This window comes from Actinotalea sp. Marseille-Q4924, from assembly GCF_916618755.1.
In the GTDB taxonomy this organism is placed as follows: domain Bacteria; phylum Actinomycetota; class Actinomycetes; order Actinomycetales; family Cellulomonadaceae; genus Actinotalea.
Map to the genome: position 1 here is coordinate 281,577 of NZ_CAKAKB010000003.1, position 57,342 is coordinate 338,918.

Genomic DNA, 57,342 nt, shown 5'->3' on the forward strand with positions numbered 1-57,342 from the left:
GCCGTGCGCCCATCGGGGAGGTGCTCCTCGTGCTCGACGCCACCACCGGCCAGAACGGGCTGAACCAGGCGCGCGTGTTCCGCGAGGTCGCCGGTGTGACGGGCATCGTGCTGACGAAGCTGGACGGCACGGCGAAGGGCGGCATCGTCGTGGCGGTCCAGCGCGAGCTCGGTGTCCCCGTCAAGCTGGTGGGGCTGGGCGAGGGTCCCGACGACCTGGCGCCGTTCGAGCCCGAGGCGTTCGTCGACGGCCTGCTGCAGGACTGAGCGCCACGCCGCCCTCCTGCCCGGACGAGGAGGCCTCGGTCCACCACCCGGACGCGAGCGTCCGGTTCGTGAAACGAGACGTTCACACGGCGGCCCCGTTCGTCACCGCGTCGTAACGACGCAGGAGGTCCGGGGAAACAGCCGCTCGGGACAGTGATCCCCGGACCAGCCGCCCCGGCTGGCGAGGGGAGAGACAACATGGAGATCGATGCGGGTCTGACCGCATGGATGCTGGTGTCGGCGTCGTTCGTGCTCCTGATGACGCCGGGTCTGGCGCTGTTCTACGGCGGCATGGTGCGCGGCAAGTCGGTGCTCAACATGATGATGATGAGCTTCGGCGCGATGGGCCTCGTCGGCGTCATCTACGTCCTGTGGGGCTGGTCGATGTCGTACGGGTCGCAGAGCGTGGGCGGGCTGTTCGCGAACCCGTTCGAGCAGTTCGCGCTCGGCGGGGGCGGCGTCTTCGCCGAGGACGGCACCGCCGTCGTCGCGGACGGGCTGCCGATCATCGTCGACGTGGGCTTCCAGGCGACGTTCGCGATCATCACCGTCGCGCTCATCTCGGGTGCGATCGCCGACCGGGCGAAGTTCGGCACCTGGATGGTGTTCTCGGGCCTGTGGGCGACGCTCGCCTTCTTCCCGATGGCGCACATGGTCTGGGGCGGCGGCCTCCTCAGCGACGCGGGACCGTTCGCGAGCATCGCGACGCCCGTCGACTTCGCGGGAGGCACCGTCGTCCACATCAACGCCGGCATGGCGGCGCTGGTCCTGGCGCTCGTCGTCGGCCGGCGCAAGGGCTTCGGCCGCGAGCCGATGCGTCCGCACAACCTGCCGCTCGTCATGCTCGGCGCCGCCCTGCTCTGGTTCGGCTGGTTCGGCTTCAACGCGGGCTCGGCGTACGGCGCCGACGGCGTCGCCGGCCTGGCGTGGGTCAACACCTCCACGGCCGCCTCCGCCGGCATCCTCGGCTGGCTCCTCACGGAGAAGCTGCGCGACGGCCACGCGACGTCGCTCGGTGCGGCCTCCGGCGTCGTCGCGGGCCTCGTCGCCATCACGCCGGCGGCCGGAGCCCTGAGCCCGGTCGGCGCCGCGGCGCTCGGCCTGGTCGCCGGTGCGGTCTCCGCCCTCGCGGTCGGCCTGAAGTACCGCTTCGGCTACGACGACTCGCTCGACGTCGTCGGCGTCCACCTCGTCGCCGGCCTCGTCGGGACGGTGCTCATCGGGTTCCTCGCCACCGACGGCGGCCTGCTGTACGGCGGCAGCATCAACCTGCTCGTCGTCCAGGTCCTCATCGCGCTGGTCGCGATCGTCCTGTCGGGTGTCGTGACGCTCGTCATCGCGCTCGCCCTCAAGGCCACCCTGGGCTGGCGGGTCAGCGAGGACGCCGAGGTCGGGGGCATCGACCTCGCCGTCCACGGCGAGGGCGCGTACGAGACGATCGGTGGACGCGTCGTCGACAGCCGCACCAGTCTGGCCTCGGCGGCACCGGCCGTCGCAGCCGCAGGGCAGCGCACCACCACGGAGGTGAAGTGATGACCAAGCTCGTCACCGGAGTGATCCAGCCGCACCGGCTGGACGACGTGAAGTCCGCCCTGGAGGCCTTCGGCGTCCGCGGCATGACGGTCAGCGAGGCGAGCGGCTACGGCCGGCAGCGGGGCCACACCGAGGTCTACCGGGGTGCCGAGTACACCGTGGACCTCGTGCCCAAGGTGCGCATCGAGGTCCTCGTCGCCGACGAGGACGCCGCGAGCGTCACCAAGGTGATCGTCGGGGCGGCGCAGACGGGCAAGATCGGCGACGGCAAGGTGTGGGTGGTCCCGGTCGAGGACGTCGCCCGCGTCCGCACCGGCGAGCACGGCATCGACGCCCTCTGATCGGCGCCGCGTGACCGCCCCGGAGCACGGCGCGGCCGACGAGGTCACGGAGGCCCTGCGCCCCCCTGCGGGGGTGTGGGGCCTCCGGGCCGACCGGCTGGACCTCGCCCGCCGGATGATCGGCCCCGGCGCGGACGGCGTCGTGCGACGGTCGACCGTGGCCGGCCTCGTCAGCTCCCGGCTCGCCGGGCTCTGGGAGGACGTCGCCGCCGACCTCCGGCTCGGCGACGGCATCGCCCTGGGGGCCGTCGGCAGCCTCGGGCGCCAGGACGCCTCACCGGCGTCCGACCTGGACCTCCTGCTCGTCCACGACGGCCGCAGCCACGACGCCGCGACGGTCGCGGCCGTCGCCGAGCGGCTCTGGTACCCCATCTGGGACGCGGGCCTCGACCTCGACCACGCGGTGCGCTCGCTGGCCCAGTGCCGGCAGGTCGCGTCCGCGGACCTCCCCGCGGCGGTCGGCCTCCTCGACCTGCGGCACGTGGCCGGTGACCCGGCGGTCGTGCTCCGGGCCCGGAGCGCGCTGCTCACGGACTGGCGCAGCGCGGCGCGGCGCCGGCTCCCGGAGCTGCTCACGGGCACGCGGCAGCGCGCCGAGCGCAGCGGCGAGCTGGCCTACCTCCTGGAGCCGGACCTCAAGGAGGCGCGTGGCGGGATCCGGGACGCCGTCGTCGTCTTCGCGCTCGCCGCGACGTGGCTGACCGACCGGCCCCACGGGGTCCTGGACGTCGCCTACCGCCGGCTGCTGGACGTCCGGGACGCGCTGCACGTCGTCACGCGCCGGCCCACCAACCGGCTGCTCCGGGTGGACCAGGACGAGGTGGCCGACCTCCTCGGCGTCGGGGACGCCGACGACCTGCTCGCCGAGCTCGCCGAGGCCGGGCGGACGGTCTCCCACGCGCTCGACACGACCGTCCGCCACGCGCGTCAGGCGCTGGCCAGCCCCTCGTTGCGGCGACCCCTCGTCGTCCGGGGGCGTCGGGTCGCGCCGCGGCTCCGCTCCGTCGGCGAGGGCCTCGTCGAGCACGACGGCGAGCTGGTGCTCGCCGCCGGCGTGCGCCCGCAGGACGACCCGCAGCTGGGCCTGCGCGCGGCCGCGACGTCCGCACGGCTCGGCCTGCCGCTGTCACCGGTGACCGTCGACAGCCTCGCCCGCACGCCGGACCTGCCCGAGCCCTGGCCGGCGAGCGCCCTCGCCCACTTCCTGCAGCTCCTCGCGACCGGCCACGCGCAGGTGCCCGTGTGGGAGACGCTCGACCTCGCGGGGGTCGTCACACGGTGGCTCCCGGAGTGGGGCGCCGTCCGGAACCGGCCGCAGCGCTCGCCGGTGCACCGGCACACCGTCGACCGGCACCTCGTCGAGACGGTCGCGCGTGCCGGCCGGGCACGACGCACCGTGCCCCGCCCCGACGTGCTCCTGCTCGCGGCGCTGCTGCACGACATCGGCAAGCGGCCCGGCGCGACGGACCACAGCGTCGACGGTGCGGCGCTCGTCCCCGCGATCGGCGCCCGGATGGGACTGGACGAGGGCACCACGGCCGCCGTCCGCCTGCTGGTGCGCCACCACCTCACCCTCGCCGAGCTCGCCACGACCCAGGACCCCGACGACCCGGCGACGGTGGACGCGCTGTGCGGGGCCGTCCAGCACCGCGCGGAGCTGCTGACCTGCCTGCGGGCGCTCACGGAGGCCGACGCGTCCGCGGCCGGCCCGACGGCGTGGACGCCGTGGCGGGCGCGGCTCGTCGACGACCTCACCCGGCGCGCGGCGGCGAGGCTGGCGGTCCCGTGACTCCGGCCTGACCCCCGCGAGGCACGCGGGTACCCTGAAGGCTCCCGTGCCCGTACCACCGGTGAGGTCCTGTGTTCGCCACGCTGTCCGACCGCCTGACGTCGACGTTCAAGAACCTGCGCACCAAGGGCCGGCTCTCCGAGGCGGACATCGACGCGACCGTGCGCGAGATCCGCCGCGCCCTGCTGGACGCCGACGTCGCCGTCTCCGTCGTGCGCGAGTTCACCGGCAAGGTCCGCGAGCGTGCGCTCTCGGCCGAGGTGTCCGGCGCGCTCAACCCGGCCCAGCAGGTCGTGAAGATCGTCAACGACGAGCTCGTCTCCGTGCTCGGCGGCGAGCAGCGACCGCTGCGCTTCGCCAAGACGCCGCCGACGGTCATCCTCCTCGCCGGCCTCCAGGGTGCGGGCAAGACGACCCTGGCCGGGAAGCTGGCCCTGCACCTGCGGGAGAAGGGTCACACGCCGCTCCTGGTCGCGGCCGACCTCCAGCGCCCGAACGCCGTGACGCAGCTCCAGGTCGTGGGGCAGCGCGCCGGGGTGCCGGTCTTCGCCCCGCACCCGGGCACCCAGGAGGGCAGCGACGGCTCCCTCTCCGCGCCGGCCGGCGACCCGGTCGCGGTCGCGCGGGACGGCCTGGCCACCGCCCGCAGCCGCCAGCACGACGTCCTCATCGTCGACACCGCCGGCCGGCTCGGTGTCGACGCCGAGATGATGCAGCAGGCCGCCGACATCCGGGACGCGGTGGGCCCGGACGAGACGCTCTTCGTCATCGACGCGATGATCGGCCAGGACGCCGTCGCGACCGCCCAGGCCTTCGCCGAGGGCGTCGGGTTCACCGGCGTCGTGCTGTCCAAGCTCGACGGCGACGCCCGCGGTGGCGCGGCGCTGTCCGTGGCGTCCGTCACCGGCCGGCCGATCATGTTCGCCTCCACGGGCGAGAAGCTCACCGACTTCGAGGTCTTCCACCCCGACCGCATGGCGGGCCGGATCCTCGACATGGGTGACGTGCTGTCGCTCATCGAGCAGGCCGAGAAGGCGTTCGACGCCGAGCAGGCCGAGGCGATGGCGGGCAAGCTCGCCAGCGGCGAGGACTTCACGCTCGAGGACTTCCTCGTCCAGATGCAGGGCCTGCGCCAGATGGGCTCGATGAAGAAGATGCTCGGGATGCTGCCGGGCATGGGCGAGATGCGCGAGGTCATCGAGAACTTCGACGAGCGCGAGGTCGACCGCATCGAGGCGATCGTCCGGTCGATGACCCCCGCGGAGCGGCAGAACCCGAAGATCATCAACGGCTCGCGCCGCAGCCGCATCGCGCGCGGGTCCGGCAGCACGACCGCGGACGTCAACCAGCTGCTCGAACGGTTCGCCTCCGCGCAGGTGATGATGAAGCAGATGGCCAAGGGCGCCGGTCTGCCCGGGATGGGTGGCATGGGCCGCCTGCCGGGCATGGGCGGCAAGAAGTCCCGCGGCAAGATGGCGCCGCAGGCGCGCAAGGCGAAGGCCAAGTCGGGCAACCCGGCCAAGCGGGCGCAGCAGGAGCGGGAGGCCGCCGAGCGCGCCGCGGGCAAGCGCCCGGCCGGGGCGCCGGGGTCGGCGTTCGGTCTCGGCCGCCCCGCGGAGCCGTCCGCGGACCCGTCGTCGCTGGACCTGCCCCCGGGTCTGGAGAAGTTCCTCGGCCGATGAGCCACGAGGCTGTCGCCGCCCGCGGGCAGGCCGGACCGGGTCGTCGTGACGCCGCCCCGGTGCTGCACGTGCGCGGCCGGGTCCTGCTCGGCGACGACGGCGAGACGGACGCGCTGTGGGTCGTCGGGGGGCGGGTCACGTTCACGCCGCCGCGGGGCCGCCGGTCCGCCGACGTCGTCACGCTCGACGGGTGGGCGCTGCCCGGGCTCGTGGACCTGCACTGCCACATCGGCCTGGGCCCCGACGGCCCGGTCGACCGGGCCACGGCGCACGCGCAGGCACGGACCGACCGGGACGCCGGGACCCTGCTCGTGCGGGACGCCGGGTCGCCGAGCGACACGCGGTGGATCGACGAGCACGCCGACCTGCCCCGCGTCATCCGCGCCGGCCGCCACCTCGCCCGCCCGAGGCGGTACCTGCGCGGGTACGGCCGGGAGCTCGGGGCCGTGGGGGAGCTGCCCGCCGCCGTCGCGGAGGAGGCGCGCCGCGGTGACGGCTGGGTGAAGGTCGTCGCCGACTGGATCGACCGGGACCTGGGTACGGACGCGGACCTCACGCCGCTCTGGCCCGACGACGTCCTCGCGGCCGCGGTGGCGGTGGCGCACGACGCCGGCGCCCGGGTCACCGCCCACACGTTCGCCACCGAGGCGCTGCCGGGCCTGCTCGCGGCGGGGGTCGACTGCCTGGAGCACGGCACCGGGCTCACGCGGGAGATGGTGGACGAGGTCGCGCGGCGCGGCGTGCCGGTCGTGCCGACCCTCGTCCAGGTCGCCAACTTCGCCGGGTTCGCGGAGCTGGCCGGTGACCGCTTCCCGCGGTACGCGGAGCGCATGCGCCGGATGCACGAGCGGCGCTACGAGCACGTCCGGGAGATGCACGAGGCAGGGGTCCGGCTGCTCCTCGGCTCGGACGCCGGCGGGACGATCGCCCACGGGCGGCTGCCGGACGAGGCCGCCGAGGTCGCCCGTGCGGGCGTCCCGGCCGCGGACGTCGTCGCCGCCGCGAGCTGGCGGGCCCGGGAGTTCCTCGGCGTGCCGGGCCTGCAGGAGGGCGCCCCCGCCGACCTCGTCGTGTACCCGGCGGACCCGCGCGAGGACGTCCGGGTGCTGGCGGCGCCGGACGCCGTCGTCCTGCGCGGCCGCGTCGTCGCCTGACACGCCCGTCGGGCACCTGCCGCAGGCGGCCGCGCCCGGACGGCGACAGACTGATCGCGTGACCGATGCCCAGCCCACGCCGTCCGCGCCGCCGGCCGTTGCTCCCTCGCTGGAGGGCCGCCTCGACCGGCTGCCGTTCACCCGCCGTCACGGGCGGCTCGTCCTGGGCTCGGGGGTCGGCTGGGCGCTGGACGCGATGGACGTCGGGCTCGTCGCCTTCGTCATCGCCGCGCTGCGCGTGCAGTGGGACCTGGACGCGACGCAGATGTCGTGGATCGCCGCGACCGGCTTCATGGGGATGGCCGTCGGGGCGAGCCTCGGCGGACTGCTGGCGGACCGCTTCGGACGGCGCCAGGTGTTCGCGGCCACGCTGCTCGTGTACGGGCTCGCCACCGGGGCCTCGGCCCTCGCGACGACGGTCGCGGCGCTCATGGCGCTGCGGTTCGTCGTCGGACTGGGCCTCGGTGCGGAGCTGCCGGTCGCCTCGACGCTGGTCAGCGAGCTGGCGCCGGCCCGGATCCGGGGGCGCGTCGTCGTCGTCCTCGAGGCGTTCTGGGCGGTCGGCTGGATCCTCGCGGCGGTCATCGGCTACCTGGTCGTGCCGGCGAGCGACGACGGCTGGCGCTGGGCGCTCTTCATCGGGGCCGCGCCCGCGCTGTACGCGATCGTCGTCCGCCGGGGGTTGCCGGAGTCCGTGCGGTTCCTCCTCGCGACCGGTCGCCACGCGGAGGCGGAGCGCGTCGTGCGCGGCTTCGAGGAGTCGGCGCCCCTGCGGGGAGGGACGGCGACGCCCGCCTCGCCGGCCCCCGTGGGGACCGGGCCCGACGCGGGCGCGTCGACCGCGGCGGTGACCTCCTCCGCCGCCACGCCGGACGACGTCGGCACCGGGAGGGGGACCGGTGGGCCGCGGGCGCTGTGGGCCCGCCCCCTGCGCCGTCGCACCGCCGCGGCATGGACGGTGTGGTTCTTCGTCAACCTGTCGTACTACGGCGCCTTCGTGTGGCTGCCGTCCCTGCTCGTCTCGGCGGGGTACACGCTCGTGCAGTCGTTCGGGTACACGCTGGTCATCACGCTCGCGCAGCTGCCCGGCTACGCGGCTGCGGCCGTGCTCGTCGAGGTCTGGGGGCGCCGACCGACCCTCGCGACGTTCCTCCTGGGCTCCGCCGTGTCGGCGGCGCTGTTCGGTGCCGCGTCGGGCACGACGCAGGTCCTCGTGGCGGGGATGCTGCTCTCCTTCTTCAACCTCGGCGCCTGGGGTGCCCTGTACGCCGTGACCCCGGAGATCTACCCCACCGCGCTGCGGGCGACAGGTGCCGGGTGGGCGGCCGGCTTCGGGCGCATCGCGTCGATCATCGCCCCGCTGTCCGTACCGCCCCTCCTCGTCTCGGGCGGGCCGGGGCTCGTCTTCGGCGTGTTCTCCGGCGCGTTCGTGCTCGCCGCGGCCGCTTCGCTGGCCCTGCCCGAGCTCCGCGGGCGGTCGCTCGCGCCCTGAGCCCGTGGCCGACGGGGTCGCTGCGCCTCGAGGTCCGGGCGGCACGCGCGGCCGGTGCAGCGGCCGGTGGACGGCGGTGCGCCGCCGTCCCCGGCGTCTGGCAGAATGACCCGCTGTACTCGGCCCGGCCGGCCCCTCTACCCGGCCGGGATCCGCGTCCCTGGTCTCCGCTCCCGCCTACCCCACGGGCCGGTGCGCGGTGACCACCCCAGCCGAACCAGGAGAGACCACCACAGTGGCCGTCAAGATCCGTCTGAAGCGCCTCGGCAAGATCCGGGCGCCGTACTACCGCATCGTCGTGGCCGACTCGCGTACCAAGCGTGACGGCCGCGTCATCGAGGAGATCGGCAAGTACCACCCGACCGAGGAGCCCTCGCTCATCGAGGTGCAGTCCGAGCGGGCGCAGCACTGGCTGAGCGTCGGTGCGCAGCCGACCGAGCAGGTGCTCGCGATCCTCAAGGTCACGGGTGACTGGCAGAAGTTCAAGGGCCTCCCGGGCGCCGAGGGCACCCTCCGGGTCAAGGACCGCTCCGGTGACGACGGCGCCGCCGCCGCGGCCGTCAAGGCCGCTGCCGACGCGGCCGAGAAGGCCAAGGCCAAGGCCTCCGAGAAGAAGGCCGCCGCTCCGGAGGCGCCCGCCGCCGAGGCGTCGGAGCAGGAGCAGGCCGACACCGCGGAGGAGCAGGCCTGATGCTCGCCGACGCCCTGGAGCACCTCGTGCGGGGGATCGTCGACCACCCGGACGACGTCCGGGTGAACGCACGGTCGCTGCGTCGCGGGGAGCTCCTCGAGGTGAGGGTGCACCCCTCGGACCTCGGACGGGTGATCGGCCGCAACGGCCGGACGGCGCGCGCCCTGCGCACCGTCGTCGGCGCTCTCGCGCCGCAGGGGTCGGTCCGGGTCGACGTCGTGGACGTCGACCGGCGCTGACCGGCACGACATCGCGGCGCAGGCCCGGTCCCCGCGGGGGCCGGGCCTGCGCCGTCCCGGGCAGGACGCCGGCGATGCCTCACGGGCAGGCCGTCGACGGACCGGCCGTACGGACACGGAACGGAGCACGATGCAGCTGACCGTCGCGACCCTCGGGCGACCCCACGGACTGCGGGGCGAGCTCGCGCTCGACGTGCGCACCGACCGACCGGAGGACCGGTTCGCCGTCGGCGCCGTCCTGCAGACGGTCCCGGCTGCCGTCGGGCCGCTGACGGTGCGCGCGACGCGGGTGCTCAACGGCCGGTGGTACGCCAGCTTCGCGGAGATCGGCGACCGCACCCGCGCGGAGGAGGTCCGGGGCGTCGAGCTCGTCGTCGAGGCCGAGGTCTCCGACGAGGAGGACGCCTGGTACCCGCACGAGCTCGTCGGCCTGCGGGCCGAGCGCCCTGACGGCGAGCTCGTCGGCGAGGTCGTGGGGCTGGAGCACCTGCCCGCCCAGGACGCGCTCCTGATCCGCGAGCCCGACGGGGCGCGGACGCTCGTCCCGTTCGTCCGCGCGATCGTCCCCGTCGTGGACGTGCCCGGCGGCCGCGTCGTCGTCGACGCGCCGCAGGGGCTGCTGGCCGCGGACGCGCCCGCCGACGAGGAGGACGACGCCGACGACGGCGCCGCCCGCCCCAAGGCCTGACGTGCGCATCGACGTCGTCACCATCTTCCCGGAGTACCTCGCGCCCCTGGACCTGTCCCTCGTGGGCAAGGCTCGTCGCGCGGGTCTCCTCGACCTGCGCGTGCACGACCTGCGCGGATGGACGACGGACCGGCACCGCACCGTCGACGACACGCCGATCGGCGGCGGCGCCGGCATGGTGATGCGTCCGGACGTCTGGGGCGACGCCCTCGACGAGCTCCTCGGCGAGGACAGCGCCGTGGAGCTCCTCGTCCCGACGCCGTCGGGCCGGCCGTTCACGCAGCGTGTCGCGGAGCGGCTCGCGACGGCTCCGCGCCTGGTCCTCGCCTGCGGGCGCTACGAGGGGATCGACGCGCGCGTCGCGGAGCACTACCGCGGCCGCGGCGTCGCGGTCACCGAGGTGTCCCTCGGGGACTACGTGCTCAACGGCGGGGAGGTCGCCGCGCTCGTCGTGGTGGAGGCGGTCGCCCGACTGCTGCCCGGCGTGGTCGGCAACCCGGAGTCCCTCGTGGAGGAGTCGCACGGGGCGGCCGGGCTCCTGGAGTACCCCGTCTACACGCGGCCGCCGCAGTGGCGCGGGCACGACGTGCCGGACGTGCTGCTCAGCGGCCACCACGCCCGGATCGCGCGGTGGCGACGCGACCGAGCCCTCGAGCGCACCGCTGCGCGGCGCCCGGACCTCCTGCGGCGGCTGGCGGTCGACGGGCTGGACGCCGACGACCGCCGGGTTCTGGCGGGCCTCGGCTGGTCGGTCGGCGTCGAGGGACCCGTCCCGGCGGCGGGTGCCGCGAGGGACGACGACGGCGCACCGCCGGGCGGCTCCCGGCGCGAGGACCCCGCGCACGGGGAGGACACGGCGTCCGGCTGACGCGGTCCGTGTGGCAGAATGGCCGGTCGGTGTGCGTCGGCCGCGTCTCTGCCACAGGGGAGACGACCACGGCCCGGCCCCCGGGCCGGCACACGACCCGATCCGACGAGGCAGCGCCGCTGCCCGTGACGACGTGCCTGACCTGTGGCAGGGCGGAGGAGTGACCACCATGCACATTCTCGACTCGGTCGACGCAGCATCGCTGCGGTCCGACATCCCGGCGTTCCGCCCGGGCGACACCGTCAAGGTCAACGTCAAGGTCGTCGAGGGCACCCGCTCCCGCATCCAGGCGTTCCAGGGCGTCGTGATCCGCCGCCAGGGCGGCGGTGTCCGGGAGACCTTCACGGTCCGCAAGATCAGCTTCGGCGTCGGCGTCGAGCGCACGTTCCCGGTGCACTCCCCGAGCGTGGAGTCGATCGAGGTCGTCACCCGTGGTGACGTGCGGCGCGCGAAGCTGTACTACCTGCGCGCGCTCCGCGGCAAGAAGGCCAAGATCAAGGAGAAGCGCGAGACCCCGGCTCCCAAGTGACGCCGGACGACCTCGCGACGGGCGGTCACTCCTCGGAGTGGCCGCCCGTCGGCGTCGGACCCACCGCCGACGGCGACACGACGACGCCGCGCGCCGCGTCCGTGGAGCCTGACGGGCCGGGCCGGCATGGCACAGTGGGCCCCGTGACGTCCCGCCACTCCCGCCACGCCACCGGAGCGACGGACGACCCGACGGCGGCGGAGCACCGCGGCGGCTTCGGCGCCTGGCTGCGCGAGACGGTGATCATCGTGGTCAGCGCACTCGTGCTCTCGCTGGTTATCAAGACGTATCTCGTCCAGGCGTTCTACATCCCGAGCAGCTCGATGGAGCAGACGCTGCTGGTGGGCGACCGGGTCCTGGTCTCCAAGCTCGCCCCGGGCCCCCTCGAGCTGAGCCGGGGCGACGTCGTCGTCTTCAAGGACCCCGGCGGCTGGCTGCCCGAGATGCCGACGGCGCCGCAGCCGGTGTGGCGGCAGCGGCTCACCGACGTCCTCACCTACGTCGGTCTCCTGCCGCAGGACTCGGGGGAGCACCTCATCAAGCGGGTGGTGGGTCTGCCGGGCGACGAGGTGGCGTGCTGCGACGACGACGGCCGCGTCACCGTCAACGGCGCGCCGATCGAGGAGACGTACCTCGCCGACGGCGCGCGGCCGAGCGAGGTGGAGTTCACCACGACCGTGCCGGCGGGGAGCCTGTGGGTCATGGGCGACAACCGGCAGAACTCCCAGGACTCCCGGTACAAGCAGGGGTCTCCCGGAGGTGGCAGCATCCCGGTCGACAACGTCGTCGGTACGGCGTTCGTCACCGTCTGGCCCGTCGACCGGTGGCAGCTCCTGCGCAACCCGGGAGCCGTCTTCGAGGAGGTCCCGCAACCGTGACCGTGCGCTCGGGCCCACGCCCCGACCTGCGGATGGAACGCGCCCTGCTGCGCAGCGGTGCGCGGGTCGTCGTCGGCATGGACGAGGTGGGACGGGGGGCCCTCGCCGGTCCGGTGACCGTCGGTGCCGTCGCCGTGGACCTCACCACGCGCACGTGCCCGCAGGGCGTGGCGGACTCCAAGCTCCTCACCGCTGCCTCCCGGGAGCGCCTGCTCCCCGCGCTGGGACGCTGGGGCCTGGCACGCGGCGTCGGCCACGCGGGGCCGGACGAGATCGACCGGCTGGGGATCATCGCGGCCCTCCGGCTCGCCGGTCGTCGTGCGGTCGCTGCGCTGGGCGTCGAGGTCGACCTCGTCCTGCTGGACGGCTCCCACGACTGGCTGACCACGCCGGCGGAGCTCGACCTCTTCGGCGAGGACTCGCCCGCGGCGGCCGTGGACCCGTGGTCGCGCATCGCGGTGCGTACGCGCGTCAAGGCGGACCAGCGGTGCGCCTCCGTCGCCGCCGCGAGCATCCTGGCCAAGTGCCGACGGGACGCCCTCATGACGGCCCACGCGCACGACCACCCGGCGTACGGCTGGGCGGAGAACAAGGGGTACGGCGCGCCGGAGCACGTCGAGGCGCTGCGTCGGCTCGGCCCGTCCCCCCTGCACCGGACGAGCTGGCGGCTCCCGACCGCGGACGACGTCGAGGACGGCGTCGTGGAGGAGCTCGCGGACGTCGTGGACGCACTGGTGGACGTCGCGGGTCACGTCGAGGACGACGTCGTCGGGACCGAGACGGGTGGCAGGGACGGCACGGACGGCCGCGCCGGCTCGGGCGTCCCGGACGCCGACGAGCGGCGCGGATGGGCGATGATGGACGCGTGAGCGCCGAGGACCTGGAGAACTACGAGACGGACATGGAGCTCGCCCTCTACCGCGAGTACCGGGACGTCGTGAACCTCTTCTCGTACGTCGTGGAGACCGAGCGCCGGTTCTACCTGGCCAACCAGGTCGACCTGCAGGTGCGGTCGGCGGCGGGCGAGGTGTACTTCGAGCTGACCCTCGCCGACGCCTGGGTGTGGGACGTCTACCGCAGTGCCCGCTTCGTGAAGTCCGTGCGCGTCGTGACGTTCAAGGACGTCAACGTCGAGGAGCTGGCGAAGGCGGACCTCGACGTGCCGGACGGCGGCGGCTTCCGGCGCTGAGGTCGACGGGGCGGCGCGCGACCGAGGTCGACCGCGCTCGCCGCCGAGGTGGGCCGTGCGGTGTGCGCCGCCCGCACGTCCTCCCCAGGTCGTCCTCGGGCGCCGTCGTCCCCAGCAGGGTCGGTCCGCCCGTGCCGCCTCCGCGCCGCCCGCCGAGGCTCGGCGCGGAGGTGGTCGCGTGCGCGCCAAGGACGCAGTGGGCAGGTACGGGGAGCAGGTGGCGGTCACGCACCTGCTCGCCGCCGGCTGGGAGGTGCTCGACCGGAACTGGCGCGGCCGCTGCGGTGAGCTCGACGTCGTCGCCCTCGAGGGCGACGAGCTCGTCGTCGTCGAGGTGAAGACGCGCAGCGGTGACGGGTTCGGGCACCCCGCCGAGGCGGTGACGGCCGTGAAGCTGGCCCGCCTGCGTCGCCTGGCGGGGGAGTGGCTGCACGAGCACGACCTGCGGCCGGCGAGCGTGCGGATCGACGTCGTCGCCGTCCGGACGTCGCGCCGCGGAGCGGCGACCGTCGAGCACCTGCGGGGCGTGCTGTGACGGGGCTGGGCCGGACGACCGCCGTCGCGCTCGTAGGCCTCACCGGGCACGTCGTGGAGGTCGAGGCGCACCTCGCCGCCTCCGTCCCGGGGTTCACGCTCGTCGGGCTGCCGGACGCCTCCCTCGCGGAGTCCCGTGACCGTGTGCGGGCCGCCGTGGCGTCGTCCGGCGTCGCGTGGCCGCAGCGGCGCATCACCGTGAACCTCTCCCCGGCCGCGCTGCCCAAGGCGGGTGCCGCGTTCGACCTCGCGGTCGCCGTGGCGACGCTGGCGGGCGCCGGGGTGTGCGACGCCGGCCGCGTCGCCGCGTCGACGCACCTCGGCGAGCTGGGGCTCGACGGGCGGCTGCGGCCGGTCCGCGGGGTGCTGCCCGCCGTCGCGGCCTCCGTCGCCGCCGGGCGGCCCGACGTCGTCGTGCCGTTCGGCAACCTCGAGGAGGCGCGACTCGTCCCCGGCGCTGACGTCGTCGGCGCGGTGACGCTGCGCGACGTGCTCCGTCGGCACGGTGCCGACCTCGCACCGGACGACGACGTCGTCCCGGTCCCCGCCGAGCACGTCGGTCCGCCGCGGGCCGGGTGTGCCGACCTGTCCGACGTCGTCGGGCAGGAGGACGCCCGGTGGGCCCTGGAGGTCGCCGCGGCGGGCGGTCACCACCTGCTGATGGTCGGTCCGCCGGGAACCGGCAAGACCATGCTGGCGTCACGGCTGCCGGGCATCCTGCCCGACCTGGCGGAGAGCGAGGCCGTCGAGGTGACGGCCGTGCACTCGGTGTCCGGGACCTTCCGGCCGACGGACGGCCTGGTGCGCCGGCCGCCGTTCGAGGACCCGCACCACACGGCGACCCCGGCTGCCGTCGTCGGAGGGGGCAGCGGCCTGCCGAGGCCGGGGGCCGCGTCGCGGGCCCACCGCGGGGTCCTCTTCCTCGACGAGGCACCGGAGTTCTCCCCACGGGTCCTCCAGACCCTCCGTCAGCCGCTCGAGCAGGGCGAGCTGGTCATCCACCGTGCTGCGGGATCCGCCCGGTTCCCCGCCCGCTTCCAGCTCGTCCTCGCCGCGAACCCGTGCCCGTGCGGCCGGGCGACGGGGAAGGGCGCCGACTGCTCCTGCACGTCGCTGGAGCGCCGCCGCTACTTCTCCCGGCTGTCCGGTCCGCTCCTGGACCGGGTGGACGTCCAGGTCGAGGTCCTGCCGGTCACGCGGGTGCACCGGGCCTCCGCGGGCACCGGGGAGAGCACCGCCGCTGTCGCCGACCGCGTGCGCACGGCGCGGGAGCGCGCGCGTCGTCGGCTGACGGCCACGCCGTGGCGGAGCAACGCGGAGGTCCCGGGCTCGTGGCTGCGGCGACAGACCGGCGTGCCGGTGGGGGCCTTGGACCAGGCGCTCGGCCGCGGGGCACTGAGCCTGCGGGGTGTCGACCGGGTGCTCCGCGTCGCCTGGACGCTCGCCGACCTCGCCGGGCGTGACGCCCCCGGCCACGAGGAGGTCGGCCAGGCGCTGCTGCTGCGCACGCGTGGGCAGGTGGGGGCGTGAGGGCCACGGCGGGCGAGGACGTGCTCCTCGCGCGCGCGTCGTGGAGCCGGCTGGTCGAGCCGGGGGACGCCGTCGCCGGCGCCGTGGTCGCCGCGATGGGACCGGTCGAGGCGTGGCGGTTCGTCGTCGAGTCGACCCGCCTGGGCCGTCCCGGCGAGCTCGGGCGCCAGGCGGGGCAGGTGCTGCCCGGATCGGCGCGTGCGGCGCAGCGGCTCACGGCTGCCCTCGAGCGCTGGACCCCCCGGCTGGCGGCCGTGGACGCGTCGCGGGAGCTGGACCGGCACCGCGCGGCCGGCGGCGAGCTGCTGGTGCCCGAGGACCCACGCTGGCCCAGCGGCGTGGCGGACCTGGGGACGGAGGCGCCGCACGCCCTGTGGGTGACCGGCGACGCCACCGCGCCCGCTGCCGCGGCGTCGGGCGCGGCCGTCATCGGGGCCCGCGCCTGCACGCACTACGGCGAGCACGTGACGGCTGACCTGGCGGCCGGCGTCGCAGCCGCCGGACGCGTCGTCGTCTCGGGCGGGGCGTACGGCATCGACGCGGCGGCGCACCGTGCCGCCCTCGCGACCGGTGGCGTCACCGTGGCGGTCCTGGCCGGCGGGGTGGACCGCCTCTACCCGGCAGGGAACGCCCGGCTGCTGCTGGCGGTGCGGGACTCGGGCGGTGCGCTCGTCAGCGAGGTGCCGCCGGGCAGCGTGCCGAGCAGGCAACGGTTCCTCCAGCGGAACCGGCTCATCGCCGCCCTGACCGGCGCGACCGTCGTCGTCGAGGCAGCCTGGAGATCGGGGGCGCTCAGCACCGCGGCACGGGCCGCCGCCCTGCTGCGTCCGGTGGGTGCGGTGCCCGGCCCGGTGACCTCCGCGGCGTCGGCAGGCTGCCACCGCCTGCTGCGCGACGGCGCGGCCGTGTGCGTCACCGACGCCGCGGAGGTCCTCGAGCTCCTGCGCGGGAGCGAGCCTGCGCTCGGGGACCACCCCGTCGGTCACGTCCACGAGACCGACGGGCTGGACCGGGTCGGGCGCCAGGTGTACGACGCGCTGCCGGTCCGGGCGTGGGCGTCCGTGGACTCGGTGACCCGGGTCGCGGGGGTCTCCGCGGCCGAGGCGCGCGGCGCGCTGGGCGTCCTGGAGCTCGCGGGCCTGGCCCGGCGTGACGCGGACCGGTGGCGGCGGGCGGGTCCCCGTGCTGACGGTCCCCCGGCGGGCACCGGCCGCGTCGCTGCGGGGCAGCCCGGTGGCAGTGAGGGGGTGCGGCGCGGCCGTCAGGTCGGGTCCGATCCCGACGACGCCGGGTGAAGTCGGCGTGTCCCGCCTTGTGGCCGAGGGCCGGACGCGCCACGGTAGGAGGCGTGCATGGGGGAGCAGTCACCGGTACCGGTGTACCCGTCGCGGACGGCGCGGACGTGGTCGCCTCCTTCCGCACGCACCTGGTCGCCGAGCGCGGCCTGTCCGAGCACACCGCACGGGCGTACTGCTCCGACGTCGAGCACGTCATCGCGTTCGCGCGGCGCCGGGGCTCGAGCTGGGCGGAGGTGGACCTCGCCGCGCTGCGGTCCTGGCTCGGCTCCATGGTCACGGCGGGACGGTCCCGCTCCACGGTGGCGCGCCGGGGTGCGGCCGTCCGCGCGTTCTACGGCTGGGCGCACGAGCGCGGGATGCTCGCCGAGGACCCGGCCCGACGGCTCGTCGCCGCCCGCGGTGCGAGCCCGCTGCCCATCGCGCTCGCCGTGGACGACGCCACGCGACTCGTCGAGCAGGCGCGCACCGATGCCGGCACCGGCGACGCCGAGGCCGTGCGGGACTGGCTCCTCGTGGAGCTCCTCTACGCGACGGGGGTCCGGGTGGGGGAGCTGGTCGGCGCCGACGTCGACGACGCCGACCGGGGCAGCCGCACGCTGCGCGTGCTGGGCAAGGGCGCGAAGGAGCGGGTCGTGCCCTTCGGCGTGCCCGCTGCGCGGGCGCTCGAGCGGTACCTGTCCGCGGCGCGACCCGCCCTCGTCCGCCGGGGCAGCGGCACACCGGCCCTGCTGGTCGGCACGCGCGGCGGTCGCCTGGACCAGCGCCGTGCGCGCGAGGTCGTCCACCGGCTCGCCCGCGCGGCGGGGGTCGACGACATCGCACCGCACGGCCTGCGCCACACCGCGGCGACCCACCTCCTCCAGGGCGGCTCGGACCTGCGCAGCGTCCAGGAGCTCCTGGGGCATGCTTCACTAGCGACCACGCAGCGCTACACGCACGTGACCCCTGACCGACTGCGCCGCTCGTACGAGCTGGCACACCCACGAGCCTGAGGAGGGCGAGGCGGATGGCAGCCCAGGCCGGGGCCCCGAGGCGCGCGGTCGACGGTGCCGCGAGCACGACCCGGGTGCCACGGCCGTCGACGCCCCCGTCCGCCGACGGCGCCGTCCCGGTCGCGACGGTGTGGGCGCACTTCAAGGACACCGGCGACAGGTCTGCCCGGGAGCACCTGATCCTGCACTACGCGCCGCTCGTGACGATGGTGGCGAACCGCGTGGGCGCCGGCCTGCCGAGCACGGTCGAGCAGGCGGACCTCGTGTCCTACGGCATGTTCGGCCTCATCGACGCGATCGAGAAGTTCCAGACCGACCGTGACGTCAAGTTCGAGACGTACGCCAGCGCCCGCATCCGGGGCGCGATCATCGACGAGCTGCGGGCGATCGACTGGATCCCCCGCTCCGTGCGCACCAAGGCGCGTGCCGTCGACCGTGCCTTCGCCGAGCTCGAGGGCGAGCTGCGGCGGGCGCCCACCGAGCACGAGGTCGCCGCGAAGCTGAAGGTGGACGTCAACGAGCTGCGAGCGGTCTTCACGCAGCTGTCCACGGTGAACGTCGCGGCGCTCGACGAGCTGCTGGGCGGCGGTTCGGACCGGGGGGACTCCCTCTCGCTCCTGGACACGCTGGAGGACCCGGCGGCCGAGGACCCCGCGGGGAACGTCGAGGCGCAGGAGACGAAGATCCTGCTGGCCCGCGCGATCGAGCGTCTCGGCGAGCGCGAGAAGATCGTCCTGGTCCTGTACTACTACGAGGGCATGACCCTCGCGGAGATCGGCCGCGTCCTCGGGGTGACCGAGTCCCGGATCTCGCAGATGCACACGGCAGCCATGCTGCGGCTGCGGACCTCCCTGCAGGAGAGCGAGCGCGGCTGACCTCACCCGGCACCGCCCTGCGGCAGCAGCCGCACCGTGCCGGAGGACAGCAGCGACAGCGGGTCGAGGTACCGCTCCCCGTCCCGGACGCCCCAGTGCAGGCACCCGGAGCAGTGCCCGCCGGTCGTCACGTACCCGACGACCTCGCCGGCGGTCACCGGCGTGCCGACCGCCGCGACGGCGCTCACCGGCTCGACGCTGGACCGCAGGCCGTCGGCGTGCAGCACCGAGACCACCCCCCGGTCCACCACGTGCCCGGCGAAGGCGACCACACCGGTCGCGGGGGAGCGGACCGCCGCGCCCACCGCGGCGGCGAGGTCGACGCCCCGATGGCCGGGTCCCCAGCGCACCGTCGGCTCCGCGAACTCCCGGACGAGGACGGAGCCCTCCACGGGGAGCACCACCTCGGTCGCGGACGGCGCGCCCGCGGAGCGCTCGGCGGCGCCGTGGACGGGGGACGGTGCCGGCGCGCCGAGGAGCAGCGCGCCCAGGGCGACCGTGCCGACGGCGGCGGCGAGGGGCAGGCTGGGCATGCGCCCACCGTGGCGCCCGCTCCGCCCGCGCGGGGCCGGGACCGTCGTGCCTGTGGACGGCCCCGCAGGGGGCGGGGGTCGACGTGTGGACGTCCGAGCGCCGCACCGCGGCTCGCGGGCCAGCAGCGCCCGTCGGGGCGGTGGGCCTGCGACCGCACGGGCACGGGTGAGTGTCCGGTACGCTTGCCGGTGCGCCCGGGTCCTCCGGGTGACATCGCACGCCATCTTCCCGCCGCCGCTCCCTCGGGTGCGGCACGGGGGCGAGCGCCGACGACGGTCCGGGGCCACAGCAGTGGTGCCGGTGTCGGGGCCGCATGGCGTCAGGGGTGGGTCGGCACAGGGCCGCTCACCGACAACCGGATCGCGGGCCGCGACTCGTCGTGCGCCCGCCTGCACTTGCGCCGTCCGCAGCCGGGCGGCGCCGGAAGGACGTGCCATGGCCGTCGTGACCATGCGCCAGCTGCTCGAGAGCGGTGTCCACTTCGGGCACCAGACCCGTCGGTGGAACCCGAAGATGAAGCGGTTCATCTTCACCGAGCGCAACGGCATCTACATCGTCGACCTCCAGCAGTCGCTGTCGTACATCGACCGCGCCTACGAGTTCGTCAAGGAGACCGTCGCCCACGGCGGGACCATCCTGTTCGTCGGCACGAAGAAGCAGGCCCAGGAGCCGGTGGCCGAGCAGGCCGCCCGCGTGGGCATGCCCTACGTCAACCAGCGCTGGCTCGGCGGCATGCTCACCAACTTCACCACGGTGAACAAGCGGCTCCAGCGCCTCAAGGAGCTCGAGGAGATCGACTTCGAGGACGTGGCCGGCAGCGGCTACACCAAGAAGGAGCTCCTCATCATGCGTCGCGAGCGGGACAAGCTCGCCAAGACGCTGGGTGGCATCCGTGACATGGCCAGGGTGCCGTCGGCCATCTGGGTCGTGGACACCAACAAGGAGCACCTGGCCGTCGACGAGGCGCGCAAGCTGGGCATCCCGGTCGTCGCGATCCTCGACACCAACTGCGACCCCGACCTGGTCGACTACCAGATCCCCGGCAACGACGACGCGATCCGCGCGGTCACGCTTCTGACGCGTGTCATCGCCGACGCGGCGGCCGAGGGCCTCATCGCCCGCCACTCCGGCCGCCAGGCCGCGACCGAGGGCGGCGCCGACGCGACGTCCGAGCCGCTCGCCGAGTGGGAGCGCGAGCTCCTCGCCGGCGGGACGGACGCCGGCGCGGCGACCCAGACCGAGCCGTCGGCCCCCGCCGGGCCGGAGGACGTCACGGTGCCGCCGACCGCGTCGGCCGTCGCCACCGACGACCTCCCCGCCGACAACCTGGCCGCCGAGGCGCAGGTCGAGAGCCCGGTCGACGCGATCGGCACGACCGTCGCCGAGGGCGACGCCCCGACGGGCCAGGACGCGGCGCCGGCCGCCGAGGCCGCCGGCGCGTCCGAGCCGACCGCCGAGGGCACCACCACCGCCGGCTGACGTCCGACCCGGCAGCGCGCGGCTCCGGCCGCGCGCAGCCGTGGGTCGCGCCGCAGCACGCGGCGCGACCTCTGACGGACGCACGACGCACCCACGACAGCAAAGGACTCCCATGGCGAACTACACCGCCGCAGACATCAAGGCCCTGCGCGAGCGCACCGGCGCGGGCATGCTCGACGTGAAGAAGGCGCTCGACGAGGCGGACGGCGACGCCGAGAAGGCGCTCGAGATCATCCGCGTCAAGGGTCTCAAGGGCGTGAGCAAGCGTGAGGGCCGGGCGGCCTCCGACGGTCTCGTCGCCGCTCACATCGCCGACGACGCCTCGGGGCAGACCGGCGTCCTCATCGAGCTGAACTCCGAGACGGACTTCGTCGCGAAGAACGCGACCTTCATCGCGCTGGCCGACAAGGTGCTCGAGGCCGCCGTCGCGACCGGCACGGAGGACGTCGCCGCGATCCTGGCGTCCGAGGCGGACGGCCGCACGGTCCAGGAGACCATCGACGAGACGGCCGCCACGCTGGGCGAGAAGGTCGTCCTGCGCCGGGTGGCCCGCGTGTCCGCCGACAAGGTGGCGGTGTACCTGCACAAGGTGAACAAGGACCTGCCGCCCCAGGTCGGCGTCCTCGTGGGCAGCGACGCCGCCGGCGCCGAGGTGGCCCGCGACGTGGCGATGCACATCGCGGCGTACTCGCCGGCCTACCTCACGCGGGACGACGTGCCCGCCGAGACGGTCGAGTCCGAGCGCCGGATCGCCGAGGAGACCTCGCGCAACGAGGGCAAGCCCGAGGCGGCACTGCCGAAGATCGTCGAGGGTCGCCTCAACGGCTTCTTCAAGGAGGCCGTGCTCGTGGACCAGGCGTTCGCCAAGGACCCGAAGAAGTCCGTCGGCCAGGTCCTGGCCGACGTGGACGGCACGGTCACCGGGTTCGCTCGCTTCCGCGTCGGCGCCTGAGCCGAACCTGTAGCGTCACCACGGCGGCGCCGGTCCTCGGGCCGGGGCCGCCGTGGTGCACCTGGGGGCGACGCCGCGCAGCACCCCGGGGATGTCAGCACCGCGACGGCACAGCAGGGTGACGGCACCGCAGAGGGACACCAGGGAGGCAGCGTGACGCAGGACCAGAGCGGCCCCGCAGGCGACGGCGACGACGACCGCGAGCGGCCGGGGTCTGCGCCTTCGGCGGCGCGACGGGTGCTCCTCAAGCTCTCCGGGGAGACGTTCGGCGGCGGTGGCATCGGCCTGGCACCGGACGTGGTCCAGCGCATCGCCGGTGAGATCGCGGCGGCGGTCCGGTCGGGCGTGCAGGTCGCGATCGTCGTCGGCGGCGGCAACTTCTTCCGCGGCGCCGAGCTGTCGCAGCGTGGTCTGGACCGTGCCCGCGCGGACTACATGGGGATGCTCGGCACGGTCATGAACTGCCTGGCGCTCCAGGACTTCCTCGAGCAGGCCGGCGTGAGCACCCGCGTCCAGACGGCGATCACCATGGGTCAGGTCGCGGAGCCGTACATCCCGCTCAAGGCGATCCGGCACATGGAGAAGGGCCGCGTCGTCATCTTCGGCGCCGGGGCGGGCATGCCGTTCTTCTCCACGGACACCGTGTCGGTGCAGCGCGCGCTGGAGACGCACTGCGACGAGGTGCTCATGGGGAAGAACGGCGTCGACGGCGTGTACTCGGCGGACCCCAGGACCGACCCCTCGGCCGTCCGCCTGGACGAGCTGACGTACACCGAGGCTCTCGTCCAGGGCCTGGAGGTCATGGACGCCACCGCCCTGTCGCTGTGCCGTGACAACGGCGTCCGCATGCGGGTGTTCGGCATCGAGGCGCCGGGCAACGTCACGCGCGCGCTGCAGGGTGAGAGGATCGGCACGCTGCTCACGGCGGGCTGAGCCGTCCGGGCCCGGGCCGCGCGCCCGGGCAGCACGACCGACGAGAGAAGGAGCACCGGTGATCGACGACACCCTCCTCGGGGCCGAGGAGAAGATGGACAAGGCCATCGAGGTCGCCAAGGAGGACATGGCGACCATCCGCACCGGCCGCGCCAACCCGGCGATGTTCCAGAAGATCGTGGTGGAGTACTACGGCTCGCCGACGCCCCTGCAGCAGCTGGCCTCCTTCACCACGCCGGAGGCACGGACGATCCTCATCACGCCGTTCGACGCGAGCTCGCTCGGAGCGATCGAGCGCTCCCTGCGCGACTCCGACCTCGGCGTCAACCCCAGCAACGACGGCCGGATCATCCGGGTCGTCCTGCCGCAGCTGACGGAGGAGCGCCGCAAGGACTACGTCAAGCTCGCCCGGCACAAGGCGGAGGAGGCGCGCGTCGCCGTGCGCAACATCCGCCGGCGCGCCAAGGAGGAGCTCGACCGCATCGTCAAGGACGGCGAGGCGGGGGAGGACGAGGTCACCCGTGCCGAGAAGGAGCTGGAGGCGCTGACGAAGCGCCACGTCGACGCGATCGACCAGGTCCTCGCGCACAAGGAGAGCGAGCTGCTCGAGGTCTGATGACGGAGCTGGCGGGGACGCAGACGGTGCAGCCAGGGGTACGCACCTCCCGAGCCGGCCGTGACCTGCCTCGTGCGGTCGCGGTCGGCGTCGGTCTGCTCGCCGTCGTCCTCGCGTCCCTCCTGTGGCGCAAGGAGCTCTTCCTCCTGCTCGCCGCGCTGGCGTGCGGCGCCGCCCTGTGGGAGCTCGCCCAGGCGTTCACCCGACGCCACCTGCACCTGCCGCTCCTGCCGGTGCTCGTCGGCAGCACCGGCATCCTCGTGTCGGCGTACGTGGCGGGCGCCGAGGCGATGTTCGTCGCGTTCCTGCTGACCGCCGGCGGCGTCGTCGTCTGGCGGGTGCTGGACGGCAGCGGCGCTCAGGCGCTGCGCGACGCCGCGGCCGGCACCTTCGCCACCGCGTACGTGCCGCTCATGGGTGGCTTCGTCATGCTCATGCTGGCCGAGGCCGACGGGCCTGCGCGGGTCCTGCTGTTCGTCCTCCTCGCCGTGGCGAGCGACACCGGCGGCTACGTCGCGGGCGTCCTCGCCGGCCGCCACCCCCTCGCGCCGTCCGTCAGCCCGAAGAAGTCCTGGGAGGGGCTCGGCGGCTCGCTCGTCCTCGCCGGGACGGTCGGCGGCGTGGGCCTGTGGCTGGCGTTCGACGCCTCCCCGCTGCTCGGCGTCGTGCTCGGCGTCGCGGCGGTGCTGACGGCCACCCTGGGCGACCTGGCCGAGTCGCTGCTCAAGCGGGACCTCGAGCTCAAGGACATGGGCTCGCTCCTCCCCGGGCACGGCGGTGTGCTGGACCGCCTCGACTCCCTCCTGCTGACCGCACCGCTCGTGCACACGGTGCTGCTCGTGGCCCTGCCGGCCGTGGGCGACTGAGACGAAGGACGACGCTGCTGTGACCGAGGTCCGACCCTCCGCGGAGGGACGTGCGCCGCTGGCGCTCACCATGACGCCCGCGCGGCGCGGCAAGCCGCCGCGCCACTTCGCCGACCTCTCGCCCGCCGAGCGGGCCGACGCCGTCACGGAGCTCGGCGAGAAGCCGTTCCGTGCCAAGCAGCTCGCCACCCACTACTTCGCCCACCTGTCCGCCGACGCGGCGGAGATGACCGACCTGCCCAAGGCGACACGGGACCACCTCGTGGCGGACCTCTTCCCGCCGCTGCTGCGGCCGATCCGGACGCTCGAGGCGGACGCGGGGACGACGGTCAAGACGCTGTGGAGCCTCTACGACGGCGTCAAGGTCGAGTCGGTCCTCATGCGCTACCCGGGGCGCTCCACCCTGTGCGTCTCCAGCCAGGCAGGCTGCGGCATGGCCTGCCCCTTCTGCGCGACGGGTCAGCAGGGGCTGACCCGCAACCTGTCCACCGCGGAGATCGTCGAGCAGGTGCGTCACGCCGCCCGTGCGCTGCAGCGCGGCGAGATCGCGGGCGGGCCCGGCCGACTGACGAACGTCGTGTTCATGGGCATGGGGGAGCCCCTGGCCAACTACCGCACGGTGCTGGAGGCGGTCCGTCGCTTCGTCGCGCCGGCACCGGACGGTCTCGGGCTCTCGGCGCGCAACGTCACGGTCTCCACGGTGGGTCTGGTGCCGGCGATCGACAAGCTGGCCGCGACGGGGATCCCCGTGACCCTCGCGCTGTCGCTCCACGCGCCCGACGACGAGCTCCGCAGCGAGCTGGTGCCCATCAACACGCGCTGGACCGTCGACGAGGCCCTCGACGCGGCGCGGCGCTACTTCGAGGCGACGGGCCGTCGTGTCAGCATCGAGTATGCGCTGATCAAGGACATGAACGACCACGCCTGGCGCGCGGACCTCCTCGGGAAGAAGCTCACCGACCGGGGCCGCGGCTGGGTGCACGTCAACCCCATCCCCCTCAACCCGACGCCCGGCTCGATCTGGACCGCGAGCGACCCCGCCGTGGAGGCGGAGTTCGTGGCGCGGCTCCGCGCCCACGGCATCCCGACGACGGTGCGGGACACCCGCGGCAGCGAGATCGACGGCGCGTGCGGGCAGCTCGCAGCGGAGGACCGATGAGCACGCTGTTCCGTACCGCCGGCCGGCTGCGGTCCGGGTACGACCCGGCGCAGGTGGACGAGTTCTTCGACCGGGCGCGCCGGGTCTACGAGGGCAACGGGGCGGTCGAGGCGCTGACCGCGCGCGACGTCCGGCTCACCGCCTTCGACCTCGTGCGCGGCGGGTACGCGACGGGCCCGGTGGACGCCGCGATGGACCGGCTCGAGCGGGCCTTCATCACACGCCAGCGGACCGACTACGTCAGCGCCCACGGCCAGCAGGCGTGGATGGACCACCTCGCGGCCCAGGCGAGGACGCTCTACGGGCGCCTCACCCGCCCGGACGGGGAGCGGTTCGCGCCCGCCGCGCGCGGCCAGCAGGGGTACCTGCCGGCCGAGGTCGACGCCCTGTGCCACCGCCTGGTCGACTACTTCGACAACGGCGCGAGCCTCACCTCCGAGGAGATCCGCTCCGTGACGTTCCGCCGCGCCCGGGGAGCGAAGGCGTACGGGGAGGCCGCGGTCGACGCCTTCTGCGACCGCGCGGTCGAGGTGCTGCTCGGCGTCGAGTGAGGGGCGTCGCGGCCGCGTGCGACACAATGCCGCGGTGAGCCCGCACACCACACCGCCCGGTCAGCGCAGCGTCGTCCTCCTCGGCTCCACGGGGTCGATCGGGACCCAGGCGGTGGACGTCGTGCTCCGCAACCCCGGCCGCTTCCGGGTCGTCGGCATCGCGGCGGGGGGCCGTGATCCCCGGCTCGTCGCGGAGCAGGTGGTCGACCTCGGCGTGACCACGGTCGCGGTGGCCGACGCCGGTGCCGGGGTCGCGGTGCTCGAGGCCGTCACCCGGGTCGCCGCCGAGCGGGGGCTCGCCGGCCTCGGCGTGGAGCTCCTCACCGGTCCCGACGCCGCCACGCAGCTCGCGGGCCGGGGCGCCGACGTCGTCCTCAACGGCATCACCGGCTCGATCGGCCTGCGACCCACCCTCGCGGCGCTCGAGGCGGGCAGCACGCTCGCCCTGGCGAACAAGGAGTCCCTCGTCGTCGGGGGCGAGCTCGTCCGCCGCGCGCAACGGCGGCCCGACCAGGTGGTGCCCGTCGACTCCGAGCACTCGGCCATCGCGCAGTGCCTGCGCGCCGGTCGGCGCGAGGAGGTGCGGCGCCTCGTCCTCACCGCGTCCGGCGGGCCGTTCCGGGGGCGCTCCCGCGACGAGGTGAAGGCCGTCACCGCGGCGGAGGCGCTCGCGCACCCGACGTGGTCCATGGGCCCGGTCGTGACGGTCAACTCGGCGACGCTCATGAACAAGGGCCTCGAGCTCATCGAGGCTCACCTGCTGTTCGACGTCCCGGTCGAGGACATCACCGTGGTGGTGCACCCGCAGTCGGTCGTCCACTCGATGGTGGAGCTCGTCGACGGGTCCACCATCGCGCAGGCGTCGCCTCCCGACATGCGTCTGCCGATCGCCCTGGGCCTGTCCTGGCCCGAGCGGGTCCCCGACGTCGCGCCGGCGTGCGACTGGTCGGCGGCGACGTCGTGGACCTTCGAGCCGGTCGACGAGGACGTCTTCGGTGCGCTGCGCCTCGCCCGGGCGGCGGTGAGCGCCTCGCCGACCCACCCCGCGGTCCTCAACGCGGCGAACGAGGAGTGCGTCGCCGCGTTCCTCGACGGCCGGATCGGCTTCCTCGACGTCGTGGACACGGTCGAGCGGGTGCTGGACGAGCACCCCGGCCACGACGGCGAGCTGACGCTCGACGCGGTCCTGGACGCCGAGCGCTGGGCGCGGGCGCGGACCCACGAGGTGCTCGGCCGCCGCTGATCGAGCGGAGGACGAGGGCGGCGCGCCGCCCCCGCGGGCGGTCAGCCCAGCAGCGGCCGGACCAGCCGCTCGAGGACGCTGGGCCGGCCCGTCAGCTCCTCCTCCCGGTCGGCCAGGGTCATGGCGCGCAGGCCGGCGTTGATCCCGAGCCACCGCAGCGGCTCGGGCTCCCACGCCCGTGACCGGTGCCCGACCCACGGCAGACGCGTCAGCTCGGTGTCCCGGTCGGTGAGCAGGTCGGCGAGCGTGCGACCGGCGAGGTTCGTCGTCGACAGCCCGTCGCCGACGTACCCGCCGGCCCACGCGAGGCCGGTGCGCCGGTCGAGCCCGACGGACGCGTGCCAGTCGCGGGCGATCGCCAGCGGCCCGCCCCACCGGTGCGTGACGCGGGCGTCCGCCAGGACGGGGAACAGCTCGCGCAGCGTCTGCTCGAGCGCGGTGAAGACCCCGGGGGCACGGTCGTACTGCGACCGGACCGCGCTGCGCCAGTGGTAGGGCGCGCCGCGCCCACCGAAGGCGAGACGACCGTCCGCCGTCCGCTGGCCGTAGACGATGAGGTGCCGGTGGTCCGAGAAGGTCTCGCGCTCCCGCAGGCCGATGGCGTCCCAGACGTCGTCGCCCAGCGGCTCCGTCGCGACCATGAGCGAGTACACCGGAACGACGGCACGGCGGCTCCCCGGCAGCTGCGGCGTCCACGCCTCCGTGGCGCGGACGACGTGCCGGCAGCGCACCGCCGTCAGGGCGGGGGTGCGCCCGGGCCGGGCGCCCTCGCCGTGCTTACGGTGCTCGTCGGGCTCGCGGTGCTCGTCGTGCTCGTCGTGCTCGACCAGGACGCGGCCCGGCTCGATGCCGACGACCCGGCTCCGCTCGACGATCCGGACGCCGCGCTCCTCGAGCACGCGCGCCAGGCCGCGGACCAGCCGTGCCGGCTGGAGGGCGGCGCAGTCGGGCACGTAGGTGCCTCCCCGCACGTCGGTGGCGGCGAGGCGCGCGCGGGCGCCGTCGGCGTCCAGCAGCTCCGCCTCGTCGCCCCAACGGGGTCCCTCGGCCGCCTCGGCGCGCGCGCGGCGCAGCTGCGGCGCGGAGCGTGCGACGACGACGGTCCCGCCGTACGCGACGTCGCACGCGATCCCCTCCGCGGCGGCGACCCCGGCCACCTCCACGACCGTGTCCCGCATCGCGGCGCGCATGGCCCGTGCGGCCGCGTCACCGTGCTCGGCGGCGAGCGTCGCGGCCGGGACGGGGTACAGCGCGGAGCACCAGCCGCCGTTGCGCCCGCTCGCCCCGAAGCCGGCGATCTCCTGCTCGACGACGAGGACGTCCAGCCCGGGGTCGTTCTCGGTGAGGTAGTAGGCCGTCCACAGCCCGGTGAGGCCTCCGCCGACGACGACGACGTCCGCGTCCGTGGCTGCGGTGAGGCCGGCGCGCGGGGTGAGGGCGTCGCCGTCGTCCGCGACCTGGTCCAGCCACAGGGACAGCCGACGGTACGGCGGGCTCACGGGGCCGCCCCCGGACCGCCGAGCACGCGCGCGGGACTCACCGCACCAGGGTCACAGCTGCGCCCAGGCACGGCTGAGGACGTCGCGCAGGATCTGCTCGATCTCGTCGAACTCGGCCGGGCCGGTCGTCAGCGGTGGGGCGAGCTGGATGACGGGGTCCCCGCGGTCGTCCGCCCGGCAGTACAGGCCGGCCTCGAGCAGCGCGTGCGACAGGAAGCCGCGCAGCAGGCGCTCGCTCTCGTCGTCGTCGAAGGTCTCGCGGGTGGCCTGGTCCTTGACCAGCTCGATGCCGTAGAAGTACCCGTCGCCGCGCACGTCGCCGACGATCGGCAGGTCCAGGAGCTTCTCGAGCGTCCGGCGGAAGACCGGGCCGTTCTCGTGCACCCGCTGGGTGAGCCGCTCGCGCTCGAAGATGTCCAGGTTGGCCATCGCGACGGCGGCGCTCACCGGGTGCCCGCCGAACGTGTAGCCGTGGTAGAAGGTCGTCGTCCCCGTGCGGAAGGGCTCGAAGATCCGGTCCGAGACGACCGTCGCGCCGATGGGGGAGTAGCCCGACGTCATGCCCTTCGCGCAGGTGATCATGTCGGGCACGTAGCCGTAGTCGTTGCACGCGAAGATCTCGCCGATGCGACCGAAGGCGCAGATGACCTCGTCCGACACGAGGAGCACGTCGTACTGGTCGCAGATCTCCCGCACCCGCTCGAAGTACCCCGGCGGCGGCGGGAAGCAGCCGCCGGAGTTCTGGACAGGCTCCAGGAAGACGGCCGCGACGGTCTCCGGCCCCTCGAAGAGGATGGCCTCCTCGATGCGGTCGGCCGCCCAGCGCCCGAAGGCCTTCGGGTCGTCGCGCAGCTCGACCGGCGCCCGGTAGATGTTCGTGTTCGGCACCTTGTGGGCGCCCGGGACGAGCGGCTCGAAGGGTGCCTTCATCCCCGGGAGCCCGGTGATCGCGAGAGCGCCCTGCGGCGTGCCGTGGTACGCGACGGCGCGCGAGATCACCTTGTACTTGGTCGGCTGGCCCATGAGCTTCCAGTACTGCTTGGCCAGCTTCCAGGCCGTCTCGACCGCCTCCCCACCACCGGTGGAGAAGAAGACCCGGTTGAGGTCGCCCGGCGCCAGGTGCGCCAGCCGCTCGGCGAGGTCGATGGCCTGCGGGTGGGCGTACGACCACAGCGGGAAGAACGCGAGCTCCTCGGCCTGCTGCCGGGCTCGCTCCGCGAGCTCCGCGCGACCGTGGCCGGCCTGCACGACGAAGAGGCCGGACAGCCCGTCGATGTACCGGCGACCCTCGGAGTCCCAGATGTGGTGCCCGCTGCCGCGGACGATCACCGGCACCGGCCCCTGGTCCCAGGTGGACTGCCGGGTCATGTGGCCCCACAGGTGGTCACGCGCCGCCTGCTGCCGGTCCGTGCCGGTCGGCGTCGTCGTGGAGGTGGTGGTGCCCATGGTCTCGGTCATCGGGTTCCCCAGTTGTAGAGCTGCTTGCGCAGCTTGAGGTAGACGAAGGTCTCGGTGGTCCGCACTCCCGGCAGGGTGCGGATGTCGTTGTTGAGCACCTGCAGCAGATGCTCGTCGTCCTCGCACACGACCTCCACGAGGACGTCGAAGGCGCCGGCGGTGACGACGACGTAGTCGATCTCGGGGATCCCGACGAGGCGGTCAGCCAGGGCCTGGAGGTCACCCTCGGCCTTGATGCCGATCATGGCCTGGCGCGAGAAGCCCACCTGCAGGGGGTCCGTCACCGCGACGATCTGGACGACGCCGGACTCGACCAGCCGCTGGACGCGCTGCCGCACGGCCGCCTCCGACAGGCCCACCGCCTTGCCGATCGCGGCGTACGGTCGACGCCCGTCCTCCTGGAGCTGCTCGATGATGCCCTTGGAGACGGCGTCGAGGACCACCGGCGGTGACTTGCGCTGCTCGACCATGGGGGCGATGTTCCCTGCACGAAGCGCCGTTGGCAAGCGAATCCGTCGGTTAGGCGCACGCTCCCGCGTCATCTCGTCGTCTCGCACGGTCAGAACTGCGGAAAGCGGTGACCGGAGGGCGTTCCTGGGCTACCGTACTGGTGGTTCCACCGAGCCAGTCACGACGGCGTGGCCCCCGGGGGCGCGCCTTGAGCCGTACGGAGGCGCTGTGTCCACGAGCTCCACCACCACGAGCGCGATCGAGCTGCACAACGTCGTCGGGGGCCGCACGGTCCCCGCGGCGCAGGGGCGCACGACCGACGTGGTCGACCCCAGCACCGGCGAGGCCTACGGGACGGCGCCGTTGTCCACCGCGGAAGACGTGGACGCCGCCTACGCCGCGGCGTCGGACGCGTTCCCCGGGTGGCGGGACACCACGCCCGCCGAACGCCAGCTGGCCCTCCTGCGCATCGCCGACGCCCTCGAGCGTCGCGCCGAGGAGTTCGTCGCGACCGAGTCCCGCAACACGGGCAAGCCGCTCGCGCTGACCGCCACGGACGAGGTGCCGCCCTGCGTGGACCAGTTCCGGTTCTTCGCCGGTGCGGCCCGCATCCTCGAGGGCTCGAGCGCGGGCGAGTACATGAAGGGGCACACGTCGTGGATCCGCCGTGAGCCGGTGGGCGTGGTGGGTCAGGTCACCCCGTGGAACTACCCGCTCATGATGGGGGTGTGGAAGATCGCCCCGGCGCTGGCCGCCGGCAACACGGTCGTCCTCAAGCCGTCCGACACCACCCCGGCGTCGAGCGTCCTCCTCGCGGAGCTGGCGCAGGAGTTCCTGCCGCCCGGGGTGCTCAACGTCGTCTGCGGCGACCGGGACACCGGTCGTGCCCTCGTCGAGCACGCGCGACCCGACATGGTGTCCATCACCGGGTCCGTGCGTGCCGGCATGGAGGTCGCCGGGTCGGCGGCCCGGGACGTCAAGCGGGTCCACCTCGAGCTCGGCGGCAAGGCGCCCGTCGTCGTCTTCGCCGACGCGGACGTCGCGGCCGCGGCCGAGGGCATCGCCGGAGCCGGCTACTACAACGCCGGGCAGGACTGCACCGCCGCGACGCGGGTCCTCGTGCACGAGTCCGTGCACGCCGACTTCGTGGCGGCCCTCGCGGAGCAGGCACGGGGGACGCGGACGGGCCGTCCGGACGAGGACGTCGCGTTCGGGCCCGTCAACAACCCGAACCAGCTGGCGCGCGTCATGGGCTTCCTCGAGCGGCTGCCGGACCACGCGAGCGTCGTCGCCGGCGGGCACCGGCAGGGCGACGTCGGCTTCTTCCACGAGGCGACCGTCGTGGACGGCCTGCGCCAGGACGACGAGGCGATCCAGACGGAGATCTTCGGGCCGGTGATCACGGTGCAGACCTTCGCCGACGAGGCGGAGGCGGTCGCGCTCGCCAACGGCGTGCCGTACGGCCTGTCCAGCTCCGTCTGGACCCGCGACCACGGGACCGCGCTGCGCGTGTCCCGCGCGCTGGACTTCGGTGTCGTCTGGATCAACACGCACATCCCGTTCGTCGCGGAGATGCCGCACGGTGGGTTCAAGCACTCCGGGTACGGCAAGGACCTGTCGATGTACGGGCTCGAGGACTACACGCGCATCAAGCACGTCATGAGCGCCTTCGAGTGACCGACGGCCGGGCCGCCCGCGGGGGACCGTGGGCGGTCCGGCCTCCGCACGGACGCGGAACGGCCGTCATCGGCTCGTCTGTGTGACTTTTTCGTTGCAGATCAAGGCGATGACGATGGAATCGCTTGTGTGACGCGCACCACCCTGACACCATCGCCCCACCACGCCGCACCGGCCGTCAGGCCGTGCACCAGCCCGACGTGCCCCGCGGATCCACACCCGGGGCAGTGATCCGACAGGAGCCCCCCTGTGAAGCGTCCCGCCCCCTCGGACCCCGTCGTCCGCGCGCTCGTCCAGGCCCAGCTGGCCCAGCTCGCCCGGCGCCCCGGCGTCTCCCGCCGCTCCGTCCTGCAGACGGGCGCCGGCGTGGCCGGCGTGGGCGCCCTGCTCGCCGCCTGCGGGACGGGTGGCACGCCCACGGCCGAGGGGACCTCCGACGGCGGCCCGGTCGAGGACGTCTCCGAGTCGGACCCCACGGTCAACTGGGCCAACTGGACCCTGTACCTGGACTACGACGACGAGAGCCAGACGTACCCGACCCTCGAGCGCTTCACGGAGGAGACGGGCATCACCGTCAACTACGCCGAGGACATCGAGGACAACGACTCCTACTACGGGCGCATCCAGGGCCAGCTGGCCAACGGCCAGGACATCGGCCAGGACATCGTCACGCTGACGGACTGGATGGCCGCGCGGATGATCCGCCTCGGGTACACCCAGGAGCTCGACAAGGCGAACATCCCCAACTGGGAGAACCTGCTCCCCGGGCTCCGGGACGTGACGTTCGACCCGGGACGGGCGCACTCGCTCACGTGGCAGTCCGGCTTCGCCGGGATCGCCTGGAACAAGCAGGCCGTCCCGGACGGGCTGCGGAGCGTGTCGGACCTGTGGAACCCCGACCTCGCCGGCCGCGTCGAGGTGCTCAGCGAGATGCGCGACACCGTCGGTCTGATCTTGCTCGAGCAGGGGGTCGACCCCTCCTCGGAGGACTGGGGCGACGACGAGTTCTTCGCCGCGCTGGAGGTGCTCGAGCAGCAGATCGGCTCGGGCCAGATCCGCCAGGTGCGGGGGAACTCGTACGCCGAGGACCTGGTGTCCGGCGACGCCCTCGCGGTCATCGGCTGGTCCGGGGACATCACGGTCCTCAACTTCGAGAACGGCGACAACTGGGAGTTCCTCCTGCCGGAGGCCGGCGGCACGCTGTGGAGCGACAACCTCATGGTGCCCGTCGGCAGCCCGCGCAAGGCGAACGCCGAGAAGCTCATGAACTACTACTACGACCCCGCGGTGGCGGCCGAGGTCGCCGCGTACGTCAACTACATCTGCCCCGTGGAGGGCGCCTACGACGAGATGCTCTCCATCGATCCCGAGCTCGCCGAGAACCAGCTGATCTTCCCGAACGAGGAGACCCTGTCGCGGGCCCGTGTCTTCCGGGCGCTGACGCCCGAGGAGGAGACGCGGTACAACACCGAGTTCCAGTCCGTGATCGGGAACTGACCGCCGTGAGCGCTGACCTGCACGTGGACCCCGGCCGAGCCGAGCCGCCCGGCAGCCGGGGCGTCCCCGGGACCGCCCGTCCCGCCGCGCCGACCGGGCCGGCCGGCGGGGGGGCCGACCTCGTCCTGGACCGGGTGACCAAGGAGTTCGGCACCTTCACCGCCGTCGACGACCTGTCCCTGACCATCCCGTCCGGCTCCTTCTTCGCGCTCCTGGGCCCGTCCGGGTGCGGGAAGACGACCACCCTGCGCATCGTGGCGGGGCTCGAGGCGCCGACCCGTGGCCGCGTGCTGCTGGGTGGCGACGACGTCACCGGGACCCGGGCGTACCAGCGCCCGGTGAACACGGTCTTCCAGTCCTACGCCCTCTTCCCGCACCTGACGGTTCTCGAGAACGTCACGTTCGGCCTGCGCCGCAAGCGTGTCGCCGACGCCGAGCAGCGCGCGCGGACGGCGCTCGACCTCGTCGAGATGGGGCACATGGCCGACCGCCGCCCCTCGCAGATGTCCGGCGGCCAGCAGCAGCGCGTCGCCCTGGCGCGCGCCGTGGTCAACAACCCGGCGGTGCTGCTCCTGGACGAGCCGCTCGGCGCCCTGGACCTCAAGCTGCGGCGGCAGATGCAGACGGAGCTCAAGCGCATCCAGCTCGAGGTCGGGCAGACGTTCGTGCACGTCACCCACGACCAGGAGGAGGCCATGACGATGGCCGACACGGTCGCGGTCATGAACCACGGGCGCATCGAGCAGATGGGTGCCCCCGAGGAGCTCTACGAGCTGCCCCGCACGGCGTTCGTCGCCAACTTCCTCGGGCAGTCGAACCTCCTCACCGGCCAGGTCCAGGAGGACGCCGGGGAGGCGGTCGGCGTCGACGTCGGCGGACGCCGGCTGTGGGTCCCCAAGAGTCGCGCGGTGTCGACCTCCGGGCCGGTGCTGGTCGGTGTCCGGCCGGAGAAGCTCCACATCTTCTTCGCCGACGAGGGCGTGCCGGACGACTCGAACGTCATCGGGCCGGGCCTGGTGACCGACGTGGCGTTCAGCGGCGTGAGCACGCAGTACCAGGTGCTCGTGCCGGGCCTGGGGACGATCGGCGTCTTCGCGCAGAACGTCTTCGGCGGCAGGACGATCCGCGTGGGTGACGAGGTCATGCTGGGCTGGGCGGTCAAGCACACCTTCGGGCTGGACGGCACGGAGGACGCGACCGCCGGCGCCCTGCTCGAGGACGAGGAGGCCTGAGCGATGAGCGTCGTCTCCGCGCTCGGCCACGGCGGGGGCACCGGCACCGCCGCTCCGGCACCCGCGCGGCGTGCCCGCGGGGGCGCCTACCTCCTGCTCGCGCCCGGCCTGCTGTACCTCGCCCTGTTCTTCGTCGTCCCGGTCTTCGCCCTGCTCATGACGTCGCTGTACGTGCCGGTGCCCGGCGGCGACGTCGGTCAGTTCCAGCCGGCGTTCGAGTGGCAGAACTACGTGCGGTCCCTGGAGACGTACTGGCCCCAGCTCGTGCGGTCGTTCGCGTACGCGGGGATCGCGACGGTCCTGGCGTTCTGCATCGGGTACCCGATGGCGTACGCCATCGCCGTCAAGGCCCGGGGCCGGCCGTTCCTCCAGGCGATGCTCCTGGTCCTCGTCATCGCCCCGTTCTTCACCAGCTTCATCCTGCGCACGATCGCGTGGAAGCAGATCCTCGCCGACGAGGGCTTCGTCGTCGCGGGGCTGCGGGCGCTGTCGGTGCTGCCGCCCGACGGCCGTCTGACAGCGACCTCCGTGGCCGTCGTCGCCGGCCTGACGTACAACTTCCTGCCGTTCATGACGCTGCCGATCTACGCCAACCTCGAGCGGCTGGACCCGCGGCTCATCGAGGCCGGCGCGGACCTGTACGCGAACGGGCCGACGACGTTCTGGCGCGTCACGCTGCCCATGTCGATGCCCGGGGTCGTCTCCGGCACGCTGCTGACCTTCATCCCGGCCTCGGGCGACTTCGTCAACTCGGTGCTGCTGGGGAACAACAGCACGACGATGATCGGCCAGGTCATCGACTCCCGGTTCTTCAAGGTGAGCGACTACCCGACGGCCGCGGCGCTGTCCTTCGTCCTCATGCTGGCGATCCTCGTGCTCGTCGCCGCGTACATCCGCCGCGTGGGCACGGAGGAGCTGCTGTGAGCGGCACCGTCGGCACGAGCGTCACGGCCGGGGTCACCGCCCGGCCGGCCGACGCCGAGGGCCCGGACCGCCCGCCCGCTGCCGGCCGCCGGTCGTGGCGCCTGGGCGACATGGTGGTACCGGTCTTCGCCGGGCTCGCCTTCCTCTACCTCATGGTGCCCATCGCGTACACCGTGGCGTTCTCGTTCAACGTGCCGGGCCGGACGAACCTGGTGTGGCGCGGCTTCACCCTGGAGAACTGGCAGAACCCCTGCGGGGCGCCGCAGGTGTGCCAGGCGCTCGTCAACTCGCTCCAGGTCGGCGTCATCGCCACCGTCGTGGCGACGGCGCTGGGCACGCTCATCGCGCTGGCGCTCGTGCGCTACCGGTTCCGGGGCCGCACGCTGGCCAACCTGCTGATCTTCCTGCCGATGTCGACGCCCGAGGTGGTCCTCGGGGCGGCGCTCCTGGCCCAGTTCCTCAGCCTCCGCGTCAACCCGGGCTTCACGACCGTGGTCCTGGCGCACACGATGTTCTGCATCAGCTTCGTCGTCGTCACCGTCAAGGCGCGGGTCGCGAGCCTGGACCCGCGGCTGGAGGAGGCGGCCGCGGACCTGTACGCGTCGTCGTGGCAGGCGTTCTGGCGGGTGACGTTCCCGTTGCTGCTGCCCGGCATCGCCGCGGCCGCCCTGCTGGCCTTCTCGCTCAGCTTCGACGACTTCATCATCACGAACTTCAACTCGGGCAACTTCACGACGTTCCCCAAGTTCGTCTACGTCTCGGCGACCCGGGGCATCCCGGCGCAGGCGAACGTCATCGGCTCGGCCATGTTCTTCCTCGCGCTGCTGCTGGTCGTCACGGCCCAGGTCCTGTCCGTGGCGCGCCGGCGGCGGCGATGACCGGCGTGGCGTCGGGTCCGAGGTCGGCGGAGGCTGCGGGGACGGGCGGCCGTGCCGTGCGGGTCCTCGTCGTCGGCAGCGGCGGGGTGGGCGACGCGGTGGCGCGCATCGCCGGCCGCCGCGGCTTCTTCGACCGGATGGTCGTCGCCGACCACGACACCGCGCGGGCCGAGCGCACGGTCGCGGCGGTCCGCACGCACCCGGCCACCGTCCGGCCCGACCGGTTCGTCGCCGCGCACGTCGACGCCTCGGACGAGGCGGCCGTGGCCGCGCTGGCGCGCGGGCACGGGGTCACCCACGTCCTCAACGCCGTGGACCCGCGCTTCGTCATGCCCGTCTTCTCCGGGGCGCTGGCGGCCGGCGCGGACTACCTCGACATGGCGATGTCGCTGTCCGAGCCGCACCCGCAGGAGCCGTACGCGCGCACGGGGGTGAAGCTGGGTGACGCGCAGTTCGCGCAGGAGGCCCGCTGGCGGGACGCGGGACGCCTCGCCCTCGTCGGCATGGGCGTCGAGCCGGGCCTGTCGGACGTGCTGGCCCGGTACGCGGCCGACCACCTCTTCTCGCACATCACCGAGCTCGGGACGCGGGACGGCGCCGACCTCGTCGTGCTCGGCGACGACGGCGAGCCGATGTTCGCGCCGTCGTTCTCCATCTGGACCACGATCGAGGAGTGCCTCAACCCCCCGGTCGTGTGGGAGCGCTCGCGGGCGGAGGCCGGTGGCAGCACCGAGGCGGGCTGGTACACGGTGCCGCCGTTCCACGAGCCGGAGGTCTTCGACTTCCCCGGGGGGATCGGCCCCGTCGAGTGCGTGCACGTGGAGCACGAGGAGGTCCTCCTCATGCCGCGCTTCCTCCAGGCCGACAAGGTGACGTTCAAGTACGGGCTCGGGGAGGAGTTCATCGGGGTCCTGCGCACGCTGCACACCCTGGGCCTGGACCGCACCGCGCCCGTGCGCGTCCGCTCCGCCGACGGCAGCGTGGTCGAGGTGAGCCCGCGCGACGTCGTCGCCGCATGCCTGCCCGACCCGGCGGGCCTCGGCGACCGGATGCGGGGCTCGACCTGCGCGGGGGTCCTGGTGACGGGGACCGGCAAGGACGGCGTCCCCCGGTCGGCCTACCTGCACCACGTCGTCGACAACGCGTGGTCGATGAGCGAGTACGGTGCCCAGTGCGTCGTCTGGCAGACCGCCGTCAACCCGGTCGTCGCCCTGGAGCTGCTCGCGCGTGGCACGTGGTCCGGGTCCGGCGTCCTCGGCCCGGAGGCGTTCGACGCGGTGCCGTTCCTGGACCTCCTCGCCGCACCGGAGCCGGAGGGCTACGGCTCCCCGTGGGGTGTGCAGGAACGATGACGCGACGTCGCCGCGGCGGTGGAGCAGCGGTGGCCCGGTGGTAGAGGAGAGGTGATATGGCCGGCAGGCGTCCCACGCCCACGGCGTTCGACGTCGCGACCGGCCACGGCCGGCGACACCTGATCGTCGGCGTCCTCGCCGGGGTACCGGTCATGGGCGTGCTGCTGGCGGCCCGCGGGCCGCAGGACCCGCACGTCCTCTACGGCTATCCGCCGATCATGGTGGGTCTCCTCGGCTACGCCTGGGTGCTCGCCCGGCGCCCCCACCGCACTGTCGCCGCCACGCGCGTCGCCCTCCTGGGTCTGGACGCCGCATGGCTCGTCGGCATCGCGGCGCGGCTCGTCGACGCCGACGACGCCGCACGGGCCTGGGCGTCCCTGTTCCCCCTGTCGTTCATGGGGGTGGTGGTGTTCCTCGTGCTGGGGTTCCTCGACCGCTCCTCGCGTGCGGCGGTCACGCACGGGGCGGTCCTCATCGGTGCCACGGTGACCGTCACGGGCGCGGGGCTGACGCGGGTGCCCGGCGGCACCGCGTACCTCGTCGACCTGCTGCGGTACGGCGCGTACCTCACCGTGGTGCTCGTGCTCCTGCGCCTGTACTCGCGCTGGAAGGACGGCCTCGTGGAGGCGACCGCCCAGGCCCAGAGGGCGCGCGCCGCCGCCGCCCGGCTGCGGGACCTGGCGTACCTCGACGAGCTGACGGGGCTGGCCAACCGGCGGCGGGTGCTCGAGGAGCTGCGGTTCCAGGCGTCCCGGGTCGACGAGGACCACCCCGTGTCCGTCGTCTACTTCGACCTGGACCGGTTCAAGGCCGTCAACGACGCCCTCGGCCACTCGGCGGGTGACGAGGTGCTGCGTGCCGTCGCGGCGGCGGCGGCGACGGTCGTCCGGCACAGCGACGTGCTCGGGCGGCTCGGCGGCGAGGAGTTCGTCGTCGTGGCGCCGGCGACGGACCGCGAGCAGGCGGTCCAGCTGGCCGAACGCCTGCGCGAGACCCTGCCGGACGCAGTCCTGCGGGTTGCGGGGCTGCGCGTCACCGCGAGCTTCGGGGTCTCCGTGCTGCACCGCCAGGAGGCGCCCGAGTCGGTCCTCGGCCGCGTCGACGAGCTCATGTACCGGGGCCAAGGACGACGGCCGGGACCGGGTGACCTCGACGCACTGAGGGCCCCCTCGGCGCGGGCGTCAGCCGACGAGCGCCTCTGCCGCCTCCTCGAACGCGACCGTGTGGGCCTCGACGTCGGAGTCCGTGGTGGCCGGGCTCATGAGCGCCATGTTGTGGAACGGCGTGAGCAGCACGCGGCGGTTGAGCGCCTGCAGGTGCAGGTACTGCTGGAGCTCGAAGTCGTCCGCCGCGGCGGCGGCCGCGCCGTCACGGGGTGGCCGCGCCGAGAAGGCGTACTCGGCGCGGCACCCGAGGCGGGTCACGTGCCAGGGGAGCCGGTACGCGTCCAGCACGCCCCGGACGCCGTCGGCCCACGCCACGGCGAGCGCGTCCATGTGACCGAAGACGTCGTCGGTGAGCACCTCGGTGAGGGTCGCCCGCATCGCGGCCAGCGACAGCGCGTTGCCCGCGAGCGTCCCGCCGACGCCGCCGACGTCGATGTCCTCCAGCTCCACGGAGGTCACGACGCGCTCCGCCAGCTCGCTCGTCATGCCGAAGGCCGCGGACGGGATGCCGCCGCCGATCGTCTTGCCGATGACGACCACGTCCGGGTCCAGACGCCAGGCCCGGGTGCAGCCGCCGGGTCCGGCGCAGAGCGTGTGCGTCTCGTCGATGACGAGCAGGACGCCGTGCCGCCGGGTCATCTCACGCAGCGCCGTGTGGTAGCCGGTCTCCGGCAGGACGATGCCGATGTTGGTCATGGCCGGCTCGAGCAGCACGGCGGCGACCGTGCCGGTGGCGAGCTCCCGCTCGAGCGCGGCGAGGTCGTTGAACGGCACGACGGCGGTCGTGACCGCCGGGTCCACCGGCGCGCCGATGTTGCCCCGCCGCGCCACCACGCGTCCCTGCTCGTCCAGCGTCGCGAACGTCTCGTCGACGCTGCCGTGGTAGCAGAAGTCGATGACGGCCACGCGCGGGCGGCCCGTCACCTGCCGTGCGTACCGGATGACGTGCCGGTTCGCGTCGGTGGCCGTGAGCGTGAACTGCCACTGGTCGACCGCCGGCGAGCCCGTGCCGAACCGCCGCGTCAGCTCCTCCGCGACCACCGCCGCGTCCGCCGTCGGCAGCATCGTGGTGATGCCGCGCCCGACCTGGTCCCGGACGGCGCGCACGGTGGCGGCGGGGGAGTGCCCCACCATGGCGCCGGTGTCGCCGAGGCAGAGGTCGACGTGCTCGTGGCCGTCGGCGCAGGTGAAGTGCGCACCGGCCGCCTCCGCGACGTGCACGGGGAAGCCGCCGGGCCACTTCGCCATCCACGACATCGGCACCCCGAGCGGCATGTGCTCGCGCCCCCGCCGGGCGAGCTCGGCGCAGGCAGGGTGGTCGGCGGCGAACCGGTCGAGCTCCTGGCGGTACGCCCGCTCCAGGCGGTCCCGGTCCACCAGGGTGGGGGTCTCGGTCATGCGCGCTCCAAGGACGGACGGTGCAGTGGGGTCGGGCGGGTCGGGTCGGGAGGCTCAGGCGCCCGCGAGGACGGCTCGCTCGAGGACGTCCAGGCCCTCCAGCAGCAGGTCCTCACCGATGACGAGCGGCGGCAGGAGGCGCAGCACGTTGCCGTAGGTGCCGCAGGTGAGGACCAGGACCCCCTCGGCGGCGCACGCCCGCGCGATCCGCGTGGTCTCGGCCGGGTCCGGCTCCAGCCCGCCCGGGCGGGTGATCTCGACGGCGAGCATCGCGCCGCGGCCGCGCACCTCCGCCACCTGGGGCGCGCGCTCGGCCAGTGCCTTCAGGCGGGGCACCACGAGGGCCTCGATCCGGCGCGCGGCGCCGGCCAGGTCCTCCCGCTCGTACAGGTCGATGGCGGCCAGGGCGGCGGCGCAGGCCGCGGGGTTCCCCCCGTAGGTCCCACCCAGGCCGCCCGCGTGCACGGCGTCCATGAGCTCGGCGCGTCCGGTGACCGCCGCCAGGGGCATGCCGCCGGCGATCCCCTTGGCCGTCGTCACCAGGTCCGGGACGACGCCCTCGTGGTCGCTCGCGAACATCGCGCCGGTGCGCGCGAACCCGGTCTGGATCTCGTCGGCCACGAGCAGCACGCCGTGCTCGCGGCACCAGCGCTCCAGCGCCGGCAGGAACCCGGCGGCGGGGACCACGAACCCCCCCTCGCCCTGGATCGGCTCGACGACGACGCAGGCGACCTGGTCCGCACCCACCTGCTTCTCGATCACGGCGGTCGCCCGCCGGGCGGCCTCCTCGCCGCTGATGGCGACGGGCTCGCGCAGGGGGTAGGAGGCGGGGACGCGGTAGACCTCGCCGGCGAAGGGGCCGAAGCCGGTCTTGTACGGCATGGCCTTGGCCGTCATCGCCATCGTGAGGTTGGTGCGGCCGTGGTAGGCGTGGTCGAGCACGACGACGGCGTCGCGGCCGGTGGCGCGCCGGGCGATCTTGACGGCGTTCTCGACGGCCTCGGCGCCGGAGTTGAGGAGGACGCTCCGCTTGTCGTGGTCGCCGGGCGTCAACCGGGCGAGCGCCTCGCACACGGCGACGTACTCCTCGTACGGCGTGACCATGAAGCACGTGTGGGTGAAGCGGCCGACCTGCTCCTGCACCGCCCGGGCGACGGCGGGGGCGGCGTTGCCGACCGACGTCACCGCGATGCCCGAGCCGAGGTCGATGAAGGAGTTGCCGTCGACGTCGACGACGACGCCGCCCCCGGCGCGGTCGACGTACACCGGCAGCGTGCTGGCCACCCCTGCCGCGACGACCGCGGCGCGGCGCTCGGCGAGCGCGCGCGACCGCGGCCCCGGGATCTCGGTCCGGAGTCGTCGCTCCTGGGGCACCGCGGCACCGCCTGCGGTGGCGGTGTGATCGGGACGGTGCGTCGTTGCGGATCCGTGCGTCATGGCGCGATGCTAGTGCGCTCCTGCGCCGTTGGGCAGGGTCGTGATGCACGAATTCCGTGGGTTCGACGACGTCGGCATCGCACCCGCCCGCCGTGGACGGCACCGGGCCGCGGGGGAGCGCTGCAGCAGCGTGTTCGCGGAGCGCGGACACAGGAGCCCCACGGACGGGGCCCTCAGGTCCCCGGGGGATGATGGTCCCGGTCTGCGGTGTGCGCCCGGTCGTCCGACCGGGCCCGCGCAGCCCGGACGGGAGCGTGATGGAGTACGTCCTCGGCGTCGTCGTCGTCGTGGTCGGGCTGCTGGCGTCGATCGCCCTCCACGAGGTCGGCCACCTGGTGCCGGCGAAGCGGTTCGGCGTGCGCGTGAGCCAGTACATGGTCGGCTTCGGGCCCACGCTGTGGTCGCGGACCCGCGGCGAGACCGAGTACGGGCTCAAGGCGATCCCTCTCGGGGGCTACGTCCGGCTCATCGGCATGTTCCCGCCGGAGGGCGTCGTCGCGGGGTCCACCCGCCGCCCCGGCCGCATGGCGGAGATCGCCCACGCGGCCCGCGCGGCGAGCGCCGAGGAGATCCGGCCGGGTGAGGACCACCGGGCGTTCTACCGGCTGTCCGCGCCGCGCAAGGTCGTCGTCATGCTCGGTGGCCCCGTCATGAACCTGCTCCTCGCGTTCGTGCTCGTGCTGGTCGCGCTGGTGGGCATCGGCCTGCCCGGCTCCCCGACGACGACGGTCGGCGTGGTCGGGCAGTGCGTGCCGACCGTCGGGGTGGACGGCTGCGGGCCGGACGACCCGGTGACGCCCGCCGCCGAGGCCGGCCTGCTCCCCGGGGACCGCATCGTGTCCTACGGCGGCGTGACCACCGGCACGTGGGACGACGTCCAGGGCGCCATCCGTGGCGCTCAGGCCGCGCAGGTGCCGATGGTCGTCGAGCGCGACGGCGAGCTCGTGACGCTGACCGTCCGGCCGGTCCTGGCGGAGCGGCCGGTCGTCGGGGAGGACGGCGCCTGGGTCGTGGACGAGGCGGGAGAGCCGGTGACCGAGCCGACACGCTTCGTCGGGCTCACGCCGACGGCCGCGATCGAGCGCCGAGGCGTCGGGGAGGCGCTGGCGTTCACGGGCACCGCGATCGCGGGCACGGCCGCCGTCATCGTCACGCTGCCGGCCCAGCTCGTCGACCTCGTGCGCGTGCTCGTCACCGGGGCGGAGCGCGACGCGACCGGCGTCCTCGGTCCGGTGGGCGTGGGTCGGATCGCCGGCGAGGTCGCGGCGGAGAGCGCCGGGCCGGCGCAGACGGCGGTGACCCTGCTCCTGCTCCTGGCGTCCCTCAACGTCGCGCTCTTCGTCTTCAACCTCCTGCCGCTGCTGCCGCTGGACGGCGGCCACGTCGTCGGAGCGGTCTGGGAGGGCGCCCGGCGCCAGGTGGCGCGGCTGCGCGGACGGCCCCGCCCTGCACCGGCCGACGTGGCGCGCATGATGCCGGTGGCCTACGGGGTGTTCCTCGTGCTCATCGCGATGGGCGTCCTCCTGCTCGTCGCGGACGTCGTCCGGCCCGTCTCGCTGCTGTGATCACGGGCCGCGGAGAGGAGATACTGGACCGGTGAGCATCCCCATCAACCTCGGCATGCCCGAGGCACCCCCGCCCGTCCTGGCGCCCCGGCGCCCGACCCGCAAGATCAAGGTGGGGTCGCTCGACGTCGGCGGTGACGCCCCGGTCTCGGTGCAGTCGATGACGACGACCCGGACGAGCGACATCAACGCGACCCTCCAGCAGATCGCCGAGCTGACGGCGTCCGGGTGCGACATCGTGCGGGTCGCGTGCCCGACCGAGGACGACGCCGCGGCGCTGCCGGTGATCGCCCGGAAGTCGCAGATCCCGGTGATCGCCGACATCCACTTCCAGCCCAAGTACGTCTTCGCGGCGATCGACGCGGGCTGCGCCGCGGTCCGGGTCAACCCCGGCAACATCCGCAAGTTCGACGACCAGGTCGGGGCGATCGCCCGGGCGGCGAGGGACGCCGGCGTGTCCATCCGCATCGGTGTGAACGCCGGCTCGCTCGACAAGCGGCTGCTCGAGAAGTACGGGAAGGCCACGCCCGAGGCGCTGGTGGAGTCCGCCGTCTGGGAGGCGTCCCTCTTCGAGGAGCACGACTTCCACGAGTTCAAGATCTCGGTGAAGCACAACGACCCGGTGATCATGGTCCGCGCGTACGAGATGCTGTCCGAGCGGGGGGACTGGCCGCTGCACCTCGGCGTCACCGAGGCCGGCCCGGCCTTCCAGGGGACGATCAAGTCGGCCGTGGCGTTCGGCGCCCTCCTCAGCAAGGGCATCGGCGACACCATCCGCGTCTCCCTCTCCGCGCCGCCGGTGGAGGAGGTCAAGGTCGGGATCCAGATCCTGCAGTCGCTCAACCTGCGCCCCCGCAAGCTCGAGATCGTCTCGTGCCCGTCCTGCGGCCGTGCCCAGGTCGACGTCTACGACCTCGCGGAGCGGGTCACCGCCGGACTGGAGGGCATGGAGGTGCCGCTGCGCGTCGCGGTCATGGGCTGCGTCGTCAACGGCCCCGGCGAGGCGCGCGAGGCGGACCTCGGGGTGGCGTCCGGCAACGGCAAGGGCCAGATCTTCGTCAAGGGCCAGGTCATCAAGACGGTCCCGGAGTCGCAGATCGTCGAGACCCTCATCGAGGAGGCGATGCGGATCGCCGAGGAGATGGAACCGGTCGACGGCGCGTCGCCGTCGGTGTCGGTCTCCTGACCCGTCGGGCCGCCCACGCCTGCCGGGGTGGTGCCCTCCCGGTCGTGACGGGCTGAGGCACAATCGGCCCATGACACGGTGGGGCGCCGGCCTCGGCGGCACGCGCTCGGACCTCGGCGCGGCGACGGACGTCGACCTGCACGAGGCGCTCCGGGTGTGCGACCGGGACCCCGTCGCGTCCGTCCTCGCCGCCTCCCGGGTCGAGGCGACGCTGGCCGAGGGCGGCCGTCGTGCCGGGACCGCGCTGTGGGGCTTCCGCCGGGACGGCCGTCTGGACGCCGTCTGCTGGGCCGGGGCCAACCTCGTCCCGGTGTGCCGCGGCGACGACGACGAGGCGCTCGACGCGTTCGCCCGCACGGCCCTGCGCCAGGGCCGCCGGTGCTCGTCGATCGTCGGTGACGCGGGCGCCGTCCTCGGGCTGTGGCGCCGGCTCGAGCCGAGCTGGGGCCCGGCGCGGGAGGTGCGGGCCGACCAGCCGTCCCTGGTGATCGACCACGAGCCGCTCGTCGACGCGGACCCGGCGGTGCGGCTCGCGCGACCCGACGAGATCGGCTCCGTGCTGCCCGCGTGCGTCCACATGTTCCTGGAGGAGGTCGGGTACTCCCCGGTCGAGGGCGGCGGCACGGCCTACGAGTCGCGCGTCCGGGCCCTCATCGCGGGGCAGCGGTCGTACGTCCGCATGGAGCGGGGCCCGGACGGGCCGCAGGTCGTCTTCAAGGCCGAGCTCGGCGCCGTGACGCGGGAGGTGGCCCAGGTCCAGGGGGTGTGGGTGACCCCGAGCCGGCGCGGCCAGGGGCTGTCCGCGCCCGGGATGGCAGCGGTCGTCCGGCTCGCACGGGCCAGGGTCGCGCCCCTGGTGTCGCTGTACGTCAACCACTACAACGAGCGCGCCCTCGCGAGCTACGAGCGGGTCGGCTTCCACCGGGTGGGGACGTACGCGACGGTGCTCTTCTGACGTCGGTGCGCGGACCGCGCGGCGCTCAGCGCAGCAGGCGGGACAGCCGCCGGTCCGCGAGCGGCCTGCCGCCCGTCTGGCAGGTGGCGCAGTACTGCAGGGACCGGTCCGCGAAGGACACCTCCCGCACCGTGTCCCCGCACACCGGGCACGGCAGCCCGGTGCGGCCGTGCACCTGCATGCCGCGACGCTTGGCGTCCTTGAGCTCGGCGGCCGGCCGGCCGGCGGCGGCCGCGAGCGCGTCGGTGAGCACCGTGCGCACGACCTCGTGCAGCCGCGCCACGGCCGCGGCGTCCAGCGACGTCGTCAGGGCGAAGGGGCTCATCCGCGCGGCGTGCAGGATCTCGTCGGAGTAGGCGTTCCCGATCCCGGCGATCGCGCGCTGGTCCCGGAGCAGCCCCTTGACCTGCTGGCTCCGGGCCGACAGGAGCGCGGCGAGGCGCTCGACGGTGAGCTCGGGTGACAGGGGGTCGACGCCCAGGCTCGCGACCAGCGGGACCTGCGCGGGGTCGTCGACCAGGTGCACCGCCAGGCGCTTGCGCGTCCCCGCCTCCGTGAGGTCGAACCCGCTGCCGTCGTCCAGCCGCAGCCGCAGCGCGATGGGGCTGCGGCCGGGCCGGGGCGTCGTCGTCGGCACGGCGTCGTACCAGCGCACCCATCCCGCAAGGGAGAGGTGGGCGATCAGGTGCGGCCCGTCCGTCGCCAGGTCCAGCCACTTCCCGTGCCGGCGGACGTCGAGGACCGGGCGCCCGACGAGGTCGGCCGGCGCGGGGGAGAACGTCTTGAGGGCGCTGACGGCGACCACGGTGACGTCGGCGACGGTCCGGCCGGCGGTGCGCTCGGCCAGGAAGCGGGCGAGCGCCTCGACCTCGGGGAGCTCGGGCACGACGCCATCGTGCACCCGGTCGCGTCGGGCGCGCCACGGGCGCGGCCGGACGCGTGCCGAGGGGCTCCGCCCGCCCCCGCGCCGGGCCCGGAGGCGTGCCCGCGCCGACCGGGAGCCGCGCCGCCCGCCACTAGGCTGACGCCCATGCTGCTGCGGATGTCGACCCTGTTCGTGCGCACCCTGCGGGAGGACCCGGCCGACGCCGAGGTCCCGAGCCACCGCCTCCTGGTCCGGGCCGGCTACATCCGTCGCGCGGCGCCCGGCATCTACACGTGGCTCCCGCTGGGTCTGCGCGTCCTGGCGAAGGTCGAGGCCGTCGTCCGCGAGGAGATGGCGGCGATCGGGGCGCAGGAGGTCCACTTCCCGGCCCTCCTGCCCCGCGAGCCGTACGAGGAGACGGGGCGCTGGACGGAGTACGGGCCGAACCTCTTCCGGCTGCGCGACCGGAGGGAGAACGACTACCTGCTGGCGCCGACGCACGAGGAGATGTTCACGCTCCTGGTCAAGGACCTGTACTCCTCCTACAAGGACCTGCCGCTCGCGCTCTACCAGATCCAGACCAAGTATCGCGACGAGGCGCGCCCCCGCGCGGGCCTGCTGCGTGGCCGCGAGTTCATCATGAAGGACGCCTACTCCTTCGACGTCGACGACGCCGGGCTCGAGGCGTCGTACCTGCGTCAGCGCGAGGCGTACCAGCGGATCTTCGCCCGGCTGGGTCTCGAGTTCGTCATCGTGTCGGCGATGTCCGGCGCGATGGGCGGGTCGCGCAGCGAGGAGTTCCTCATGCCGACGCCCATCGGCGAGGACACGTTCGTCCGCTCCGCAGGCGGCTACGCCGCGAACGTCGAGGCCGTGACCACCCCGGTGCCCGACGCGCTGCCGTACGACGACGCCCCGGCGGCGCACGTCGAGGACACGCCGGACACGCCGACCATCGAGTCCCTCGTCGCGGTCGCGAACGAGCGTCAGCCGCGTCCCGATCGGCCCTGGACGGCCGCCGACACCCTGAAGAACGTCGTCCTGGCGCTGGTGCACCCGTCCGGCGAGCGCGAGGTCGTCGTCGTCGGCGTGCCCGGGGACCGGGACGTCGACCTCAAGCGGCTCGAGGCGTCCCTGGCGCCGGCCACGGTGGAGACGGCGGGGGAGGCGGACTTCGCACGCCACCCGGAGCTGGTCAAGGGCTACATCGGCCCCGGCGCGCTCGGACGTGCCAACACTGGCCGCGACGACGCCATCCGGTACCTCCTGGACCCCCGGGTCGTCACCGGGACGCGCTGGGTCACCGGTGCGGACGAGCCCGGCCGGCACGTGTTCGACCTCGTGGCCGACCGCGACTTCGTGGGTGACGGCACGGTCGAGGCCGCGGAGGTGCGGGCGGGTGACCCGGCGCCGGACGGGTCCGGTCCGCTGGAGCTCGCGCGGGGCATCGAGATCGGCCACATCTTCCAGCTCGGCCGCAAGTACGCCGAGTCGCTCGGGCTGTCCGTCCTGGACCAGAACGGCAAGGCCGTCACCGTGACCATGGGCTCCTACGGCGTCGGCGTCTCGCGCGCCGTCGCCGCGCTCGCGGAGACCAATCACGACGGCGCGGGGCTGACCTGGCCGGCCGCCGTCGCCCCCGCGCACGTGCACCTCGTCGCGACGGGCAAGGACGCGGCGGTCTTCGCCGCCGCGGAGGAGCTGGCCGCGGACCTGGTGGGTCAGGGCGTGGAGGTGCTCTACGACGACCGGCCGAAGGTCTCGCCGGGCGTCAAGTTCGCCGACGCCGAGCTCATCGGTGCTCCGGTGGTCGTGGTGGTGGGCCGGGGCCTCGCCGACGGGGTCGTGGAGGTCCGGCTGCGGCGGGCGTCGTCGGACGGCGGTCGCCCGACCGGCGAGCAGGTCCCCGTCGCGGACGCCGCCGACCACATCGGTCGCGTGGTGGCGGACCTGCTCGGCGGCTGACGCCCGCCGGTCGATCAGCGCGGACGGTGGCTCAGCCGGCGAGCTCGGGCATGCCCGGGAAGGTCGGCAGCCGACCCGTGAGCGACGCCGCAGCAGCCGTCGCGTCGGCGGAGGCCGCGAGCAGGGGGGTGCGCTGCGTGGGCGCCGCTCGGGCGACGAGCGTGGCGTAGGCGTCGGCGAGCCCGGTCTCGAGCGTGGCGAGGTCCTCGGTGGCAGCGGGCTCCTCGCCCGACAGCAGGCCCGGCGGCAGGGCGTAGCCCGCCCGACGCGGGTCCAGACCCGTCCCGGCGACCTCTGTCGCCTCCGCCCACGCGCGGGCGCGCTCGCGGTGCACCACGGCGCGCTCGGCCGCGACCGCGCGGGCGTCGCCCTCGCGCCGCGCCGCGACGACCTCCCAGGCCTGGCCGGCCAGGTCCTCCGCGGTGACCAGGGGCAGCACGTCCGTCTCCGTCACGCCCTCGGGAAGGACCGCCGGCGCCGTCGCGGGCCACGGCTCGGCCCGGTCCGCGCCCTCCGCGGGAGCGCCGTCGGCGACCGCCAGGCGCTCACCCAGCAGCAGCCTGCTGGTCGCGACGGCGGCGAGCACCCGGGCGACCGTGCCGTCCTCGACCGCGTCGGCGTCGGCCGTTGCCGTCGCCGACGTCTCCGCCAGGGCGTCGACGAGCACCTCCACCGTCTCGTCCGCCGAGGTCTCGCCGTCCGCTGTCCCGCCGCCGCCGCCGCCGGCGGCGTCGCCGTCCTGGCGTCCGGCCGTCGGCGTGGGCGAGGTGTCGGGCACCCCGGTGCTCGGCTCCGGCCCCACGGGGTCCGTGCCCGGGTCGTACACGCCGCCGAGGGCGTCCACGTGGGCGGCGGACGCCTCGGCGACCGCGTCCAGGACGAGCTGCACGGCCGGGTCGGGGTGCTCCGTCCCGCCCGCGAGGTCCTGCAGGGCGACGGCGTCCGCCACCGTGCGCTGGCGGACGGTCTCGGCCGCGTCCGGGACCGGCGGCTCCGGAGGCGGTGTCTCCAGCCTCAGGCCGCACCCCGTGACGGTCAGGGTCGCGACGACGAGGAGCGCCACCCTGACGCGCGTCACGGCGGAGGTGCGGGCGGGGCTGTCGGGCATCGCGGGAGATCCTGCCACGACCACCCCTGCCGGAGTCGTTAGGCTGGTCGGGACAAGTCCAGAGGGTCGTATCCGTCGGAGGGCCCGCCCTGACGATCGGGAGTCCAGCATGGTCACGTCCGGAAGCGGCCCCGCGCAGCAGGCGCGCGAGGTGGTGGAGCCCCTCGTGGCGGCCGCCGGCCTGTACCTGGAGGACGTGGTGGTGAGCCGTGCGGGACGCCACTCGGTGGTCCGCGTGACCGTGGACCTGCCCGAGGACGCCGTCGGCAGCCTCGACTCGGACACCCTCGCGGAGGTCTCCTGCGACATCTCCGGGGCGCTCGACCGGCACGACCCCCTTCCCGGTGAGTACCTGCTCGAGGTGTCGACGCCCGGCACGTCGCGGCCGCTCACCGAGCCGCGACACTTCCGTCGCGCGAGGACGCGGCTCGTGCGGCTGGCGCTGCGTGACGGACGCACCCTCGAGGGCCGCCTGGTCGCCGTGAGCGACGACGACGTGCTGGAGCTCGACGCCGCGTCGGGCCCTCTGCACGTGCCGCTCGCCGACGTCGCGCGGGGCACGATCGAGCTGGACTTCCGTGGCGCCGACGCCGCCGCGGACGACGACGCGGACACCGACGGCGAGGAGGGCTGATGGACATCGACATGCAGGCGCTGCGCCTGGTGGAGCACGAGCGGGAGATCAGCCTCGACACGCTGGTGTCCGCGATCGAGCAGGCGCTGCTGTCGGCGTACCACCGCACCAGCGGGGCGCAGGAGCACGCCCGCGTGGAGGTGGACCGCCGCACCGGGCACGTCACGGTGTGGGCCCGGGAGAAGATCGAGGTCCCGGCCGAGCCCGCGCCCGACGCGGACGACGACGAGGACGGTGCCGACGCGGTGGCCACGCCCCCACGCCCCACGTTCGAGCTCGGGCCGGAGTTCGACGACACCCCGGAGGGCTTCGGCCGCGTCGCCACGGCGACCGCACGCCAGGTCATCGTGCAGCGGCTGCGCGACGCCGAGGACGAGCAGGTCCTCGGGAGCTTCCGCGGCATGGAGGGCGAGGTCCTCGCCGGTGTCATCCAGCAGGGCCGCGACCCGCGCACGGTGCTCGTCGCCGTCCGCGGCACCGAGGCGGTCCTGCCGGCGCACGAGCAGGTCCCGACCGAGCGCTACGTGCACGGCGAGCGGTTGCGCGGGTACGTGCTCGACGTCTCCCGGGGACCCAAGGGTCCCTCGATCACCCTCTCTCGCACGCACCCGGGCCTGGTGCGCAAGCTCTTCGAGCTCGAGGTGCCGGAGGTGGCCGACGGCTCGGTGGAGATCACCGCGCTCGCCCGCGAGGCGGGGCACCGCACCAAGATCGCGGTCCGCAGCACCGTGGCGGGCCTCAACGCGAAGGGCGCGTGCATCGGCCCCATGGGCGCGCGCGTCCGGGCCGTCATGGCGGAGCTCCACGGCGAGAAGATCGACATCGTGGACCACAGCGACGACCCGGCGGAGATGGTGGCCCACGCCCTGTCGCCGGCCCGGGTGTCCTCGGTCACCGTGGTCGACCCGGTCGCGCGCGCCGCCCGGGTCGTCGTGCCGGACTACCAGCTCTCCCTCGCGATCGGCAAGGAGGGGCAGAACGCACGCCTGGCCGCGAAGCTCACGGGGTGGAAGATCGACATCCGGTCCGACACGGCGGACGAGGGCCCCGGTCCCGCCTCGTGACCCGGCACGCTAGACTGCCTGGTGCTGGACCGCGGGTCCGGCTCCCCGAGCACAGCACAGGTGGCGCCGAGCGCGTCACTGGTCCCGTCACGGGACCGGTGCGGACGTGCGTGGGGTGCCGGAGGCGCGACCAGCAGATCGACCTTCTGCGAGTGGTGCGCGTGGGGGGCGACGAGGGAGACCTCGCCGTCGTCGACGCGCGGCGTTCCCTTCCGGGGCGCGGTGCCTGGGTGCACCCCGACCTGCAGTGTCTCGAGCTCGCCGAACGGCGACGAGCGCTCCCGCGTGCCCTGCACAGCGGTCCGCTCGACACGTCGCCCGTCCGGCGTCACCTCGAGGACCGGTCCGGCCGACCGTCGGCCTGACCGGGACCACCGTTCATCGACAAGGAAGCGGGCTGGAAGCCGATGGGCCCCCGATGAGTACCTACCGATGAGTCCCCAGAACTGACGACGGTCCGCTCCTGTCCGGGCGGGCCGAGGACAGGAGAGTTGTGGCAAAGGTCCGCGTCTACGAGCTCGCCAAGGAGCTCGGAGTCGAGAGCAAGGCCCTCATGGCCAAGCTCAACGAGATGGGTGAGTTCGTGCGTTCCGCGTCCTCCACCATCGAGCCCCCCGTCGTGCGTCGCCTCCGCGACGCCTATCCCGCCGGTGGTGGTGGTGCCGCGGAGAAGCCCGCGACGAAGCCCGCCCCCAAGCCGGCCCAGAAGCCCGCGGCCCCCGCTGCACCTGCAGCGGAGCAGCCCGCGCCGGCAGCGTCCGCCGCGCCCAGCGCGCCCGCCACCCCGGCGGCGCCCGAGGCACCGCGTCCGGCCCCCGCGCGCCCCGCAGCCCAGGCCCCGGCGGCCCCCGAGGCACCCGCCGCTCCCGCGGCCCGTGCCGGTGGCCCCACGCCGGGCCCGCGCCCGGCGCCTGCCGCGCCCGCCGCGCCTGCCGCTCCTGCAGCGGGGTCGCGTCCCGCAGGCGGTCGCCCCGGTGGTCCGCGTCCGGGGAACAACCCGTTCGCACCGAGCCAGGGCATGCCCCGCCAGGGCGGACCCCGTCCCGGCGGCCCGCGCCCCGGCAACAACCCGTTCGCCCCGAGCCAGGGCATGCCCCGGCCCGGCGGCAGCCGTGACGGCGCCGGCGAGCGTCCCGGCGGACCGCGGCCGCCGGCCGCGGGTCCCGGTGGCCCCCGTCCGAACCCCGGCATGATGCCCGGCAAGACCTCCGTGGGCCGGCCCGGTGCCGGACCCGGTGGGGGTGCCGGACGTCCGGGCGGCGGTCGTCCCGGTGCGGGCGGCGGCGGTCGTCCCGGCGCGCCCGGTGCCGGTGGCGGCGGCTTCGCCGGCCGCCCCGGCGGCGGTGGCGGTCGTCCCGGCGGCGCCGGTCGCGGCAGCACCCAGGGCGCCTTCGGGCGTGCCGGTGGTCGCCCGGTCCGCGGACGCAAGTCCAAGCGCGCGAAGCGCCAGGAGTTCGAGCAGATGCAGGCGCCGTCGCTCGGCGGCGTGCAGGTTCCCCGGGGTGACGGCAAGACCGTCGTCCGGCTGCGTCACGGCGCGTCGCTCAACGACTTCGCGGACAAGATCGACGCCAACCCGGCGAGCCTCGTGACGGTGCTGTTCCACCTCGGTGAGATGGCCACCGCCACGCAGTCGCTCGACGAGGACACGTTCGGCACGCTCGCGTCCGAGCTCGGCTACGTCATCGAGATGGTCTCGGCGGAGGAGGAGGACCGCGAGCTGCTCGGGGCCTTCGACATCGACCTCGAGGCCGAGCTCGCCGAGGAGAGCGACGAGCAGCTCACGGCGCGGCCCCCGGTCGTGACCGTGATGGGCCACGTCGACCACGGCAAGACCAAGCTCCTCGACGCCATCCGCTCCGCGGACGTCGTCGCCGGGGAGGCCGGCGGGATCACCCAGCACATCGGTGCGTACCAGATCCACACCGAGCACGAGGGCCTCGAGCGTGCCGTGACCTTCATCGACACCCCGGGCCACGAGGCGTTCACCGCCATGCGTGCCCGTGGTGCCCAGGTCACGGACATCGCGATCCTCGTGGTCGCGGCGGACGACGGCGTGATGCCCCAGACCATCGAGGCGCTCAACCACGCGCAGTCGGCCGGCGTGCCGATCGTCGTGGCGGTCAACAAGGTCGACAAGGAGGGCGCGAACCCGGCGAAGATCCGGCAGCAGCTCACCGAGTACAACCTGGTGGCCGAGGAGTACGGCGGCGACACGATGTTCGTCGACATCTCGGCGCTCAAGCGCATGGGCATCGACGACCTCATCGAGGCCGTCCTTCTCACCGCCGACGCGGCGCTGGACCTGCGGGCCAACGCCGACAAGGACGCCCGTGGTGTCGCCGTCGAGGCGAACCTCGACAAGGGCCGCGGCTCCGTCGCCACCGTGCTCGTCCAGTCCGGGACGCTGCGGGTGGGCGACGCGATCGTCGCCGGCACGGCGCACGGCCGCGTGCGTGCGATGTTCGACGAGCACGGCGGCACGGTCGACGAGGCCACCCCCGCCCGACCCGTCCAGGTGCTCGGCCTGACGTCCGTCCCCCGCGCAGGTGACACCTTCCTGGTGGCGCCGGACGACCGGACGGCACGGCAGATCGCCGAGAAGCGCGAGGCCGCCGAGCGGGCCGCGCTCCTGGCGAAGCGCCGCAAGCGGATCAGCCTCGAGGACTTCACCAGCGCGCTGCAGCAGGGCAAGGTCGAGACCCTCAACCTGGTCCTCAAGGGCGACGTCTCCGGTGCCGTCGAGGCGCTCGAGGACGCGCTGCTCAAGATCGACGTGGGCGAGGAGGTCGCCCTGCGGGTCATCCACCGCGGTGTGGGTGCCATCACGCAGAACGACGTCAACCTCGCGACGGTCGACAACGCGATCATCCTCGGGTTCAACGTCAAGTACGCCGAGCGCGTCGAGGACCTCGCCGAGCGCGAGGGTGTCGACGTCCGGTTCTACTCGGTCATCTACCAGGCGATCGACGACGTCGAGGCGGCCCTCAAGGGCATGCTCAAGCCGGAGTACGAGGAGGTGCAGCTCGGGACCGCCGAGGTGCGCGAGATCTTCCGCTCCAGCAAGTTCGGCAACATCGCCGGGTCGCTCGTGCGCTCGGGGATCATCCGCCGCAACGCCAAGGCGCGCGTCCTGCGCAACGGCACGGTCGTGGGGGAGAACCTCGCGATCGAGTCGCTCAAGCGGTTCAAGGACGACGCCACCGAGGTCCGCGAGGGCTACGAGTGCGGTATCGGTCTCGGGTCGTTCAACGACCTGCAGGTCGACGACGTCGTCGAGACGTTCGAGATGCGGGAGAAGCCTCGCTCCTGAGTTGACGTCCGGGTTGGGCCGCGGGTCGGGGTACCGATGCGCGGCCCACCCGGCGCCCTCCTTCGTCGGGCGCCCTGCCAGGCCCACCACGGTCCGCGCATCGGTACCCCGACCCGCTCACGGGCGTCACCGTGGGTACCCGCTCGGGGCCGCACAGACCCGCGGGGTTCTGTCGTGAGGCCGCTCACCGGAAGCGGTCGCTACTCCTCCTGGACAGGAGGGAAGAGAGGTTCTCGTGGTTGATCATCCTCGGGCTCGGAAGGTCGCGGACCGGATCCAGCAGGTCGTCGCGCAGATGCTCGACACGCGCGTCAAGGACCCCCGGCTCGGCTTCGTGACCGTGACCGACGTGCGCGTGACCGGAGACCTCCAGCACGCCTCGGTCTTCTACACGGTGCTGGGCGACGAGGAGGCCCGCGCGGGGACCGCTGCGGCGCTCGAGAGCGCGAAGGGCCTCATCCGCTCGGAGGTCGGCAAGCAGATCGGCATCCGGCTCACGCCGACGCTCGAGTTCGTGGCCGACGCCCTTCCGGAGACGGCAGGCCACCTCGAGGAGACCCTGCGCCGCGCGGCCCAGCGCGACGCCGAGCTGGCGGCGCTGGCGGCCTCCGCCCAGTACGCGGGGGACGCCGACCCCTACCGCCGGCCCGACGACGACCTCGCCGACGACTCCCACGTCGACGACGTGGCGGGCACCGCCACCTCCGACGACGGCGCGGCGGACGACCGGCCGTGACCACCGCACCGTCGGGCCTCGTCGTCGTCGACAAGCCCGCCGGGTGGACCAGTCACGACGTCGTCGCGCGCGTGCGACGTCTCGCCGGGACCCGCAAGGTCGGTCACGCCGGGACGCTGGACCCCATGGCGACCGGCGTGCTGGTGCTCGGGGTCGAGCGGGCCACGCGGCTGCTCACCTACGTCGTCGGCGCGGACAAGGACTACGAGGCCACCGTCCGGCTGGGCGCGACGACCACGACGGACGACGCGGAGGGCGAGACCCTCAGCACCGCGGACGCCTCAGGCGTCACCCAGGCGCAGGTGCGCGCCGCCGTCGTCCCCCTCACCGGACCGATCCAGCAGGTGCCCTCGGCGGTGAGCGCGATCAAGGTCGACGGGAAGCGGTCGTACGCCCGCGTGCGGGCCGGCGAGGACGTCGTGCTCCCGGCCCGTCCCGTCGTCGTCCACGCCTTCGACGTGCGCGGCGCGCGGCAGGTGCCGACCGCGGACGGCACTGCGCTCGACGTCGACGTCGCCGTCACGTGCAGCTCCGGGACGTACGTCCGCGCGCTGGCGAGGGACCTCGGGGCCGCCCTCGGCGTCGGGGGGCACCTCACCGCGCTGCGGCGCACGCGGGTCGGCGGCTACGGCCTCGCCGTGGCCCGGACGCTCGAGCAGCTCGAGGAGTCCTTCACCGTCCTCTCGCTGGAGGACGCGGCCCGGGCGGCCTTCGCCGTCCGGGAGCTCGACGACGCCGAGGCGGTCGCCCTCGGGCACGGCAAGCGGATCGCCTCCGCGGTCGACGGACCGGTGGGGACGCCCGAGGCGCCCGTGGCGGCGTTCGCCCCGGACGGCGGCCTCGTCGCGCTGCTCGCCGACGCCGACGGCGCGGCGCGCCCCCTGCTCGTCCTGCGGCCCGCATGAGGGCCGCCGGTCCGGGCACGACACGGGGTGCGACGCTCGGCGCGGACGACCGCGCGCGGGTGGGAGGCTGGTCCGGTCGGTCGGCGCCGGGCGCCGACGTTCACGCAGAGGGAGCGCGCATGGAGTGCTGGACGGACCTGGACCAGGTCCCTCGGGACGCCGGTCCGTCGGTGGTCACGATCGGCAACTTCGACGGTGTCCACCGAGGTCACCGGTCGGTCCTGTCCCGGATGGTGGCGTCGGCCCGCGAGACGGGCGGTCGGGCGATCGCCGTGACGTTCGACCCGCACCCCCTCCAGGTGCACCGACCGGAGTCGGCGCCGGAGCTGCTCACGGGCGTGACCGACCGCCTCGAGCTGCTCGCGCAGACGGGCCTGGACGCGGTGCTCCTCGTCGAGTACACCCTGGACTTCGCGCGGACCACGCCCGAGGACTTCGTCCGCCGGTACCTCGTGGACGCGCTCGGCGCCGTCCGCGTCGTCGTCGGCCGGGACGTCCGGTTCGGCCGGGACAACAGCGGTGACCTGAGCACCATGGTCGAGCTCGGGCGCCGGTACGGCTTCGAGGTGGACGTCCTCGAGGACGTCCACGGCACGGCGCCGGAGGAGCGGCGGTGGTCCTCGACGTGGGTGCGGGAGCTGCTCGCGGCGGGCGACGTGGAGGCCGCGACCCAGATCCTCGGCCGGCCCCACCGGGTACGGGGCGTGGTCGTCCACGGGGACGCACGCGGGCGCGGGCTGGGGTACCCGACCGCCAACCTCGGCACGACGACGGGCATGGTGCCGGCCGACGGCGTCTACGCGGGCTGGCTGCGTCGGGTGGACCGCCCCGCGGACCTGCCGGACGGCTACCTGCCGGTGGCGGTCTCCATCGGGACGAACCCCACCTTCGACGGCGTCGAGCGCCGCGTCGAGGCGCACGTGCCCGACCGGACCGACCTGGAGCTCTACGACGAGGAGGTCGTGGTCGAGCTCGTGCACCGGCTGCGCCCGACCCTGCGGTTCGACACCGTCGAGGCGCTGGTGGCGCAGATGGAGCAGGACGTGCAGCGCACCCGCGAGCTGCTCGCCGCCGGACCCCTGGTGCTGGGCGCCGACCTCTCGGACGCGCCGGGCCGCGCGTCGTCGCGGACCCGGGGGGCGTAGCGGGGTCGGCGGCCGCCCGACGCCGGACTGCT

General features: G+C 74.3%; 53 protein-coding genes and 1 pseudogene (1 of these 54 cut by a window edge). 46 read left to right on the plus strand and 8 right to left on the minus strand.

Translation table 11 applies throughout. The features are described from left to right. The 20 genes from ftsY to whiG form a co-directional block, all read left to right on the plus strand. Window positions 1-266: the end of a signal recognition particle-docking protein FtsY gene (gene ftsY / locus LG379_RS08015; RefSeq protein ID WP_225754059.1), read on the plus strand. 910 nt of this gene lie to the left of the window's left edge; the window shows 266 of its 1,176 coding nt (coding positions 911-1,176); its start codon lies beyond the left edge, outside the window; it ends in the stop codon at window positions 264-266. A 198-nt stretch (window positions 267-464) separates the two neighbouring features. Continuing rightward, on the plus strand, window positions 465-1,799 hold the full coding sequence (locus LG379_RS08020) for an ammonium transporter (RefSeq protein WP_225754060.1): 1,335 nt from the start codon (window positions 465-467) through the stop codon (window positions 1,797-1,799). Beyond that, entirely contained in the window at window positions 1,799-2,140 is a 342-nt protein-coding gene (locus LG379_RS08025) for a P-II family nitrogen regulator (RefSeq protein ID WP_225754061.1), read from the plus strand. Before LG379_RS08020 ends, LG379_RS08025 begins: the two co-directional genes overlap by 1 nt. Window positions 2,141-2,150: 10 nt before the next feature. After that, window positions 2,151-3,929 (plus strand): [protein-PII] uridylyltransferase, encoded by a 1,779-nt coding sequence (locus tag LG379_RS08030; RefSeq protein ID WP_225754062.1) that lies wholly within the window; start codon window positions 2,151-2,153, stop codon window positions 3,927-3,929. A gap of 71 nt (window positions 3,930-4,000) precedes the next feature. Next, a complete protein-coding gene (gene ffh, locus LG379_RS08035) occupies window positions 4,001-5,611 on the plus strand; it encodes a signal recognition particle protein (RefSeq protein ID WP_225754063.1) in 1,611 nt (536 codons plus the stop codon). After that, on the plus strand, window positions 5,608-6,765 hold the full coding sequence (locus LG379_RS08040) for an amidohydrolase family protein (RefSeq protein WP_225754064.1): 1,158 nt from the start codon (window positions 5,608-5,610) through the stop codon (window positions 6,763-6,765). The genes ffh and LG379_RS08040 overlap by 4 nt, the downstream gene beginning before the upstream one ends. Window positions 6,766-6,823: 58 nt before the next feature. Beyond that, window positions 6,824-8,257 (plus strand): MFS transporter, encoded by a 1,434-nt coding sequence (locus tag LG379_RS08045; protein ID WP_225754065.1) that lies wholly within the window; start codon window positions 6,824-6,826, stop codon window positions 8,255-8,257. Window positions 8,258-8,492: 235 nt separating this feature from the next. Beyond that, window positions 8,493-8,948, plus strand: a complete 456-nt coding sequence (gene rpsP, locus LG379_RS08050; protein WP_225754897.1) for a 30S ribosomal protein S16 — start codon at window positions 8,493-8,495, stop codon at window positions 8,946-8,948. Continuing rightward, entirely contained in the window at window positions 8,948-9,187 is a 240-nt protein-coding gene (locus tag LG379_RS08055) for an RNA-binding protein (protein WP_225754066.1), read from the plus strand. The genes rpsP and LG379_RS08055 overlap by 1 nt, the downstream gene beginning before the upstream one ends. 130 nt (window positions 9,188-9,317) lie before the next feature. Beyond that, the gene (gene rimM / locus LG379_RS08060) at window positions 9,318-9,875 is read left to right on the plus strand and encodes a ribosome maturation factor RimM (protein ID WP_225754067.1); all 558 of its coding nucleotides are present in this window, start codon (window positions 9,318-9,320) and stop codon (window positions 9,873-9,875) included. Between the two features lies 1 nt (window position 9,876). Then, window positions 9,877-10,743, plus strand: coding sequence for a tRNA (guanosine(37)-N1)-methyltransferase TrmD (trmD, locus tag LG379_RS08065; RefSeq protein WP_225754068.1), 867 nt, complete (start codon window positions 9,877-9,879; stop codon window positions 10,741-10,743). A 169-nt stretch (window positions 10,744-10,912) separates the two neighbouring features. Beyond that, the gene (gene rplS / locus LG379_RS08070; RefSeq protein ID WP_225754069.1) at window positions 10,913-11,272 is read left to right on the plus strand and encodes a 50S ribosomal protein L19; all 360 of its coding nucleotides are present in this window, start codon (window positions 10,913-10,915) and stop codon (window positions 11,270-11,272) included. A 143-nt stretch (window positions 11,273-11,415) separates the two neighbouring features. Then, window positions 11,416-12,150, plus strand: coding sequence for a signal peptidase I (gene lepB / locus LG379_RS08075; RefSeq protein WP_225754070.1), 735 nt, complete (start codon window positions 11,416-11,418; stop codon window positions 12,148-12,150). Next, window positions 12,147-13,019 carry a ribonuclease HII gene (locus tag LG379_RS08080; RefSeq protein ID WP_370634472.1) on the plus strand — a complete coding sequence of 291 codons (873 nt, stop codon included), beginning with the start codon at window positions 12,147-12,149 and terminating at the stop codon, window positions 13,017-13,019. The genes lepB and LG379_RS08080 overlap by 4 nt, the downstream gene beginning before the upstream one ends. After that, window positions 13,016-13,339: a DUF2469 domain-containing protein gene (locus LG379_RS08085; RefSeq protein WP_225754071.1), complete on the plus strand. Its 324-nt coding sequence runs from the start codon at window positions 13,016-13,018 to the stop codon at window positions 13,337-13,339. Before LG379_RS08080 ends, LG379_RS08085 begins: the two co-directional genes overlap by 4 nt. Window positions 13,340-13,517: 178 nt before the next feature. Further along, on the plus strand, window positions 13,518-13,874 hold the full coding sequence (locus LG379_RS08090) for a YraN family protein (RefSeq protein WP_225754072.1): 357 nt from the start codon (window positions 13,518-13,520) through the stop codon (window positions 13,872-13,874). Continuing rightward, window positions 13,871-15,403, plus strand: a complete 1,533-nt coding sequence (locus LG379_RS08095) for a YifB family Mg chelatase-like AAA ATPase (RefSeq protein ID WP_225754073.1) — start codon at window positions 13,871-13,873, stop codon at window positions 15,401-15,403. Before LG379_RS08090 ends, LG379_RS08095 begins: the two co-directional genes overlap by 4 nt. Beyond that, window positions 15,400-16,698, plus strand: a complete 1,299-nt coding sequence (gene dprA, locus LG379_RS08100) for a DNA-processing protein DprA (protein WP_225754074.1) — start codon at window positions 15,400-15,402, stop codon at window positions 16,696-16,698. The genes LG379_RS08095 and dprA overlap by 4 nt, the downstream gene beginning before the upstream one ends. A 53-nt stretch (window positions 16,699-16,751) precedes the next feature. Next, window positions 16,752-17,693 carry a tyrosine recombinase XerC gene (locus LG379_RS08105; RefSeq protein WP_225754075.1) on the plus strand — a complete coding sequence of 314 codons (942 nt, stop codon included), beginning with the start codon at window positions 16,752-16,754 and terminating at the stop codon, window positions 17,691-17,693. A gap of 14 nt (window positions 17,694-17,707) precedes the next feature. After that, on the plus strand, window positions 17,708-18,568 hold the full coding sequence (gene whiG, locus LG379_RS08110) for an RNA polymerase sigma factor WhiG (RefSeq protein ID WP_225754076.1): 861 nt from the start codon (window positions 17,708-17,710) through the stop codon (window positions 18,566-18,568). A gap of 2 nt (window positions 18,569-18,570) precedes the next feature. Here whiG and LG379_RS08115 read toward each other — a convergent pair whose 3' ends face one another. Next, complete coding sequence (locus LG379_RS08115) at window positions 18,571-19,101, minus strand: murein hydrolase activator EnvC (RefSeq protein ID WP_225754077.1); 531 nt, start codon at window positions 19,099-19,101, stop codon at window positions 18,571-18,573. A gap of 436 nt (window positions 19,102-19,537) precedes the next feature. Here LG379_RS08115 and rpsB point away from each other — a divergent pair, with 436 nt between their 5' ends. The 8 genes from rpsB to dxr all read left to right on the plus strand — a co-directional run bounded on the left by rpsB (window position 19,538) and on the right by dxr (window position 26,901). Further along, complete coding sequence (rpsB, locus tag LG379_RS08120; protein ID WP_225754078.1) at window positions 19,538-20,581, plus strand: 30S ribosomal protein S2; 1,044 nt, start codon at window positions 19,538-19,540, stop codon at window positions 20,579-20,581. A 112-nt stretch (window positions 20,582-20,693) separates the two neighbouring features. Then, on the plus strand, window positions 20,694-21,533 hold the full coding sequence (gene tsf / locus LG379_RS08125; protein ID WP_225754079.1) for a translation elongation factor Ts: 840 nt from the start codon (window positions 20,694-20,696) through the stop codon (window positions 21,531-21,533). A gap of 237 nt (window positions 21,534-21,770) precedes the next feature. Continuing rightward, window positions 21,771-22,466 carry a UMP kinase gene (gene pyrH, locus LG379_RS08130; RefSeq protein WP_225754899.1) on the plus strand — a complete coding sequence of 232 codons (696 nt, stop codon included), beginning with the start codon at window positions 21,771-21,773 and terminating at the stop codon, window positions 22,464-22,466. 58 nt (window positions 22,467-22,524) lie between these two features. Then, window positions 22,525-23,082 carry a ribosome recycling factor gene (gene frr, locus LG379_RS08135; protein ID WP_225754080.1) on the plus strand — a complete coding sequence of 186 codons (558 nt, stop codon included), beginning with the start codon at window positions 22,525-22,527 and terminating at the stop codon, window positions 23,080-23,082. After that, window positions 23,082-23,948, plus strand: coding sequence for a phosphatidate cytidylyltransferase (locus LG379_RS08140; RefSeq protein WP_225754081.1), 867 nt, complete (start codon window positions 23,082-23,084; stop codon window positions 23,946-23,948). The genes frr and LG379_RS08140 overlap by 1 nt, the downstream gene beginning before the upstream one ends. Before the next feature lie 70 nt (window positions 23,949-24,018). Further along, a complete protein-coding gene (rlmN, locus tag LG379_RS08145) occupies window positions 24,019-25,107 on the plus strand; it encodes a 23S rRNA (adenine(2503)-C(2))-methyltransferase RlmN (RefSeq protein WP_225754900.1) in 1,089 nt (362 codons plus the stop codon). After that, window positions 25,104-25,658: a DivIVA domain-containing protein gene (locus tag LG379_RS08150; RefSeq protein ID WP_225754082.1), complete on the plus strand. Its 555-nt coding sequence runs from the start codon at window positions 25,104-25,106 to the stop codon at window positions 25,656-25,658. Before rlmN ends, LG379_RS08150 begins: the two co-directional genes overlap by 4 nt. 34 nt (window positions 25,659-25,692) lie before the next feature. Beyond that, window positions 25,693-26,901 carry a 1-deoxy-D-xylulose-5-phosphate reductoisomerase gene (gene dxr / locus LG379_RS08155; RefSeq protein ID WP_225754083.1) on the plus strand — a complete coding sequence of 403 codons (1,209 nt, stop codon included), beginning with the start codon at window positions 25,693-25,695 and terminating at the stop codon, window positions 26,899-26,901. A gap of 41 nt (window positions 26,902-26,942) precedes the next feature. On the opposite strand, the gene LG379_RS08160 is transcribed toward dxr, so the two are convergent. The 3 genes from LG379_RS08160 to LG379_RS08170 are packed head-to-tail and all read right to left on the minus strand — an operon-like array spanning window position 26,943 to window position 30,328. Continuing rightward, on the minus strand, window positions 26,943-28,400 hold the full coding sequence (locus LG379_RS08160; RefSeq protein WP_225754084.1) for an FAD-binding oxidoreductase: 1,458 nt from the start codon (window positions 28,398-28,400) through the stop codon (window positions 26,943-26,945). A 51-nt stretch (window positions 28,401-28,451) separates the two neighbouring features. After that, the gene (locus LG379_RS08165) at window positions 28,452-29,858 is read right to left on the minus strand and encodes an aspartate aminotransferase family protein (RefSeq protein ID WP_225754085.1); all 1,407 of its coding nucleotides are present in this window, start codon (window positions 29,856-29,858) and stop codon (window positions 28,452-28,454) included. Continuing rightward, window positions 29,855-30,328, minus strand: coding sequence for an Lrp/AsnC family transcriptional regulator (locus tag LG379_RS08170; RefSeq protein WP_225754086.1), 474 nt, complete (start codon window positions 30,326-30,328; stop codon window positions 29,855-29,857). Before LG379_RS08170 ends, LG379_RS08165 begins: the two co-directional genes overlap by 4 nt. 208 nt (window positions 30,329-30,536) lie before the next feature. Between LG379_RS08170 and LG379_RS08175 the strand changes: the two genes are divergently transcribed. From LG379_RS08175 to LG379_RS17075, 7 genes and pseudogenes are all read left to right on the plus strand, one after another. Further along, a complete protein-coding gene (locus LG379_RS08175) occupies window positions 30,537-31,985 on the plus strand; it encodes a gamma-aminobutyraldehyde dehydrogenase (protein WP_370634473.1) in 1,449 nt (482 codons plus the stop codon). Window positions 31,986-32,234: 249 nt separating this feature from the next. Then, a complete protein-coding gene (locus LG379_RS08180) occupies window positions 32,235-33,482 on the plus strand; it encodes a PotD/PotF family extracellular solute-binding protein (RefSeq protein WP_225754087.1) in 1,248 nt (415 codons plus the stop codon). A gap of 125 nt (window positions 33,483-33,607) precedes the next feature. Continuing rightward, window positions 33,608-34,714, plus strand: a complete 1,107-nt coding sequence (locus LG379_RS08185; RefSeq protein ID WP_225754902.1) for an ABC transporter ATP-binding protein — start codon at window positions 33,608-33,610, stop codon at window positions 34,712-34,714. Window positions 34,715-34,717: 3 nt separating this feature from the next. Continuing rightward, window positions 34,718-35,638, plus strand: coding sequence for an ABC transporter permease (locus LG379_RS08190; protein WP_225754088.1), 921 nt, complete (start codon window positions 34,718-34,720; stop codon window positions 35,636-35,638). Between the two features lie 110 nt (window positions 35,639-35,748). Then, window positions 35,749-36,516, plus strand: a complete 768-nt coding sequence (locus LG379_RS08195) for an ABC transporter permease (RefSeq protein WP_225754903.1) — start codon at window positions 35,749-35,751, stop codon at window positions 36,514-36,516. A 56-nt stretch (window positions 36,517-36,572) separates the two neighbouring features. Further along, window positions 36,573-37,868 (plus strand): saccharopine dehydrogenase family protein, encoded by a 1,296-nt coding sequence (locus LG379_RS08200; protein WP_225754904.1) that lies wholly within the window; start codon window positions 36,573-36,575, stop codon window positions 37,866-37,868. Window positions 37,869-38,263: 395 nt separating this feature from the next. Further along, window positions 38,264-38,977 (plus strand): annotated as a pseudogene (locus tag LG379_RS17075) (GGDEF domain-containing protein); the annotation flags it as partial. Between the two features lie 72 nt (window positions 38,978-39,049). On the opposite strand, the gene LG379_RS08210 reads toward LG379_RS17075, so the two are convergent. Both LG379_RS08210 and gabT read right to left on the minus strand, forming a co-directional pair. Next, a complete protein-coding gene (locus tag LG379_RS08210) occupies window positions 39,050-40,432 on the minus strand; it encodes a transaminase (RefSeq protein WP_225754089.1) in 1,383 nt (460 codons plus the stop codon). A 54-nt stretch (window positions 40,433-40,486) separates the two neighbouring features. Continuing rightward, window positions 40,487-41,869 carry a 4-aminobutyrate--2-oxoglutarate transaminase gene (gene gabT / locus LG379_RS08215; protein ID WP_225754090.1) on the minus strand — a complete coding sequence of 461 codons (1,383 nt, stop codon included), beginning with the start codon at window positions 41,867-41,869 and terminating at the stop codon, window positions 40,487-40,489. 257 nt (window positions 41,870-42,126) lie between these two features. Here gabT and LG379_RS08220 point away from each other — a divergent pair, with 257 nt between their 5' ends. The 3 genes from LG379_RS08220 (at window position 42,127) to LG379_RS08230 (ending at window position 45,575) form a co-directional block, all read left to right on the plus strand. After that, window positions 42,127-43,434, plus strand: a complete 1,308-nt coding sequence (locus LG379_RS08220) for an RIP metalloprotease (RefSeq protein WP_225754091.1) — start codon at window positions 42,127-42,129, stop codon at window positions 43,432-43,434. Between the two features lie 55 nt (window positions 43,435-43,489). Then, the gene (gene ispG, locus LG379_RS08225) at window positions 43,490-44,620 is read left to right on the plus strand and encodes a flavodoxin-dependent (E)-4-hydroxy-3-methylbut-2-enyl-diphosphate synthase (protein WP_225754905.1); all 1,131 of its coding nucleotides are present in this window, start codon (window positions 43,490-43,492) and stop codon (window positions 44,618-44,620) included. A 70-nt stretch (window positions 44,621-44,690) separates the two neighbouring features. Next, entirely contained in the window at window positions 44,691-45,575 is an 885-nt protein-coding gene (locus tag LG379_RS08230; RefSeq protein WP_225754092.1) for a GNAT family N-acetyltransferase, read from the plus strand. 25 nt (window positions 45,576-45,600) lie between these two features. Here the strand turns inward: LG379_RS08230 and LG379_RS08235 are convergent, their stop codons facing one another. Further along, window positions 45,601-46,461, minus strand: a complete 861-nt coding sequence (locus LG379_RS08235; protein ID WP_225754093.1) for an Fpg/Nei family DNA glycosylase — start codon at window positions 46,459-46,461, stop codon at window positions 45,601-45,603. 144 nt (window positions 46,462-46,605) lie between these two features. Here LG379_RS08235 and LG379_RS08240 point away from each other — a divergent pair, with 144 nt between their 5' ends. Beyond that, window positions 46,606-48,405, plus strand: a complete 1,800-nt coding sequence (locus LG379_RS08240; protein ID WP_225754094.1) for a proline--tRNA ligase — start codon at window positions 46,606-46,608, stop codon at window positions 48,403-48,405. A gap of 31 nt (window positions 48,406-48,436) precedes the next feature. Here the strand turns inward: LG379_RS08240 and LG379_RS08245 are convergent, their stop codons facing one another. Further along, on the minus strand, window positions 48,437-49,513 hold the full coding sequence (locus tag LG379_RS08245) for a DUF4439 domain-containing protein (RefSeq protein WP_225754095.1): 1,077 nt from the start codon (window positions 49,511-49,513) through the stop codon (window positions 48,437-48,439). Window positions 49,514-49,622: 109 nt separating this feature from the next. Here LG379_RS08245 and rimP point away from each other — a divergent pair, with 109 nt between their 5' ends. The 7 genes from rimP (at window position 49,623) to LG379_RS08280 (ending at window position 57,310) form a co-directional block, all read left to right on the plus strand. Further along, window positions 49,623-50,147, plus strand: a complete 525-nt coding sequence (gene rimP / locus LG379_RS08250) for a ribosome maturation factor RimP (RefSeq protein WP_225754096.1) — start codon at window positions 49,623-49,625, stop codon at window positions 50,145-50,147. After that, a complete protein-coding gene (gene nusA / locus LG379_RS08255) occupies window positions 50,147-51,211 on the plus strand; it encodes a transcription termination factor NusA (protein ID WP_225754097.1) in 1,065 nt (354 codons plus the stop codon). Before rimP ends, nusA begins: the two co-directional genes overlap by 1 nt. 161 nt (window positions 51,212-51,372) lie before the next feature. Beyond that, entirely contained in the window at window positions 51,373-51,576 is a 204-nt protein-coding gene (locus LG379_RS08260; protein WP_255632897.1) for a YlxR family protein, read from the plus strand. Between the two features lie 128 nt (window positions 51,577-51,704). Next, window positions 51,705-54,524 carry a translation initiation factor IF-2 gene (gene infB / locus LG379_RS08265; RefSeq protein WP_225754099.1) on the plus strand — a complete coding sequence of 940 codons (2,820 nt, stop codon included), beginning with the start codon at window positions 51,705-51,707 and terminating at the stop codon, window positions 54,522-54,524. A gap of 235 nt (window positions 54,525-54,759) precedes the next feature. Further along, the gene (gene rbfA, locus LG379_RS08270; RefSeq protein ID WP_225754100.1) at window positions 54,760-55,260 is read left to right on the plus strand and encodes a 30S ribosome-binding factor RbfA; all 501 of its coding nucleotides are present in this window, start codon (window positions 54,760-54,762) and stop codon (window positions 55,258-55,260) included. Further along, the gene (truB, locus tag LG379_RS08275; protein ID WP_225754101.1) at window positions 55,257-56,165 is read left to right on the plus strand and encodes a tRNA pseudouridine(55) synthase TruB; all 909 of its coding nucleotides are present in this window, start codon (window positions 55,257-55,259) and stop codon (window positions 56,163-56,165) included. Before rbfA ends, truB begins: the two co-directional genes overlap by 4 nt. Before the next feature lie 119 nt (window positions 56,166-56,284). Then, entirely contained in the window at window positions 56,285-57,310 is a 1,026-nt protein-coding gene (locus LG379_RS08280) for a bifunctional riboflavin kinase/FAD synthetase (RefSeq protein ID WP_225754102.1), read from the plus strand. Window positions 57,311-57,342: the final 32 nt, after the last annotated feature.

Excerpts from the sequence above, each read along its gene's own strand:
- LG379_RS08025 (WP_225754061.1), top strand. The coding sequence starts at position 1,799 with ATGACCAAGCTCGTCACCGGAGTGATCCAGCCGCACCGGCTGGACGAC.
- LG379_RS08245 (WP_225754095.1), bottom strand. The coding sequence starts at position 49,513 with ATGCCCGACAGCCCCGCCCGCACCTCCGCCGTGACGCGCGTCAGGGTG.
- whiG (WP_225754076.1), top strand. The coding sequence starts at position 17,708 with ATGGCAGCCCAGGCCGGGGCCCCGAGGCGCGCGGTCGACGGTGCCGCG.
- LG379_RS08115 (WP_225754077.1), bottom strand. The coding sequence starts at position 19,101 with ATGCCCAGCCTGCCCCTCGCCGCCGCCGTCGGCACGGTCGCCCTGGGC.
- rplS (WP_225754069.1), top strand. The coding sequence starts at position 10,913 with ATGCACATTCTCGACTCGGTCGACGCAGCATCGCTGCGGTCCGACATC.
- LG379_RS08170 (WP_225754086.1), bottom strand. The coding sequence starts at position 30,328 with ATGGTCGAGCAGCGCAAGTCACCGCCGGTGGTCCTCGACGCCGTCTCC.
- LG379_RS08055 (WP_225754066.1), top strand. The coding sequence starts at position 8,948 with ATGCTCGCCGACGCCCTGGAGCACCTCGTGCGGGGGATCGTCGACCAC.
- rpsB (WP_225754078.1), top strand. The coding sequence starts at position 19,538 with ATGGCCGTCGTGACCATGCGCCAGCTGCTCGAGAGCGGTGTCCACTTC.
- LG379_RS08220 (WP_225754091.1), top strand. The coding sequence starts at position 42,127 with ATGGAGTACGTCCTCGGCGTCGTCGTCGTCGTGGTCGGGCTGCTGGCG.
- LG379_RS08210 (WP_225754089.1), bottom strand. The coding sequence starts at position 40,432 with ATGACCGAGACCCCCACCCTGGTGGACCGGGACCGCCTGGAGCGGGCG.
- LG379_RS08040 (WP_225754064.1), top strand. The coding sequence starts at position 5,608 with ATGAGCCACGAGGCTGTCGCCGCCCGCGGGCAGGCCGGACCGGGTCGT.
- LG379_RS08140 (WP_225754081.1), top strand. The coding sequence starts at position 23,082 with ATGACGGAGCTGGCGGGGACGCAGACGGTGCAGCCAGGGGTACGCACC.
- LG379_RS08240 (WP_225754094.1), top strand. The coding sequence starts at position 46,606 with ATGCTGCTGCGGATGTCGACCCTGTTCGTGCGCACCCTGCGGGAGGAC.
- rimP (WP_225754096.1), top strand. The coding sequence starts at position 49,623 with ATGGTCACGTCCGGAAGCGGCCCCGCGCAGCAGGCGCGCGAGGTGGTG.
- LG379_RS08150 (WP_225754082.1), top strand. The coding sequence starts at position 25,104 with ATGAGCACGCTGTTCCGTACCGCCGGCCGGCTGCGGTCCGGGTACGAC.
- ispG (WP_225754905.1), top strand. The coding sequence starts at position 43,490 with ATGCCCGAGGCACCCCCGCCCGTCCTGGCGCCCCGGCGCCCGACCCGC.
- LG379_RS08195 (WP_225754903.1), top strand. The coding sequence starts at position 35,749 with ATGGTGGTACCGGTCTTCGCCGGGCTCGCCTTCCTCTACCTCATGGTG.
- rimM (WP_225754067.1), top strand. The coding sequence starts at position 9,318 with ATGCAGCTGACCGTCGCGACCCTCGGGCGACCCCACGGACTGCGGGGC.
- tsf (WP_225754079.1), top strand. The coding sequence starts at position 20,694 with ATGGCGAACTACACCGCCGCAGACATCAAGGCCCTGCGCGAGCGCACC.
- LG379_RS08190 (WP_225754088.1), top strand. The coding sequence starts at position 34,718 with ATGAGCGTCGTCTCCGCGCTCGGCCACGGCGGGGGCACCGGCACCGCC.
- LG379_RS08280 (WP_225754102.1), top strand. The coding sequence starts at position 56,285 with ATGGAGTGCTGGACGGACCTGGACCAGGTCCCTCGGGACGCCGGTCCG.
- LG379_RS08020 (WP_225754060.1), top strand. The coding sequence starts at position 465 with ATGGAGATCGATGCGGGTCTGACCGCATGGATGCTGGTGTCGGCGTCG.
- rlmN (WP_225754900.1), top strand. The coding sequence starts at position 24,019 with ATGACGCCCGCGCGGCGCGGCAAGCCGCCGCGCCACTTCGCCGACCTC.
- gabT (WP_225754090.1), bottom strand. The coding sequence starts at position 41,869 with ATGACGCACGGATCCGCAACGACGCACCGTCCCGATCACACCGCCACC.
- nusA (WP_225754097.1), top strand. The coding sequence starts at position 50,147 with ATGGACATCGACATGCAGGCGCTGCGCCTGGTGGAGCACGAGCGGGAG.
- LG379_RS08230 (WP_225754092.1), top strand. The coding sequence starts at position 44,691 with ATGACACGGTGGGGCGCCGGCCTCGGCGGCACGCGCTCGGACCTCGGC.
- LG379_RS08165 (WP_225754085.1), bottom strand. The coding sequence starts at position 29,858 with ATGACCGAGACCATGGGCACCACCACCTCCACGACGACGCCGACCGGC.